45 protein-coding genes and 2 pseudogenes (1 of these 47 only partly in view) are annotated in these 57,671 nt (G+C 49.4%); 33 read left to right on the top strand and 14 right to left on the bottom strand.

From position 1 onward, the window contains the following. A protein-coding gene (locus AC1XDK_RS16765) for an acyl-CoA dehydrogenase family protein (protein WP_483351110.1) crosses the window boundary here: on the bottom strand, positions 1-208 show its 5' portion. Its footprint begins 941 nt before the window's first position; 208 of the gene's 1,149 nt are visible here — the first part of the coding sequence; its start codon is at positions 206-208; its stop codon lies beyond the left edge, outside the window. Between the two features lie 133 nt (positions 209-341). On the opposite strand from AC1XDK_RS16765, the gene AC1XDK_RS16770 reads away from it, so the two are divergent. The 3 genes and pseudogenes from AC1XDK_RS16770 to AC1XDK_RS16780 all read left to right on the top strand — a co-directional run. Further along, on the top strand, positions 342-1,835 hold the full coding sequence (locus tag AC1XDK_RS16770) for a class I adenylate-forming enzyme family protein (RefSeq protein WP_483351111.1): 1,494 nt from the start codon (positions 342-344) through the stop codon (positions 1,833-1,835). Positions 1,836-2,159: 324 nt separating this feature from the next. Continuing rightward, on the top strand, positions 2,160-3,002 hold the full coding sequence (locus AC1XDK_RS16775; protein ID WP_483351112.1) for an acyl-CoA thioesterase: 843 nt from the start codon (positions 2,160-2,162) through the stop codon (positions 3,000-3,002). A 583-nt stretch (positions 3,003-3,585) separates the two neighbouring features. Then, a pseudogene (locus AC1XDK_RS16780) lies at positions 3,586-3,823 on the top strand (TRIC cation channel family protein); the annotation flags it as partial. A 790-nt stretch (positions 3,824-4,613) separates the two neighbouring features. On the opposite strand, the gene AC1XDK_RS16785 reads toward AC1XDK_RS16780, so the two are convergent. Then, the gene (locus tag AC1XDK_RS16785; protein WP_483351113.1) at positions 4,614-5,381 is read right to left on the bottom strand and encodes an IclR family transcriptional regulator; all 768 of its coding nucleotides are present in this window, start codon (positions 5,379-5,381) and stop codon (positions 4,614-4,616) included. A 148-nt stretch (positions 5,382-5,529) separates the two neighbouring features. Here AC1XDK_RS16785 and AC1XDK_RS16790 point away from each other — a divergent pair, with 148 nt between their 5' ends. From AC1XDK_RS16790 to AC1XDK_RS16810, 5 genes are all read left to right on the top strand, one after another. Beyond that, entirely contained in the window at positions 5,530-6,249 is a 720-nt protein-coding gene (locus AC1XDK_RS16790; RefSeq protein ID WP_483351114.1) for a metallophosphoesterase family protein, read from the top strand. A 116-nt stretch (positions 6,250-6,365) separates the two neighbouring features. Then, positions 6,366-7,460 (top strand): zinc-binding dehydrogenase, encoded by a 1,095-nt coding sequence (locus AC1XDK_RS16795; RefSeq protein ID WP_483351115.1) that lies wholly within the window; start codon positions 6,366-6,368, stop codon positions 7,458-7,460. Between the two features lie 91 nt (positions 7,461-7,551). After that, a complete protein-coding gene (locus tag AC1XDK_RS16800; protein WP_483351116.1) occupies positions 7,552-8,979 on the top strand; it encodes an aldehyde dehydrogenase family protein in 1,428 nt (475 codons plus the stop codon). A gap of 94 nt (positions 8,980-9,073) precedes the next feature. Next, the gene (locus tag AC1XDK_RS16805) at positions 9,074-10,531 is read left to right on the top strand and encodes an aromatic ring-hydroxylating oxygenase subunit alpha (RefSeq protein ID WP_483351117.1); all 1,458 of its coding nucleotides are present in this window, start codon (positions 9,074-9,076) and stop codon (positions 10,529-10,531) included. Position 10,532: 1 nt separating this feature from the next. Further along, entirely contained in the window at positions 10,533-11,060 is a 528-nt protein-coding gene (locus tag AC1XDK_RS16810) for an aromatic-ring-hydroxylating dioxygenase subunit beta (protein WP_483351118.1), read from the top strand. A gap of 477 nt (positions 11,061-11,537) precedes the next feature. On the opposite strand, the gene AC1XDK_RS16815 is transcribed toward AC1XDK_RS16810, so the two are convergent. Beyond that, the gene (locus AC1XDK_RS16815) at positions 11,538-11,969 is read right to left on the bottom strand and encodes an NUDIX hydrolase (RefSeq protein ID WP_483351119.1); all 432 of its coding nucleotides are present in this window, start codon (positions 11,967-11,969) and stop codon (positions 11,538-11,540) included. Positions 11,970-12,089: 120 nt separating this feature from the next. Between AC1XDK_RS16815 and AC1XDK_RS16820 the strand changes: the two genes are divergently transcribed. The 4 genes from AC1XDK_RS16820 to AC1XDK_RS16835 all read left to right on the top strand — a co-directional run bounded on the left by AC1XDK_RS16820 (position 12,090) and on the right by AC1XDK_RS16835 (position 17,935). Then, complete coding sequence (locus AC1XDK_RS16820; RefSeq protein WP_483351120.1) at positions 12,090-13,961, top strand: PEP-utilizing enzyme; 1,872 nt, start codon at positions 12,090-12,092, stop codon at positions 13,959-13,961. A 32-nt stretch (positions 13,962-13,993) separates the two neighbouring features. After that, entirely contained in the window at positions 13,994-15,061 is a 1,068-nt protein-coding gene (locus tag AC1XDK_RS16825; RefSeq protein ID WP_483351121.1) for a PEP/pyruvate-binding domain-containing protein, read from the top strand. A 1,089-nt stretch (positions 15,062-16,150) separates the two neighbouring features. After that, complete coding sequence (locus AC1XDK_RS16830) at positions 16,151-16,447, top strand: hypothetical protein (RefSeq protein WP_483351122.1); 297 nt, start codon at positions 16,151-16,153, stop codon at positions 16,445-16,447. Positions 16,448-16,450: 3 nt separating this feature from the next. Beyond that, complete coding sequence (locus AC1XDK_RS16835) at positions 16,451-17,935, top strand: sodium:solute symporter family protein (protein ID WP_483351123.1); 1,485 nt, start codon at positions 16,451-16,453, stop codon at positions 17,933-17,935. 237 nt (positions 17,936-18,172) lie between these two features. Here the strand turns inward: AC1XDK_RS16835 and AC1XDK_RS16840 are convergent, their stop codons facing one another. From AC1XDK_RS16840 to AC1XDK_RS16860, 5 genes are all read right to left on the bottom strand, one after another. Next, the gene (locus AC1XDK_RS16840) at positions 18,173-19,795 is read right to left on the bottom strand and encodes a long-chain fatty acid--CoA ligase (protein ID WP_483351364.1); all 1,623 of its coding nucleotides are present in this window, start codon (positions 19,793-19,795) and stop codon (positions 18,173-18,175) included. Between the two features lie 53 nt (positions 19,796-19,848). After that, positions 19,849-21,798: a 3-hydroxyacyl-CoA dehydrogenase/enoyl-CoA hydratase family protein gene (locus AC1XDK_RS16845; protein WP_483351124.1), complete on the bottom strand. Its 1,950-nt coding sequence runs from the start codon at positions 21,796-21,798 to the stop codon at positions 19,849-19,851. 93 nt (positions 21,799-21,891) lie between these two features. After that, positions 21,892-22,734, bottom strand: a complete 843-nt coding sequence (locus AC1XDK_RS16850; RefSeq protein WP_483351125.1) for an amidohydrolase family protein — start codon at positions 22,732-22,734, stop codon at positions 21,892-21,894. A 63-nt stretch (positions 22,735-22,797) separates the two neighbouring features. Continuing rightward, positions 22,798-24,276: a YjiH family protein gene (locus tag AC1XDK_RS16855; protein WP_483351126.1), complete on the bottom strand. Its 1,479-nt coding sequence runs from the start codon at positions 24,274-24,276 to the stop codon at positions 22,798-22,800. 400 nt (positions 24,277-24,676) lie between these two features. After that, positions 24,677-25,438, bottom strand: coding sequence for an IclR family transcriptional regulator (locus AC1XDK_RS16860; protein WP_483351127.1), 762 nt, complete (start codon positions 25,436-25,438; stop codon positions 24,677-24,679). A gap of 404 nt (positions 25,439-25,842) precedes the next feature. Between AC1XDK_RS16860 and AC1XDK_RS16865 the strand changes: the two genes are divergently transcribed. The 3 genes from AC1XDK_RS16865 to AC1XDK_RS16875 all read left to right on the top strand — a co-directional run bounded on the left by AC1XDK_RS16865 (position 25,843) and on the right by AC1XDK_RS16875 (position 28,999). After that, a complete protein-coding gene (locus AC1XDK_RS16865; protein WP_483351128.1) occupies positions 25,843-26,988 on the top strand; it encodes an acyl-CoA dehydrogenase family protein in 1,146 nt (381 codons plus the stop codon). Positions 26,989-27,365: 377 nt separating this feature from the next. Then, entirely contained in the window at positions 27,366-28,121 is a 756-nt protein-coding gene (locus tag AC1XDK_RS16870; protein ID WP_483351129.1) for a hypothetical protein, read from the top strand. Then, a complete protein-coding gene (locus AC1XDK_RS16875; RefSeq protein ID WP_483351130.1) occupies positions 28,121-28,999 on the top strand; it encodes a metallophosphoesterase family protein in 879 nt (292 codons plus the stop codon). The genes AC1XDK_RS16870 and AC1XDK_RS16875 overlap by 1 nt, the downstream gene beginning before the upstream one ends. Positions 29,000-30,120: 1,121 nt before the next feature. Here AC1XDK_RS16875 and AC1XDK_RS16880 read toward each other — a convergent pair. Further along, complete coding sequence (locus AC1XDK_RS16880; RefSeq protein ID WP_483351131.1) at positions 30,121-31,530, bottom strand: SLC13 family permease; 1,410 nt, start codon at positions 31,528-31,530, stop codon at positions 30,121-30,123. Positions 31,531-31,661: 131 nt separating this feature from the next. Between AC1XDK_RS16880 and AC1XDK_RS16885 the strand changes: the two genes are divergently transcribed. From AC1XDK_RS16885 to AC1XDK_RS16945, 13 genes are all read left to right on the top strand, one after another. After that, a complete protein-coding gene (locus tag AC1XDK_RS16885; protein WP_483351132.1) occupies positions 31,662-32,738 on the top strand; it encodes a cupin domain-containing protein in 1,077 nt (358 codons plus the stop codon). A 300-nt stretch (positions 32,739-33,038) separates the two neighbouring features. Further along, complete coding sequence (locus AC1XDK_RS16890) at positions 33,039-33,218, top strand: hypothetical protein (RefSeq protein WP_483351133.1); 180 nt, start codon at positions 33,039-33,041, stop codon at positions 33,216-33,218. Next, positions 33,211-36,285, top strand: a complete 3,075-nt coding sequence (locus AC1XDK_RS16895) for an FAD-binding and (Fe-S)-binding domain-containing protein (RefSeq protein WP_483351134.1) — start codon at positions 33,211-33,213, stop codon at positions 36,283-36,285. Before AC1XDK_RS16890 ends, AC1XDK_RS16895 begins: the two co-directional genes overlap by 8 nt. Before the next feature lie 127 nt (positions 36,286-36,412). Further along, positions 36,413-37,282 carry a fumarylacetoacetate hydrolase family protein gene (locus AC1XDK_RS16900; RefSeq protein ID WP_483351135.1) on the top strand — a complete coding sequence of 290 codons (870 nt, stop codon included), beginning with the start codon at positions 36,413-36,415 and terminating at the stop codon, positions 37,280-37,282. 642 nt (positions 37,283-37,924) lie between these two features. Then, positions 37,925-39,058 (top strand): amidohydrolase family protein, encoded by a 1,134-nt coding sequence (locus AC1XDK_RS16905; RefSeq protein WP_483351136.1) that lies wholly within the window; start codon positions 37,925-37,927, stop codon positions 39,056-39,058. A 6-nt stretch (positions 39,059-39,064) separates the two neighbouring features. Continuing rightward, complete coding sequence (locus AC1XDK_RS16910) at positions 39,065-39,442, top strand: Rieske (2Fe-2S) protein (RefSeq protein WP_483351137.1); 378 nt, start codon at positions 39,065-39,067, stop codon at positions 39,440-39,442. Between the two features lie 413 nt (positions 39,443-39,855). After that, positions 39,856-40,626, top strand: a complete 771-nt coding sequence (locus AC1XDK_RS16915; protein WP_483351138.1) for an IclR family transcriptional regulator — start codon at positions 39,856-39,858, stop codon at positions 40,624-40,626. Between the two features lie 192 nt (positions 40,627-40,818). Continuing rightward, positions 40,819-41,475 (top strand): trimeric intracellular cation channel family protein, encoded by a 657-nt coding sequence (locus AC1XDK_RS16920; protein ID WP_483351139.1) that lies wholly within the window; start codon positions 40,819-40,821, stop codon positions 41,473-41,475. A gap of 446 nt (positions 41,476-41,921) precedes the next feature. Then, positions 41,922-42,671 (top strand): DUF5058 family protein, encoded by a 750-nt coding sequence (locus AC1XDK_RS16925; protein WP_483351140.1) that lies wholly within the window; start codon positions 41,922-41,924, stop codon positions 42,669-42,671. A 1-nt stretch (position 42,672) separates the two neighbouring features. Then, positions 42,673-43,434: a hypothetical protein gene (locus AC1XDK_RS16930; RefSeq protein ID WP_483351141.1), complete on the top strand. Its 762-nt coding sequence runs from the start codon at positions 42,673-42,675 to the stop codon at positions 43,432-43,434. Positions 43,435-43,526: 92 nt separating this feature from the next. Then, complete coding sequence (locus tag AC1XDK_RS16935) at positions 43,527-44,792, top strand: amidohydrolase (RefSeq protein ID WP_483351142.1); 1,266 nt, start codon at positions 43,527-43,529, stop codon at positions 44,790-44,792. 1,163 nt (positions 44,793-45,955) lie between these two features. Beyond that, positions 45,956-46,867, top strand: coding sequence for a ParA family protein (locus AC1XDK_RS16940; RefSeq protein ID WP_483351143.1), 912 nt, complete (start codon positions 45,956-45,958; stop codon positions 46,865-46,867). Positions 46,868-46,869: 2 nt separating this feature from the next. Beyond that, positions 46,870-47,304, top strand: coding sequence for a DUF8160 family protein (locus tag AC1XDK_RS16945; RefSeq protein ID WP_483351144.1), 435 nt, complete (start codon positions 46,870-46,872; stop codon positions 47,302-47,304). A gap of 312 nt (positions 47,305-47,616) precedes the next feature. On the opposite strand, the gene AC1XDK_RS16950 is transcribed toward AC1XDK_RS16945, so the two are convergent. After that, positions 47,617-47,955: a winged helix-turn-helix transcriptional regulator gene (locus AC1XDK_RS16950; protein WP_483351145.1), complete on the bottom strand. Its 339-nt coding sequence runs from the start codon at positions 47,953-47,955 to the stop codon at positions 47,617-47,619. A gap of 248 nt (positions 47,956-48,203) precedes the next feature. Here AC1XDK_RS16950 and AC1XDK_RS16955 point away from each other — a divergent pair, with 248 nt between their 5' ends. The 3 genes from AC1XDK_RS16955 to AC1XDK_RS16965 all read left to right on the top strand — a co-directional run bounded on the left by AC1XDK_RS16955 (position 48,204) and on the right by AC1XDK_RS16965 (position 50,276). Beyond that, positions 48,204-48,626 carry a DoxX family protein gene (locus tag AC1XDK_RS16955; RefSeq protein WP_483351146.1) on the top strand — a complete coding sequence of 141 codons (423 nt, stop codon included), beginning with the start codon at positions 48,204-48,206 and terminating at the stop codon, positions 48,624-48,626. Positions 48,627-48,688: 62 nt separating this feature from the next. Further along, entirely contained in the window at positions 48,689-49,636 is a 948-nt protein-coding gene (locus AC1XDK_RS16960; RefSeq protein WP_483351147.1) for a ring-cleaving dioxygenase, read from the top strand. Position 49,637: 1 nt separating this feature from the next. Further along, positions 49,638-50,276 (top strand): alpha/beta hydrolase, encoded by a 639-nt coding sequence (locus AC1XDK_RS16965; RefSeq protein WP_483351148.1) that lies wholly within the window; start codon positions 49,638-49,640, stop codon positions 50,274-50,276. 119 nt (positions 50,277-50,395) lie between these two features. Here the strand turns inward: AC1XDK_RS16965 and AC1XDK_RS16970 are convergent, their stop codons facing one another. Further along, positions 50,396-51,598 (bottom strand): iron-containing alcohol dehydrogenase family protein, encoded by a 1,203-nt coding sequence (locus AC1XDK_RS16970; protein WP_483351149.1) that lies wholly within the window; start codon positions 51,596-51,598, stop codon positions 50,396-50,398. A gap of 621 nt (positions 51,599-52,219) precedes the next feature. Between AC1XDK_RS16970 and AC1XDK_RS16975 the strand changes: the two are divergent. Continuing rightward, a pseudogene (locus AC1XDK_RS16975) lies at positions 52,220-52,404 on the top strand (IS5/IS1182 family transposase); the annotation flags it as partial. A gap of 173 nt (positions 52,405-52,577) precedes the next feature. Here the strand turns inward: AC1XDK_RS16975 and AC1XDK_RS16980 are convergent. Together AC1XDK_RS16980 and AC1XDK_RS16985 are read right to left on the bottom strand one after the other, a co-directional pair. Next, positions 52,578-53,210 (bottom strand): MFS transporter, encoded by a 633-nt coding sequence (locus tag AC1XDK_RS16980; protein ID WP_483351150.1) that lies wholly within the window; start codon positions 53,208-53,210, stop codon positions 52,578-52,580. Positions 53,211-53,236: 26 nt separating this feature from the next. Beyond that, on the bottom strand, positions 53,237-53,752 hold the full coding sequence (locus AC1XDK_RS16985; protein WP_483351151.1) for an MFS transporter: 516 nt from the start codon (positions 53,750-53,752) through the stop codon (positions 53,237-53,239). Positions 53,753-53,962: 210 nt separating this feature from the next. Here AC1XDK_RS16985 and AC1XDK_RS16990 point away from each other — a divergent pair, with 210 nt between their 5' ends. Next, positions 53,963-54,343, top strand: a complete 381-nt coding sequence (locus AC1XDK_RS16990) for a winged helix-turn-helix transcriptional regulator (RefSeq protein ID WP_483351152.1) — start codon at positions 53,963-53,965, stop codon at positions 54,341-54,343. Between the two features lie 355 nt (positions 54,344-54,698). Here the strand turns inward: AC1XDK_RS16990 and AC1XDK_RS16995 are convergent, their stop codons facing one another. Continuing rightward, positions 54,699-55,907 carry a Cdc6/Cdc18 family protein gene (locus AC1XDK_RS16995; protein WP_483351153.1) on the bottom strand — a complete coding sequence of 403 codons (1,209 nt, stop codon included), beginning with the start codon at positions 55,905-55,907 and terminating at the stop codon, positions 54,699-54,701. Between the last annotated feature and the right edge of the window lie 1,764 nt (positions 55,908-57,671).

Here is a 57,671-nt window from a genome sequence, read left to right on the forward strand (position 1 = left end):
GATCAAAACCACGTCCACCGAACTCTTCACCGATATCTTGGGCAACGAGACCAGCATCCTGTCCGGCCTCTAAAATCTCCCACGGATATTCCCCTTCACGGAAACATTCCTCAGCATTCGGGGCGATCTGTTCATTGGCAAATTCTTTAGCTTCTTGCTTGATTTCGCGAGCGTACTCAGGGACGAAGCTATCGTTAAGCAACTCCATACAAATTACAAACCGAGAGGGTTACTTATACTCTTCTGTTAACGCAAAATATGTTGGTTTCAGAACAGCTATTATGTATTTTCCCTCATGATGACGTGTGATATCTCATCGCAAGCTCTTAGAACGGAACGTCATGTGGAGAGCAGACAACCCGGCGCTCTCAGTAATCGATACTAATGAGACGTTTACTTGGAGCGAATTCAACCAGGAAGTGAACCGTGCCGCCAATAGTCTTGCCGATCGTGGTGTTCGAAAAGGTGACCGTGTCGCAATGGTCCTGTATAATACAATTGAGTTTCCGGTGACCCTCTATGCATGTTATAAACTCGGGGCCGTGCCAGTGCCAGTGAATTTCATGCTGGCAGCTGATAATTTCACACATATTTTTAAAGATATGGCACCGAAGGTTGTCATTTACGATGTGAGCGTTGCCAACACTGTCGAAGCAGCACTCAACAATATCTATGCATCACCACAGAAGGTATCCGTTGGAAACTCCGCTGGTATGGATGAATCATATCAATCACTTATCGGCTCTGGGCACAATGATGCTCCACCAGAAATTCCCATAGCTGAGGCAGATCCAGCATACATTTTATACACAAGTGGCACAACTGGCGCTCCAAAAGGTGTCACGTACACTGCACGGACTGCGTATAGTCGTGCTCAAGAAAGCTCGATTTGTATCGGTCTTTCTCAAGATAGTGTTGCATTACAGGTCTCTCCGTGGTTCCATGCAGGCGGCATTGATATCACGCTTCATCCAACCGTAGCGTCCGGCGGTACGCTCCTTGTGACTACGGACTGGGAACCAGAGTCTATCGCAACTCTCATTGAATCCAAAAACGTGTCTCACATGGTCGGGGTTCCGACTATCGCCCAGCGAATGGCCCAACTCAAGAATATTGATTCACGTAATCTCTCATCTTTAGAGTGCCTAATGTGCATGGGATCGCCGCTCTCCCAAGATCTTGCGGAGACACTGATGAGTACTATTACCCCGAACGTGTACAACGGCTATGGGACCTCCGAAACTCTTTTAGATACTATCCTTCGGCCTGAAGATCTCCCTGAAAAGGCCGGTACTGCGGGTCGGCCAACTTTCGACAAGCGTATTCGAGTCATCGAGTATGAAGGAAGCCGTTCAGACAATCACGATGCCACTGTTTCAGCTGGTGAGGAGGGTGAAGTCATCGTCAACGGTGATTCCGTGATGGATTATTACTTCGGCAATCAAGACCAAACGAATGATTCACTTCGTGACGGTTGGTGCTATTCTAACGACCTCGGTGTTATCGACGAAGATGGGTATCTCAGCATCACTGGTCGGGCAGACGATATGATACTAAGCGGCGGAGAACTCGTCTCACCTATTGAGGTAGAAGAAACCCTCGAGGAGTACCCAACTGTTGAGGGAACAATTGTCGTGGGGGTTCAAGATGAAGAGTGGGGCCAGCGGGTCAAAGCGTTTGTCGTTGGTGATGGTGTCGACACTGACGATCTCGACGAATTCTGTAAAGATAATAAATCATTAGCAGACTATAAACGCCCACGGGAGTACCAGGTTGTCGATCAACTTGAGCGGACTGCGACAGGGAAGAAACAGCGCCATCAATATCGTCAATAAAGATTCGATGCTGGTAGCGTAACCGATCGCTCTAGCTGTGCTTGCTAACCACATTCGAACGTAGATTGAATTGCTGTGATAAGTCCTGTCAACTAGTTGATTGACCAATAAGAACTCGGTAAAAACATTCCCTCGCGTCTCCTCTGATGATTGACTAGCAACACAGCAACATCACCTCTAACCTACTCATGTTTCAACAAACACTCTTTATGACTCAACACACTACACCGGGACAGCATCGTTTCTCTTAATTTAACCTCATCATCTATTGGTTATATTCACTTTAGCGAGAGATTTATTAGCACTTCGCACGTCCATTATAACGTGCGAACTATCGATACACATAACGTTCGGTTTGGCGAACTCGCTGGGCCGCTTATGCACGGTGTACGGTTCTTTGACTTCCAACTCATCTCAACGCAAGTCATTACGGAAGCATTCGACCACGCATTCGAAGACATCGTCGAGATGGGTGGAATTCCATATGCGCCTGTTGTTGCAACAACGACTATCTACCGTTATCCTGGGTTCCGAGATACGGTGACAGTCGAGACAACACCGATCTCGGTCGGTCGGAGTAGCGTCGAGTTGCTCTACGAGATGATGGACAGTGACGGCAATCCACTCGCAAAGGCGCGAATCATACACGTTACTATCGCACCCGAAGGAGGTGCACAACCACTTCCCGAGAAGACTCGGGAAAGATTCTGCGACGCATTTGAAAATTTAGACCCTAATATTGGCCCATATGAAGCGAACGCTGAGGGGTCTCTGCCCTCCTTTACCGAATCATTCGACATTCGAAGCCCACATATCGAAGGGTCCAACCTCGCGTACTTCGAAGAGTACCCCAGGTTCGTCAACGTTGCTCTCGAGCGCTTCCTCGAATCAAAGGAAAGGAGCCTCGGCACACTAAGTATAAACCGCCAGTCGTTCCGCCTATCGAACTGGCGATGGGAATTCATCTCACCCGTCCAGTATGAGTCAACGCTAACTATCGAATCAGACGTTCAAGCCATCACCGACGATACGCTCCGTATCAAGCACCATTTCAAAAGCGACGGTCAGACTAGTATTGAGGGCATTACCGAATTCAGTATTTTTAACGAGTCAGGTGAACCAATATCATTCCCCCCTGCGATGTGTACACTATTTACTACTGAATGAGCGGGGCGAATAACACACAAATGCTTCAAATGATTAGTCATATATTTTTGTTGTTATAACAGTTCTTAGATATTTTATTATAATAAAGGCTTGACGATAGTTCTATACGGTGATCGGCATGACAGGCCCTGTACTTTAATAATATAGAAGATCAAGAACCATTATCTTCTGATATAAAGGCAGCAAACAAGACTATTAGTCATCCATACGCTAGATTGTTGGGACGAATATCATCTCGTGATGGATATAACATGAGCTGTGCACAGATTGGTTAGAGGATACCGGGTGGTGTTACTTCCGCTTAGTCACGAAAGCGGCAGTGGCAAGAGTACTACTACTTCTAATGTGCCCACCCGTCAAATCACTTCTACCCCTCAAATTTAGGCAGTTGATAAAATATAAATCATATACTGCAATATGAAATCTGCCATCATGGGAGATGAAACAATACGGGTTATAGAATTCCTATAATGCACGACTTCGACTGATACGTCCAATTTACGGCCGTTTCAGATTAGAGTCCAAGAGTCGATTCTAGTAGTATTCTAACTTTTCTACGGTTTGTAGGACGCTTGAGTATCCAGCGTTCAGCGCCGTCGCAATTACGACGATCAACGCCGACGGGGGTGGTGCCATTGCGGATATCCTGATGGATCGCTCACCGTTCATCTTGCTCAAATGACTTCTACGCCAGTTGTGTGGTACTAAGTGTCAGCATGCACTGGGTCATCGTGACTGCCAGCGGTTCGAACGGAATCACTGCAGGAGTGTGTGCACTTATAGTCGTGAGAACACGAATTAGTGCACTCATCTATGGGTGACCGCTCCTGATAGCCAAAGAACTAGGGTTAGCACTAGGATGCTCATCGGCCAAAGGAGGAAACAGACAACGTATGAACCTCTCGTCGTTCGAGTTTCCCGAGTCAATCAACCCATATTCGCTGACTACTTTAAGTTGCATACATCTTACAGGCAGTCTTCACTCCAGGTGTCGATCGATACGAAAACGGGACGGAGGACGTCCCACCTCACCATCAGAGTATAATAACTCGCGACCGTCGATTCGAACTCTTTTTGATTCTCGAAGAACCCTTCCTCCGCCAAATCATTAAGCACGCGAGAGAGAGAGTGTGAGAACTCGCGCCCGTCGAGCGCTTGAGTTCATTGAACCACCCCCTGTCACACAGGTCGTTGAGGCCGATGAACTTCCACTTCTTCGACAGCTCCAACGACGAACGAAAACTGAAACGGTAGTTCCCGTCGACATTCTTGGCCGTATCGCGCTAGATAAGCGTTGAGAGGCGGCCATAAACGGTGCTCTTGTGATATCGCATATGATGGCTGGTTCAGTCACGCCCACTGTAGTATACTCGTGAAGATATTCTATGAGATCGAACAATCGCTCGTCACAATCAATTGTCCATGGTCGTTCATCAAAATTCACATTTAAATTTCTGAGCAGATCCATGGGTATCTAAGCCCGATTTACTCAAAGACCTGCTCATTTCTCAGGTTAGTTTAGCACAACACTGTTAAATTGAGCGTCGAATTCCGGTACCACTCATTACGGTACTAATATTGTAATGGGAAGAGGATGACGATACAACCGCACTACGAGTACAGATAGTTGAGCCGAATCTCATTTACTACGCTCATAACTTGATTCGGCAGCTCTTCTTCAAATCGTTCACCGCGAAGTCGGTGCGCAGGCCCTCCAACGCTGATTGCTCCAAAGACTTCATCATCGATGACAATCGCTGCGCTTACTGCTCTGGTCGCATTTATCTGCTCGCTATAGTTCTGGGCAAATTCCTGTTCACGGATTCGCTCCAGTTCCTCGAAGAGGGCTTCACGGGACGTGATTGTATTTTCCGTTATTTCCGGAAGGCCATGGTTATCGATGATCTCGTTAATTCGATCTTCAGACAACTGTGCCAGAATCGCCTTACCGCCTGCATGACAATGCAGGTATGAACGGCCACCGATGAAATGTTCCGTCTTGATTCCCTGATTCCCTTCAGCGTGCTCGAGATACACTGCGAGGCCGCATTCTTCAACGAGAAACCACACAGTTTCTCCAGTTTCGTCGGCTAACCGCTCTAGATACGGCGTGATTGAGCTCGAAAGTGGGACAGTCTCTCTGGCGTTAGTCCCAAGTCTCGCAAATTTTAATCCAATCTGGTACTTTCCATCGTTCTTAACTAGGTATTCGAGGTCAAGCAGGGTCATGAGATAATCGTGCACGGTGCTTCTTGCAATATCCATTCTGTCAGATATTTCAGTGAGAGTCGCAGTTTCCTCATCTTCGATGATTTCGATTATTTGGAAGCCTTTCTCTAACGTAGTGATCCTCCCCGAACCTCCGTTGTTGTTTGCCATAGCCACCAATAAGTCTCTAATTATTTATTAGGTAGTGTTCCGGCAATCAGGGAAGATTCTCAAAATCTTCGGGTATAATCGGAAGCGTCCATGATCACGGTTGTTCGTTACTTAGAAGATTTAAATAGATCGACGTAGATTTTGAGTTATGAAGCTTGGTCTGATAAGCGACGTACATGGAAATCAACCAGCACTCGAAGCAGTTCTCACCGATATGCCGGACGTGGAGCAAATCTATCATTGTGGGGACGCAGTGGGCTATAATCCGTTTCCACACCAGGTCTTGGAAACCTTCGCCAATGAAGGGATCATCAGTATTCAAGGGAACCACGACCGCAAAATCAGTACGAACATCGACTCGATGGGAACAGCTACCGAACCCGATAACAGAGACAATACGGAGTTTCGGCCGAGCGAACTCGCGCGTGAAGCTGGTATTTGGACTCACGAGCGGCTTGATACTGAAGAGATGGAGTACTTAGCTAACCTTCCAGCAGAACTAACTATCGAAGAAGGGACTACTAAACTAGTACACGGAAAGCCAGACGACCAAGACGGCCGACTCTATCCCGAGGACTACGGACTCTACCTGTTCGGAGATGAATCGATTCTCGTTCACGGGCACACACACGTTCAACACGCAGAACGTCTCGACGGACGACTGCTAGTAAATCCTGGTAGCGTTGGGCAACCACGCGACGGAGACCCACGCGCAGCCTATGCTGTCATCGATCTCGAAACGAACACAGCAAACCTCTACCGTGTATCGTATCCAATCAAGGAGGTCGTTGGAAAAATCCGGCGGACGTCGCTTCCAGACCTGCTCTGTCTATGGTTGGAAGAAGGCGAAATTATCGATGACAGGTGAGGGATTTGCAGACACGGTAAAAGCGGCATCAGTTGGGCCGAGATTGAACGCGGCCAAAGAAACCCTACACTTTAGTTACCACCGGTAAAAGGAGTAGTCGGGTAGAATTGTTACATATGACACGAATCACTGCAGCAGTATTGGAAGAGCCACGAAATCTATCAATAGGATCGCTCCAGCTCGCCGAACCCAAGGCGAACGAAATCCGGGTTGATATCCAGGCGACCGGTGTCTGTCACACTGACCACCATCGTTATGTCGGTGCTTCAGCGGTGCCGTATCCCGTTGTGTTGGGACATGAAGGAGCTGGTATCGTCGACGCTGTCGGCAATAACGTCTCATCACTCACAGAGGGGGACCGCGTAGTACTGTGGGTCCTTCCATTCTGTCGGGAGTGCGAGTTCTGCGAACGTGGTGATCCCCACCTTTGCTCGCGACGATCGGTGGTCAAGCAAGGAACACTATTAGATGGTACCCGGCGACTCTCCCGCGACGGCGAAGAGGTAAACCACTTTTATGGACAATCGTCGTTCGCCACTCACTGTGTAGTTCCTCAACAGACCGCCGTCAAGATCCCCGAAGGACTGCCGTTTCCCGAGGCTTCGCTACTCGGATGTGGCGCGACAACCGGACTTGGAGCAGTAACAAACACTGCTGGGGCCTCAGCAGGTGAACCGGTCGCTGTATTCGGCTGTGGGGGTGTTGGATCAAGCGCGATTCTCGGTGCTCTACTGGTTGGGGCCGATCCCATCATTGCAGTTGACGTTGTCGACGAGAAACTATCGTTCATAAAGGATCTCGGGGCCACACACACAGTCAACTCTCGCGATACCGATCCTGTAGAGACGATTCAGAACGTCACCAGTAGCGGGGTGAAGTATGCGTTCGAGTGTACTAGTCATCCGGACGTGGTCAAGCAAGCAATTGATGCGGTTCGTCCCGGAGGGACGGTGGTCTCGACAGCGACGAGTTCTGCCGAATACTTTGAGGTCCCTCCGTCAGCCCTCACCCATGGAAAGCAAATCGTTGGAAACGTTGGCGGCTCGCTTCGTCCCTCGATTGACATTCCCCGTTTTGCAAGACTCGCAGAATCCGGTCGACTTCCACTAGAAAAACTCGTCAGCGACACATACCCACTTGACCAACTGGATAGAGCGTTCGAGACAATAGACGAAGGGACCGGTATCCGAAGCGTCATCACCCAGGAGTGAGGCATCCAACTCATGCGATTGGCTGGGTATCCCAGCCATCGTACGATAGCTGAAATTTTATATTGGATGCCCTCAAACACCATACTAACCGATGAGAGAGTATGATTTACTCATCGATGGGGAGACCCTTTCACGCGCAGAGACGGTAACCGTGAATGACCCATCGTCGAATCAACCGGTGTCTAGTATCGCGCTTGCAAACGAATCAGATGTTGCCTCCGCAGTCGAAGCGGCTGAGTCAGCCTTCGAACGCTGGCGAACGGTCGATACAGTCACACGGGGGCACTACCTTCGAGATATTGCTGCCGAACTTCGTGCCCGCAAGACCGAAATTGCCCAACGACACACCGAAGAGACTGGTCGATCATTGTCGGATTCGAAGCGGAGCGTCGAATACGCGGCAGAGTACTTCGAGTACTACGCAGGATTGACTCACCAAATTAACGGCGAAACCATCCCGCTTTCAAACGAGGAGTTCGACTACACGCAACGGGAACCGCTTGGCGTAACTGGACATATTATCCCATGGAACTCGCCACTTTTGTTGGGCTCGAGAAGTATCGCTCCAGCATTAGCCTGCGGGAATACCGTCGTAGCGAAACCTGCTCAGCTGGCGCCGATGTCGATTCTCGAATTGGGACGAGCAGCCAGCAATGCAGGACTGCCTGACGGCGTTTTGAACGTCGTTCCTGGGCAAGGCTCGACGGCCGGCGAAGCGCTGGTCATGAGCGATAATGTGAAAGAGCTGACTTTCACGGGATCAAAAAAAGTTGGCCTCCACATTCGGGAATTGGTATCAGACCGATTGATCCCATTGAATCTAGAACTCGGGGGGAAGAGTCCAAACATTGTTTTCGCCGATGCGGACCAAGAAGCGGCCGCAAAGGGGGCAGTCAAAATGTTCAGCAATGCCGGGCAGAGCTGTTATGCCGGCACTCGACTCTTCGTCGAAGACAACATCTACGACGAGTTTATCGACCGGGTGGTGTCACGAATCGAAGCGATGGACATAAAGAAAGATCCGAACGAGACCGATGTATCGGCGCTCATTTCACCTTCGGCGCAGTCGGAGGTCACGTCGTACGTCGAATCGGCTGTCGAAATTGGTGGGTCTGTGACCACAGGTGGGCGTATCCCCTTCGAAGAAGGAAATTTCTACGAACCGACGCTCGTTGAGAACGTACCCGACGACGCGGGAGTCTCCTGCGAAGAAATATTCGGTCCTGTCCTGACCGCCTATCGATTTGATTCCGAACAGGAGGTCGTCAAACGAGCGAACGACACAGAGTACGGACTGTATGCAGGCATCTGGACAACTGATCTAGATAGAGCAAATCGCATCACGGAGCTGATTGACGCCGGAACAGTTACGGTGAATAATTACGCCTCGCCAACTCCGCAGGTACCGTTCCCCGCATACAAACAAAGTGGAATCGGATCAGAGTATGCGACAGCCGCACTAAACCACTATACCAAAATCAAGAACGTTCGAATGACAGTCGACAGAACGCTCCGTTGATGAATCGGCAGGAGAGATAGTCAGTAAGCGGATTTTTCTCTACAGGTTTGACAGACCACAATGAATAAATAGGCATAGACTGACATGGGAATGTATGCCATCAACAGGTAGAAAAGTGTCATCTAATGGCCACGACACAAAAGATCACGAAGATCTTTTAGCAGAGATCGAAGCGTCACTTGAAAAGGGCAAACTCCCGCTGAAGACCTTCAATAGTGAAACGGTCCATAAACTGGAGCTTGATCGACTATTCGGACGTGAGTGGATATTCGTCGGTCATGAATCCGAAGTACCCGAGGAAGGTGACTACGCACGCCGCTATATTGCAGGTGATCCTTTCATCTTTGTGCGGGACATGAGTGGTGAAATTCAAGTGCTATTTGATAGCTGCCGTCATCGCGGCACTAAGCTATGTCGCGCTGAGCAAGGCAATACCTCCCATTTCCGGTGCCCGTATCACGGTTGGACATACAAGAATACCGGAGAACTCGTGGGAGTACCACAAAAGGAAATAGCGTTCAAGGACCTGGACCAATCAGAACACGGGTTACATAGTGCACCTCGAGTGGACAGCTACGCTGGCCTTGTGTTCGCCTCGCTTTCGGAGTCTGGTGAGAGTTTGGAAGAGCACTTAGGGGATTTCACCTGGTATCTCGATATCCAATTCAAACTCCCAGATGGTGGAATGGAAGTTATCGGTGAACCACACCGCTGGATAGTAGAGACAAACTGGAAGACTGGTGCAGATAACTTTGCTGGTGACAGCTATCACACTGGCTTTGCGCACCATTCTATCAAGCAACTCGGCCTTGGCGGTGACGACACTGTTGGTGTCGCTGGCGCAGGGGAGACGAAAGACCGGCACATCCACTGTAACGGCCACACGACCAGTACTCGAATGGTCGAGGGTGAAGACGTATTTATGACGTACCCCGATGAGATCGTGGAGCTGTTCAATCCGGATAATGTGACGTCAGATCAGTACGAGGCCGCGAAGGAGGCACTCTCGTTCACTGGAAGTGTTTTTCCGAATTTGGCATTTCTCAACTTCGGGGATATTACTGACGATCCCAACAAGGACGTCACTGGCTTCCTTGGCCTCCGGAAGTGGCAGCCAATCGGGCCAAACAAAACCGAGATATGGAGTTGGGCTTTCGCACCAAAGCGAGCATCAGATGAGGTCAAAGAGCGCATCTATAAAGTGTATATGTCCAACTTCGGCCCATCGGGGAACTTCGAACAAGACGATGTCACCATCTGGAACGGTATCACTGACGTCGCCGACTCGACGTTCGCTAAACAGCATGAGTTAGAACTAAACTACCAAATGGGCACGGAAGAAATGAGCGAAGTGGCCTTTGACGAACAGTGGCCCGGCCCAGGCACTGTCTACGCTATCAATTTAGAAGAGGTTGGTATGCAGAAGTTCCATGATCAGTGGTTCGATCATCTCTCAACACCACGAGATGGAAATGAACTATCGAGAGACTGTGAGCAGACAAGTAAATGCGAAATAGCAAGTGAGTGTGAACGGGCAAAGGATGGTAAATAGCATGGCTACGAACACTAATCGAAAGTCGGAATTGGATCAGCTTCTCTTAGAACGGTGTGTCGAACAGTTCCTATATGAAGAGGCGGCCCTGCTGGACCAGCGCGAACTAAAAGAATGGCTTTCGCTGCTCGAAAAAGATATCGAGTATAAGGCACCACTGCGAATCACACGCGAACACGTGAATGACAGTTTCAGTCGCTCATCGTATTACTTCGATGAAGACTATGGATCTTTGGAAGCACGGGTTCAACGGTTCGAATCAGAGTATGCTTGGTCCGAACGACCGCCATCCCGGACCCGTCGTTTTATTACTAACGTAGGCGCCAACGAGAGAGACGATGGCACTGTCGACGCGAGGAGTTACCAACTCCTGTACTATGGGCAGGGTGACTCAGAATCGTATACATTCCTCGCAGGGCGCCGAGAAGACGTACTGCGTCCTAACGGCAATACGTTCACCATAGCGAATCGCCACGTGTTCCTCGACCATGCAGTCCCGAAAATCGACAAAATTTCAATCTTTTTATGAGCCCACAAACTACTGTCACAGACGAGTTCGACATAGTGGTCAGATCTGACTCGGTTACCGTCCGAAAGTTGCTGACACCCCGAGGTCAGTTAGTCGAAATTGAATCGAATAAAGACGTACAGAATTCATCATCTCGAATCCGAGTCGATGCACTCGGTCTCGAAAGTCTCTCTTGGCAAACGGAGGCGGACTTAGTCGATCGGCTCGGCTGTGATCCACCACCTGAGCGGGATGACGGAAGCGAATCCCGATCTATTGATGAAACGTTCAAAATTAGTAACGAATATGCAGACGTCGTGGTCTCGAAAATGACAATGTCGAACGACGATGCACTCGCCATACATGCACCTGTGAAAAGAACCGAACTTCAACTACATCCAGCGATGCTCTGTGAACTCACAACGTGCGAAACCGACCTCTTTTCGGAGTTCTTGGAGACACCTCATGGCCCACATGAACACTAATTAAGAATGTCTCCTACTCTCTATCGGAACGGATAACGTCCTTCGAGAACGTCCTTTCGTTAGCATCATGGATTGCACGCGAGATGTATGGTGAGCGCAACTCTAATTCGTTAATACGTTGCTGGTCGAACCATTCTACAGCTTCAACGGTATCAGTTGGAACCGCGCGTGGATCTCCAGATAATTGTCCTAAGTACGTTATCGATAGAAACGGCCCGTCGACGAACGCGTCTTGTCCAAGATATACGCCAATAAGTCCGAATAAATCAACGTCGACGCCCACTTCCTCCTTCATTTCACGTACTGCTGTTTCAGTTGGATCTTCATCCTCTTCCACCCGTCCACCCGGAAGATTCCAAGTACCCTTTACTTTCTCTTTCCCCTCTTTGACAAGGAGAACTTCGTCGGCAGTACGTACTACAGTCGAGGCAACCAAAGTGTGCATACTGGCTATTCGGAGATCACCCACTAAGTAGTGACGCTCACTGGTAGCTACTGCTCTACACAAACCCAAAGATATAATATGACATAGGTAAGGTTCATATGTAGGGTGTTATAGACCACCATGACAGAGGAAATCAATTCAGAACCAGTAGACAGGTTTCCATGGCCAGACGAGGTTGAGGTTCCGGAAGAATGTGAGGGCTGGGAGGAGATGTATCCTCGATACTTTCGGTTCGGAGAGTCCCCAGAACGAACAGAACTAGAGAAGGACCGATTCTGGTTCTGGGATCAGAAGGATAGCCCGAGACCACTCCGTCCATGGGATATCACGCTTTGTGTCGAATCGATTGTGATGCAACTCTCTCAAGCACAGAGTCGTGTATTTGCGGTACCACCCGCGATGGGTATTGATCTGCGAATTATCGCTGGTTACTCGTATGCCTCACCAGTACCATGTGCAGACCCAGAGTTACTCGAAGAACGCAAATCTGTATTTAGCGAACGTAGCGAATATATCTATGAAAACTTTGAGGAACTCTACGAAGACGAGTGGCTTCCAGCCGTCAAAGAAATTGGTGAAGAGATTCGGAATCTCGATGTCCCAGAGCAACTTCCCGAATACGCTCCCGACGAAGTCGTTTTCGAGGCAAAAGGACTTTATCCCGAATCAGTCGATATTCAAAGCGCTTATAATCGATTACAGGAACTGACACTCAAAGGATGGCAACGTCATTTCGAGTACCTCAATCTAGTTTATCTGGCGTATCTCTCCTTCAAGGGAACTTGCGATGAACTCTTTCCTGAGATCAGTGATAACGCCATCGGTCAGATGGTTACTGGCCTCGAAACAGATCTGTTTATTGCTGATAAGGTTTTAAATGATCTCGCTCACCAGGCAATGGAGTTGGGTAACGATGTCCCGGAAATTCTGACTTCAGAACAAACCCCTGACGAAAAAATCACCCGTCTCAAGAAAACCGAAGCAGGTCGCAATTTTCTTGACGCCTTCGAGAAAGTGAAAGACCCATGGTTCCATATCACCGTCAGCAGAGGCTATCACAGTGCGGACGGTTCATGGCTCGATACGCTCGAACAGCCATTCGAACATCTCCAGGAGAAGGTGACCGCACTCCAAGAGGGTAAAGAAATCCGGCGTGACATCACAGCACTTCGGGAAGAGCGCGAGGAGGTCGTCAACGAATATCGGGGCTATCTCAGCGATGATGAACGTGCCCAGTTTGATCAGGCTCATCAACTTGTGCTGAAAGTCTACAATCACGCAGAGGATCACCAATTTTGGATCGAAAACTGGCTCCACACAATCATATTCCAGAAGCTCGATGAATTCGGCGAACTCTTAGTCAATCATAGCATCCTTGATGAGCCCCGCGACATTACGTTGTTTGGACGAAATGAAGTGTCAGAACTCCTCGCAGACCTTGCTCGCGTCTGGTCGCAGGGAAAAGGCGCTCACGTCCCAAACTACTGGAAAGAGGAGGCCGAAGAACGAAAACGCATACTCGATGCGGCCGAAGAGTGGTCACCACCCCCGGCGATCGGCGATCCACCCGAGGAGATCACGGATCCGATGGTGATTATGCTCTGGGGCATTACGACCGAAACTGTTCAGAACTGGCTCGGCTCGGAGCAGGAGGAAGACAGCAATGAGATGAAAGGCTTTGCGTCCTCGTCTGGCACAATCGAAGGGAAAGCACGAGTGGTCAAATCAGGAAGCGACCTGAAAGAAGTTGAGCGCGATGAGATACTGGTCTCCCCACTCACAAATCCGGATTGGACACCAGTATTTTCAAAAGTAGCCGGAGCCGTCACGGATAATGGCGGTGCGACAAGTCACACTGCTATCGTCTGTCGTGAGTACGGTTTGCCGGCTGTCACAGGGGTTGGGACGGCGACATCCCGCCTTCAGACGGGTGATCGAATCCGAGTAAATGGGAACAAGGGGAAAGTTGTGATCCTTGGGAACGAAGAGTAACAATTATACCGAATCAAAATTAACAATACACAATGGTCGATTCAACATACACCTTGCATTTCGAGTCTGAAAAATGCACAAAAGCGAATATTGGGCTGGTCGGTGGAAAGAACGCCTCACTTGGGGAACTGATGGAAGTCGGTGATGATGTCCAAGTTCCGCCCGGGTTCGTTGTCACTACGGACTTCTACGAAGCCTTCCTCGAAACGCAGTCACTCGACAACTACATTACGGAGCGAATTTCTGAAGTTGACATCGACGATGACAACGCTGTTGCAGCCGCAAGCAGCGATATCCGAGAGCACATCGAAAACGCGTCATTTCCTCCCTTCCTTGCCGAGGAACTCAAATCATCATGGGAACAGCTACAAACAAAGACAGGAACAGATGACTTGCAAGTCGCTGTCCGATCATCTGCAACGGCTGAAGACTTACCTGACGCAAGTTTCGCCGGACAACAGGATACCTACCTCAATGTAACTGATTTCGAGTCAGTCACACAGCGAACGAAAGAATGTATGGGGAGTCTGTTCACTGCTCGAGCGATTACTTACCGTGAGAAGCATGGGTTCGACCGTGATGAAGTACTCATTAGTGTCGGGATTCAAAAAATGGTGGACGCGCGGACTTCAGGCGTGATGTTCACGCTCAACCCTTCAAATGGAGACCAATCCAAAGTCCGGATCGAGGCAAATTGGGGACTTGGCGAAGCCGTCGTGAGCGGTCGTGTCTCACCGGATAGTTTCCTCGTTGATAAACCCGTCTACAAGATTGTTGATCGCAACATTCAGAATAAAGAAAAGATGATAGTACCAACAGATGCCGGGATCGAGGAAGTAACCGTTGAGGACGACAAGCAAAATGTGCCATCGCTAACGGCTGATGAGATCATCGGACTTACCGATCTCGCGAAGTCAATTGAGAGGTACTACGACGAACCACAGGACATTGAGTGGGCGATCGAAGAAGATGGCGATAACAAGCAGTTCTTCATCTTACAGAGTCGCCCAGAGACCACGTGGAACAAAGAAGACGGTCAGAATTCTGATAACACGAGCTTCTCAGATAATTCAGCGGACCAAATTCTTGACTACTTGTAGTCTCAGACCCTCTAAGTGCCTTTACTAAATCAGCCCAAAATCACATTCCTCATTTGATGGTGGGCGGGAACATAAACGGAGTAGAATGACTATCATTACTTACTTGGGTAGATTATCGAACACGTCTTTTAGAGAATCGCATTCTCAACCCCTTCAAACTACGTTCAACGGTAATGGAAAACTGCAATTTGTAGGAAATAGTAGCTCTCAAACCCAGCACCTGATAAAGCGAGCAAAGATGCAAATACTTGTTGAAAGTATGTCCGTGACATCTATCCTCGGTTAAGCGGTCAGGACAATAGACCGTGTGTATCCAGCAGAATAGTCGTAGTAAATAGCGATCTGAAAATGAGACGTGTATTTATCTATCTGAGCCGGTCGTGGATTCCAACATAGCATTCGTCTAATCCTCAAGCAATATACTACGGTATATCTGTCAGTACAATCCCCTTAAAAATTCTTGAGTATCAATTCGGGTCGCGAGTTGACTTCGACAATATCGAATCGATCCTTTGGGATAAGGCGGTAGTTGTTATCAGTAGATGTCCTATTTTATAAAAATAGATAATCGCGGTTCAAAGCGCTATTTACGCAATTTAATTTACAATGTCAGAACCGGTTGTCCATTGCACTATTCAGATATATCGAAGTGCCATCCTATTACAGTACTACAGATGTAATCCAGTCTAATTTGACGATACTGATACCCTTAAATCCAGCATCTATAGTCGAACAAGGGGTTTGATTTGATTCGATAATATCGAAGTAAGAGCTCGGTAGGCACCGGTGAATTGAGTATATTTCTTCATTTGCGAAGCTGTCGAGTGTTACCGATGTCGTACCCACTTAACCGTAATGCGGTTGGCTGGATTTCATTCACCGATTCCTCCGAGATCGACTAGATATCGGATACAGTTTATTGTCAACCGGTACATAATGAGCAACGAATCGCTCATCGGATATCGCCGATGGGATCACCGGTAGTAGCCGTACAGTACCGAGTCAGCTGTAAAAGCATGAGTTAGCGCTGTTTTATCTTCTCATCAGACAATCGTTAAATATATATTCGAGTAATTGGGTATTGGTACCATGACGCTCAGCGAAAGCGGATGGTTACCACAGTCTATCCACGGCGCTATTGCGTTCAGTGGAGTCCTGATCATGATCGTGTTTCATCACTCCGAACTACTCGGTCTCATGGATGCGGGGTTATTGTTTGGATGGCTACCAATCCAACTCTTATATGATATAATGTATCTCCTGGTCAGCGTAGTATTTCTGTACTGGATCGCGGGAATAATGCCAGATTCACCGGACGAAACGGTTTCAGTCACACAGACTGAACGCTCAGTATCGACCGAGCCCGCGGAAAACACGGAGGGATGAAACATGGTTGCAATATCCAGTGACGTCCTACTGATTCTCACGATCGTCGTAGTGTATCTACTCATCGTTCTTGGGGTGGGACAATATGCTGCTCGAAACACAGGGGACTCGCGCGAAGATTATCTCATGGCAAACCGGTCATTTGGCACTCTCATTTTATTGGCCGCTTTATTTGCAACGAACATGTCTGCTGTGACGATGATCGGGGCGCCTGGACTTTCATATAAGGTCGGACCGAGTGCGCTCGGGTACTTTGTAGGACTCTTTCCCTTCCTATTCTCGGTACTAATGATGACGGTCGGATACCGTATCTGGTTGGTTGGCAAACAGTTTGGACATATTACCCCTGCACAAGTGATCAATCATCGGTTGAACTCGACGTATCTCGGGGTACTTGTAACAGGATTGTTCGCGTTTTGGACTGTTCCATATCTTTTGGTCGGTGTCCAAGGGGCTGGTATCGTTTTCGAAGCGCTAACAGACGGAGTCGTTCCATACTGGGCCGGCGGGTTGACCATCGTCGTGATCGTATTCACGTACGTCTACAGCGGAGGGATGCGCGGAACAGGGTGGACGAACGCGTTCCAGGGTGCTTTCTTTCTCGTTTTACTCCTCGCCTTCGCCATCTTGGTTCCGCTCCGACTCGGTGGTTTCGACGCCGCAACCCAAGCATCGCTGCAAGTGAATCCTGACCTATTAAATCGAGCGAATATTCCTACGCTTGGACTGAAAGAGTACTTCTCAGTCGGCATTCTCGTATCGCTTGAGACGTTCATTCTCCCACATCTGTTCATGCGGTATATGACCGGAAATTCTGTCACAGAACTCAAACAGACTGCGGTTGTGTATCCAGTTGCAATCGTTCTCTCGTGGGGTCCAGCCGTATTAATCGGATTCTGGGGCGTTGGTCAATTCCCAGAGCTTGCGAACCCCGACTTTGTTCTCCCGATGCTCGTCCAGGAAACGTTCCCTTCGTGGGTTGTCGGACTTGCTCTCGCCGGTATATTGGCTGCCATGATGTCAACGCTCGATGGACAGGCGCTCACCCTCGGTACGATGTTCACCGAAGATATCCTTCGACCGTTCACAGATATTACCGAGCGCCGCGAAGTACTCGTCACACGTGGATTCATCCTGGTACTACTACTACTTGCCTGGATCGGATCCCTTCTCACCCGTGACTCGGTCATCGACACGACGATATTTGCCTTCACCGGGTATGCGTTGATGTTCTTCCCAATTGTGAGTACGTTCTATTCCAAAAGGGTGAACAAATACGCGTCAGGAGCGGGATTACTCGTCGGATTTTTCGGCCACTGGGCGTTCGAGCTGGGTGTGATTCCACAGACATACGCGTTCGGATTCCTCCAGTTTATCCCCGTTCTACTTGTGCAGTTGGCCGTGATGATCGTCGTCACGCTCGCGACGCCGACACCACCCGAAGACCGTGTCCAACAGTACAAACAGCTCTTCAACGGGATCTGGTAGTGACTACACTACGCTTCCATTTATTGTGCTTCATGGCACGGGAATAGGGATCATGCGGTTCATCTGGATGCTAGTTAAATCAAGTGTGCACCCTATTTTCACAAAATATGTCTAAAAATGAATACTTTCGAGAGAAGGCACGTAGAGCGCGCGCTCGTATAGTGAAGCCTGATTCGATAGCATGGATTGTCTAGTAATCGGAACTCTCACAGAAAATCGCAGTAGGTGATTGGGACACTACCGTTCGGAGATGGGCAACGAATCGTGTTTCTCTCTGAACAACCCTCGTAACGCCTTCTTATCGTACTTTCCAGTGGAGGTACGAGGAATCTTTTCGATAAACTCGAAATAATCCGGCAGCCACCATTTTGGAACATCCGCCAGAAGATGTTCTTCGAGTTCGTTCGAGGTTACATTGCCATCGGCGTGGATATACGCAATCGGACGTTCCTGCCATCTTTCGTGATCAACGCCGACCACCGTTGCTTCGCTGACCGCTCCGTGTGCCATCAATTTATTCTCAAGTTCCACTGACGAAATCCATTCACCGCCACTCTTGATGACGTCGTCGACCCGATCGACAATATTGAGGTAACCGTATTCGTCGAACGTACCGATGTCACCAGTCTTGAACCATCCGTCACTCGTAAACGACTCCTCGGTTGCATCGGGCCGCGAATAATATTCATCTATAACCCAGGGTGCTCGCACTTCGATTTCCCCCTTCGATTCGCCGTCGTGGGGCACAGATTCTCCATCTTCGTCCCGGAGTCTGACCTCCGCACCAGGGATCGGAATTCCCGGTTTTGTTCGCAGTTCGTACTGTTCTTCCTTTGGGAGCGTTCGCACCTCCGTCGTCATCAGCGTGTTCACGAGATGTGGAGACGCTTCAGTCATCCCGTAACCCTGGATGATGGGTGCATCGAACTCCTCTTCATACCGGCGCATTAGTGCCGGAGGGGGAGAGCTTCCAGCAGTCAGAATTCTGTTTAGATTGCTAACATCAGCCTCCGGATTCTCGTCTATGTAAGTCTCCATGTCTGACCAGATAGTCGGAACGGCGGCAGCGACAGTCACCCCATGATCTCGGATCATCCGTTCGACACTCTCAAGGTTGGTATGTGGACCTGGAAGCACAAACGATGCTCCATAGAAAGTTCCGCTGTACGGAAGCGCCCACCCATTGACATGGAACATCGGAACGACTGGGAGGATGACATCAGACTCACTAACGCCGAAGCTGTCTTTCGCGCCATAGTTCATACTCAGTAAGTATAAACCACGGTGCGAGTATGCAGCGCCCTTCGGGATGCCGGTTGTGCCAGAGGTATAACAAATACCGCACTCTGTCTCCTCATCCAGATCTGGCCAGTCATACGTGGTCGAATAACCCTCAATGAAGGATTCATAATCCGAGACAGCGGAAAGCGACGTGTTAGGGACGATGTCGGCGAGTACGATGTACTGTTCGACAGTCTCTAACTCAGGTGCAATCGACTCGACGGTCGAGATAAACTCCGGATCAACAAACAGGAGACGATCATCGGCTTCATTGATTATTTGTATTAGATGTGATTCAGGGAGCCGATGGTTCGTCATATGGATACTGCGCCCGCTACACGACGGTGCGTAGTAGAGTTCGTAGTGGCGGTAGTGGTTCATGGCCATCACGGAAACACGATCACCGTTCTCTAGGCCGAACTCGTCAAGGGCATGCGCTAACTGGCAAATTCGCTTGTAAGCCTCCTCATACGTGTAGCGGTGATATCCACCATTCGGAAGTTTTGTGATGATTTCTTTCTGTCCGAACTGATTAACCGCCCGTTGGAGCGTTTTCGTTAACGTAAGTTCATAGTCCATCATGGTTGATATCTTATGAGATGTGACCCTTGTATCGTAGTCCTTTCGGTCATTTACTGTCCCTCGAACTCTGGTTCACGATCCTCACGAAACGCCGAGATACCTTCAGTCATGTCGTCAGTTGTCATCAGTAGACTGAATCCTTGCTTCTCAAGTTTGAGTCCGGTTTCGAGATCGGCGTCTTGGCCTCGATCAATAGTATCCTTGGCAATCTTGAGCGCTATCGGTGGCCCCTGCGTTATATCTGAGAGGTACTCCTCGATCGTCTCGTCTAGCGCTTCAGGTTCTACTGTATGGTGGACAAGACCCCACTCATCAGCCTTCGAGGCGTCGATATGGTTCCCTCGAAGCACAAGTTCCTTGGTGAGAGGCTCACCAATAGTCCTAACGAGACGTTGAGTCCCCCCTCCACCGGGTATCAGTCCGAGATTTATTTCGGGTGACGCAAACGTAGAGTTCTCGGTGGCAATTCGGAAATCACATGCAAGTGCGAGTTCGAGACCGGCACCGATACAGTGTCCGTCAATCTTCGCGATAGTTGGACGGTCGAACTCGGCGACAGTGAGCATCGTTTCGTCAATATGCATCATCTCAGTTGGCGTCGTCGTTGTGAACTGAGCGATATCAGCACCCGCACTGAAATTCTCGCCAGCCCCCTCGAAAATGACGCATGTAACTTCGTCTGTATCTACCGAGTTCAATACGGACTCAACCTCGTCGAACATATCTTCGTTAAACACATTGAGTCGTTCCTGTCGATCGAGTGTGACAGAAAGAACACCGCGTTCATCGAGCTGGTGATCCAGATAGAAGTAAGGGCCGTCACCCGTATAATTGTAAAATCCTCTTCCAGCCTCTTCTCCGATGTGCCCTTGCTCTACAAGTTCAATAAGATATTCTGACGGCTCATAGCGGTCGGCTCCGGTCACTTCGTGTAGTGATTTGAGCTTTTCGAGCACTGCGTCGAGACCGATTTTGTCCGCAGTCCGGCATGTTCCCTCGGAGAAACGTCCGCCAAGTCGCATGCCTACGTCAATGTCCTCAGGTGATGCGACGCCTTTACCAACGAGACGTGCCGCAGCGTTAATCATTCGTGCTTCGATACGGAGTGTATCGACCCCCTCAGCGTCCTCTGGTTCATATGTAGTTCCGAGGCCATCTTCGTACTCGTAGAAGCCCTTACCCGTTTTACGGCCGAGCTCCTTATCATCAAATCGACTTTGAATTGATTCAGGGATGGGCCTGTCCCACTGTTCACGCGTGTGCACTAAGACATCAAGGCCGCCGAAGTCATTGAGTTCAAACGGACCCATCGGGTAACCGCGTTCGTATACCATTGCTGCGTCAATACCCTCGACAGTAGTGTCACCCTCGTCGAGCATCCATGCTGCCTCCTCCATGAACGGTGTAATGACATTGTTAACAACGAACTCAGGAACATCCTTGTGGACGTAGATTGGAGTCTTGTCAAGTGATTCAGCAAACTCGTAGGCCTTCTTAGCAATGGAATCATCTGTAAATTCTCCGTAAACAACTTCCACAAGATTCATTTTCACCGGTGGATTGAAGAAGTGAAGTCCACAACAGCGCTCGGGTGATTTCGTTTCGGCCGTGATATCCGTTACGCGGAGACTCGAAGTGTTTGTCGCGATGATTGTATCTTCATCCACATATTTTTCAACATCGCTGAACGTCTCCTGTTTCAGATCTAAGTTCTCGGGAACCGCCTCGATAACTAGATCGGCGTCCGAGACAGCTGCCGCCAGATCTGTTTCCGTCTCCATCCGATCGAGAACCGTCTCGGCATCCTCGTCGATGACTCCCTTTTCGGCAAGTTTACCGACACTCCATTCGACTTGATCATAGCCGTTCTGGACGTACTCTTCTTTGATGTCGCGGAGACAGACATCATATCCCGCGATGGCCGATAGCTCGGCGATTCCGTGACCCATGCTACCTGCGCCGAGCACGGTTACTGTCGAGATTTGGCAATTGCTACCCATGCACTAGGAATAATTGAAGTATGTATATTTAAATCTATCTCAGACCAGCGCTCGTTTTAACCGATATCCAGATAGGGCCTTCTTGTCTAGTCATCACAGGTCGAACAGACGTTCAGCGTTTTCGTGAAGAATCATTTCGCGAGTTTCTTCGTCAAAATCCATTTGTTCGAAATCAGCAAGCCAGTCTTCGGGAGTCACCATTGGGTAATCAGATCCAAATAGTACTTTATGCGGGACTCGCGACTTCGCGTAGTGAATTACCTCATCGGGAATGTACTTCGGGAGCCATCCGGAGAGATCCATATATACATTACTTTTGTGAGTCACGACTGAGAGCTGTTCTTGATGGAACGGCCAGGCCGGGTGTGCAATGATGATGTCCAAGTCGGGATGTTGTGCGGCCACCTCGTCGATATGGATTGGACGCGTATGCTTGAGCATTAGTCCGTCGCCAGCGGGACTCCCAGCACCGATACCGGTGTGCCCACCGTGGAACAGCACGGGTTTGCCGAGCTTTTCAAGGGTCTCCCAAAGTTCATCAAATTGCTCGTCACTCGGGGTGAATCCTTGAACCGCCTGTTGAAATTTGAACCCATCTAGATCAAGGTCTTCAACCGCTCTGACTGCCTCTTCTCGGGCCGACTGACCTTTGTGAGGATCGACGCTCGCGTACCCCATGAACAGGTCGTACTGGTCGCGTACTTCAGCCACCCAATCGTTTGGAATCGGAGGCGTACCGGTATTGGTCTCGCTGTCGAGCGCAAAGAGGATCGATGTGTCGATTCCCCACTCTCGAAATTTCTCGACTGTCTCGTCAATCGGTTCCGGCGAGAGATCCTTACCAAAGTAGTCTAGCGCATGCTCCAAAGACTCACCACCCTGTTCAAAGAACAGTTCGTTAGCAGGATGTACGTGCGTATCGATGACTGTTGACATCAATTGAAGCATTTATCTGGAGTGTTAAAAAATTATCTGTTGGGTCAATTTCAGAATTGAGAGTCAAAGTAATCCTAACAAATCGACTGTGTGTGTGAGAAGTGCGCAAATCGGAATCAAAAGTAACGTCCGGACTGAAAAGATAGCGACGACATCCCGAAATCGCACTGGAACATCCCCAAACATGTCCATCATCATGGGCCCAGACGCAGAGAGAAAGAGGATCTGACCGCTGACTACTAAGAGGACAAAGAACTTTGCAGCTGGTTGGAGTTCAACTGCAGTTAACGCCGCAACGTACATGTCGGCGAATCCGATCACAAGAGCTGAGGCGACAGTTTCTGCATTCGGAATGCCAAACAGGGCGATAACCGGCTCAAGTGGAGTCGATAGTGTCTGAAACACCGAGGTATTGTGGTAGAGGACAAGCACGGCGACCCCGACAGAAACCACCGTTCCAACAATCGTCGCGGTTAGTTCCAATCCATCAATAAACCCATTCCATGCTGATTTGGGTGTGGACATCTCTTTTGATTCAAGAACAGCCTCTTGAACAGCTAATCGAAGGAAATCACCCGGTGTCCCTTGGAGATTCGGCTCGACACTTGGTTCGGAGATGTACTCCTCCGGTACCCGAGAAAGCGGTGGTAGTCGAATTGATATGATCCCTACGGCCAGGATGGCAATGAGATAGGCAAACAGTATAATCGGGAAGATTTCTAGCATCTCGAAGGCGGATGCAAACACGCCGATTGTACCGATACTTCCGGTACCGAAGCACGAGCAGATGATAAATACTTCACGTTTGTTGTATCCACCTCTGTTAAACAGTTTCCGAGTGACATAAAACCCGATTGCGAAAGATCCCGCCCACGAGGCAGCCCCGTCAAGAGCTGCGCGTCCTGGAAGGTCAAATAGTGGCTTCATCACCGGTCGGGCCAACGTTCCGACGAACTCTAGAGCTCCACAATCAACGAGCAAGTTTACGAATATCGACCCTAAAGGGATGATGATGACGATACTCAGTACGAGTGTTCCCCACACGACATTAGAGACTGCAGGATCGAGAAGCCACATTGGTCCGATACCAAGTAAAAAGCCGGTCGCTAAAAACGCACCCGTGATACGCAGTACCCAAAACGCACCTGACGTTGTCCAGATGTCGAGGTGCAGTGTGCCGGCCAAATCGTCATTCAATCTGAAGATATCTCGGTAGTGAATTTCTGCTATTGTCGTCAGTACAGCTGAAGCGACTACCATCGACCACGCTACACCAAGTATGAAACCGGCGAATTGTCGTTCGATTAATCCAACAACAATATCAAATGGAACTGTAAGCGTGCTATCCTGTGGCACTGGAAGTACAAAGAAAGCGACGCCAACAATGAACAATCCGAGGAAACGAAGGAGTGGAATCAATTCCAACTTGGAGTGCAGAACATCTCCAATTTCCTCGATCTCTTCATCCGTCTCTTCCCACGTCTCGTGGTCGCTGATCCAAATGTCTCGACTAAACATGGTGTGATAGCCAATCTCACCCATTCGTCCAGGGATTATAATTGTATTGATTGATTCAATATTTGATGTCCGAGAGGAAGAAGATAAAATCGCCGTTAACTCCAGGAGAAGTAAGAGACGGTCAATCTCACTGATGAGCTTCAGACGATAGTCACTAGAATGGAATCTCCACCAGTATCGTCTAACAATATCAGACGGATACCCGATTCCGAGCTCATCATGATAAGGGTCTCTTAGTTAATCAGTTTCCCATTACATAGCTAATTCTGTAACGTCTGTCGATAGGAGATGATCGTAGTGCTCAGCCGAGTAGACAAGAAAACTGCGAAAAAATCACCTCTTAGACTGCTCTGTCCGAATCAATGATCCTACCGATTGAATGAGTTTCGTTCGTATATATTAGACGAAGCTTTCTTTAGACGGGTCAGTCCCCGTACTGATAGTTTATCGTGATACTATCTGCTTTTTCCTGTAGTTTTTGTCTCATCTCAGAACGGAACTCGACATTTTGAAGTCTCCTCGTCGGGCAAGCAATTGCGAGTACGGCCTGAAGCGTATCGTCTACAAGTATCGGCACAGCAATGGCCCCCATTCCTTGTACCTGCTGATCCCAATCAAACGCAAACCCTTTCTCCTGGATCTGTTCTATCTCGACGCGTAACGATTCTGGGTCGGTGACCGTCGCCTCGGTTCTCTGCTCGAATCCTCCTTCATCAAGAATGTCTTGGCTACGGGAGTCCTCCATATATGCCAAAAATACTTTCCCGGCAGCATGCGAGTGAATTGGAATGGTCATCCCCGGGTACGTCCCCAATTTGAGTGCTTGGACGCCACGTTCCTGATGAAATAACACTGTCTGGCCCTCTTCTTCGATAAACAATGTAACCAGCTCGTCTGTTTCTCTCGCTAGTCTCCACATATCTGATTTTGAGACCTGAAATATCCGACTGCGGTACTTGAGTCGGGATCCCATCATTAGAAATTGGGAGCTGAGGCGATACTCACCACTCTCGTTGATGACATATCCTGCAGACTGTAACGACCGAAGATAAACATGAGCAGTACTCTTTGAGAGGCCCAGATGAGAGGCAATCTCTGATGGACCTGCATTACGAACTTCCGAGAGGGTTTGGACAATCTCAAAGGTACGAAGTATGGATTTCATCGGTGGAGTGCCGCTTGTCATTGTTTAGAGCAAAAAGATTGGAATAGATAAATCGTTCGGATATGTTAGACGGAGACGGTTCGCCTGGTTTAGTGGACCATTTCAGAACGACAAAATCCCGGAAGAGATCTGATCCGAGATTTATATTTGACATCTACAAAACAGGTCCGCTATAGGCTTGGAGAACAGCGATGAATCACTCTACGGTGTTCAACACCACTATGTTGTGGCATCTTGTCAATTTCTGGAACTGCGTGACTCAACGTCGTGAGCACAAGGTAGTTTGCATGGTTGTGCCGATCGGACCGCTCACATCAAGACTGTTGTTGCCTACTCAACTCCAGTCGGCAGCTTGGGGAGACGAATTTAAACACTCATTTGGCTACAGGGTAACTTTATATATGGCAATGAAATACAGTCATGATATGGACTTATTAGATGAGGCCATGATTCCAGCGGAGGCAAAGAAGGTAAAACGACGCGCACGGTCGTTTGCTCAAAAGAATATCGAGCCTGTAGCGGGAGAATATTTTGAATCAGGTGAATACCCATTCGAAATCATTAGAGCAGCGCGTGAAGAGAGGTTAGTTGCCCAAGAGATATCCAGCGACTACGGGGGAACTGACCGATCATTGAGCGAGGCAGTCGCTACTGCAGAAGAGTTTTTTCGCGCCGATGCGGGTATTGGCCTCGCACTCATGGGACAGAGCTTCGGATCAGGAATCCTTGAGGAATTTGGCACGGAACATCAAAAAGAGATGTTCCTCAGACCAATCGCCGAAGGTGAAGCAATCACTGGGATGGCTATATCTGAACCGGAGACAGGGAGCGACTTAGCTGGGATGGAGACAGCAGCGACACGAGATGGCGAGGGGTGGGTGATAGACGGTGAGAAGTACTGGATTGGAAACGGCGTCGAAGCAGACTGGATTCTTGTATATGTCCGCACGGAAGAGAACGAGAGCCGCCACAAAAATCACTCAATGGTAATCGTTCCGACCGACAGCAAAGGATACGAAGCCGAACATATTCCGAAGAAAATCGGCATGCACGCATCGAAGCAGTCCCACATCACATTCGATAATTGTCACGTTCCTCTTAGAAATCTCGTTGGAGAACGTGGGGAGGGGTTTCGGATGGTCGCCGAGTTCTTCAATCACGGCCGAACACGCGTTGCAGCACAGGGGATCGGACTCGCGGCGGCTGCCATCGAAGAGGCATGGGAATTCGTACATGAACGGGAGGAATTTGGCCGATCAGTCTCGGATTTCCAGTCCGTCAAACATGACCTCGCGCAAATGCGGACGAAATTCGAAAGTGCTAGGGCACTACTTTGGTACACGGTAGACCGAATGGAGGCAGGCGAAAACGCGGCAAAGTGGGCTGCGATGGCGAAACTGCACGCGACCGAGACTGCAACTGAGTGCGCACAAACCGCGATGCAAATGCATGGTGGCCAGGGTATCCTCAACGACAGTCGGATTGGTCGGGTCTACCGTGACGTCCGAATGCCTATTATCTATGAAGGTGTGAGCGAGATTCAACGAGATATAATATACGACAATTTCTAATATTGCCATTATCCCTCGTGGTCTTCGGTTCTCGGAATCGCCTTTACTGATTACTCGCGGATTTCCATTTGACATTATTGCAAGAACGATACCCATATAAAACGACATTTTGCTCGAATCTTTCGCGATGTGTGTGTGCTGTTCTACATATAGGCATGAACAAGGTTCAGCGTGATTCCCATATGTCGAAGTTTCTAGTTGGCTTTAGAGCACTGTTTTCCTTCGTCGTAGCAGCTCGACGGATACCCTCACTCTTATGTGAAGTTCGTGGTGATCTTATCCCCCATATTCCATACGCAGTTATTCCATCGCTATCAGCAATAACATCAGATTATTGACGAAGGATTTAAATAATTAACGATAAGGATATACATACTATGCCAAAGAATGGCAATAGCGATGAGGAGGAGATACTTAATCGTCCCTCGATCACTAGGAGATCCACTTTGATGGGACTGGGCGCACTTTTCGGCACCACTAGAGTATCCGGCACCCAAAGTAATCGTGGACAAACAGATACTGGAAAACCACGAGCTCCCCAAGAAAGATCTGTGGAGACTACCACCCGTCTCGATGAGGTACTTCCTGGAGATACATTCGGAAAGATAGATATCGGGGCTTATTCTCACTCCTTACAGATGAGCGGAACACGGCAGCCCGCGTGGATGATTCAGCCGTTCCATGAGGATACAACGATAAAGAACTCATCATACAAACAAATGGGTTCTAACATCGGATACGGATCGATTCCATTCGCACCGGGTCAGGTACCTATCCTCCGAACCGTCGTTCATTTCGAGGCTGCAGCTTCCACCACTACCAATCTCCGTCTTTCAATCGCGAACAAGCCCGGAAATGTATCAAAATCAGGTGAATTCATCCCGCTTGACGAAGAGCAGTCGTCCACACAGACAATTGTTGAGTTGTCCGGGAAAGGAACCACTCAGATATACGACGAGGTATATTTGACGGAGTTTGAGGACATCGTTTCAGGCAGTCCAGCGGGAGAGGGTGCTAACGATTCCGAGTACCCAATAAATACATTCATTGTAGAAGCAAAAACCGACGATCCAAGCACGACATCGACGATTAAGAGTGCGACTACCGTCTCACTCGAACTGGAGGCACTCTAATGGTCCGAATTGGCTGGCTGTCAGATAGCCATATTGATCCCTTCTCCTCGCCTGACGTGGGGCGGACCGATTTGCCAGGTGCAGGGGAATGTCTTACGGAGGATATTATTTCCCTCTTTGAGACGTACGGTATTTCCGACCTTTTCTTTAATGGGGATGCCGTCTTTCAGAGCGATGCGTTCTGGGACAGCGGATACGAACATTCGTGGCCAGCATTCTACGATCGGTTTTGGGAATTAGTCGATAATAGTGGATACGGCAACAACGTTGTCTGTACACCCGGTAATCACGATATTCCACTACAGCATTTCGTCGAGTCTGACAAGCGTGCACATCTTAGATACAAAAAAGAGTACGATGGTGTAACCGTGTTGATGGTGAACACGGCTGGGAACGGCTGGGTCAGCGGATCACCCGAGATGGGCTATGGATGGACGAGTGGTTACGTTCCCTATAAGGACCTACGGTGGCTCGATCGCGAACTTTCTCAGGCGGGAGATAACGCTAAGATTGTCTACTTTCATCACCACGCTTGGTTCACTCCCGGGGACCCTAACGCGTCATCCGAAACGGACAATCAAAGTGTTTCTGAACTTTACTGGGTCTGTCGGAACCATCGGGCGATACATGATATCTTGTCATCATACGATAAAGTCATCTGCCCACAGGGTCATACCTCGCAAGTCCAGGCGGAAGGTTCCTCAAACGTAGACGGTGTTGAGTACCTGTACAAGAAACACTACTACCATGTATATGAAGGGCACGTGACGACGTACGCCTATCTAGATGTGGATTCTACTGGCGCTACTGTAACCACGGTAGATCACGATACTGGAAAAGAAAACACGATTCTGAACAAGACTTTCGGTCGGTGTTAACTACGTTCGGAAAATACAGATGTGAACCGCAGTCTCTATCGCCTTTTCCAGCTATTATGAGATAAGATGGTTCACATATATCGAACCACTGATCGAGAGTAATCATCCGGGTGCCGACTGCTCGCTTGGATAGTGGATCGTTTATCGTTGAATCCGCATTCAGTAAATTCAGTGCTACTCGTTGGTTGCTGATTCATCCAACGAGCAAGTATTCTGCACCAAAAACCCGAGTGTGGAGGGCAATGCGATTACAAATGCTGTAGACCCTAGTCGCAGCCGAGACCACAAGCAGTCCAAATTTGTCCTCCACAACTTAGATCGACACCAGCGACGGCATCTTAACGCATGGGGAGAGCGTGAGAGCGATAGAATTACAGGCGCAGAATTGTAAGAAGAGGACTGGAATATCTCCGTTATTTCGGTTCGAATAGTGAGCTCCATTTGCGTATGAGAACAGCGCGGAGTATTCCTTAGGGATGGATTATCGTAGTATTCATCGATTGGTTGCGAAAGAAAGATTTCGAGGGTGTCAAAATTATAGTATAATTGAACGAGATTGGTTCGGTTGTTTTTGTAAAAGATCAGCGTTTCGACTGCCGAACCAGGTCATACCTCGACCAGCGATTTCGATGAGCTCAAAAAAGTTGGTAGCATATAAACATCTACTACAGTGACCGCTTTCGTAGCGTTCCTCGACAACCTGAGGATCATTATTTCAAATTGGCCTTCACCGCTCCAAAACAGTCGAACCATCGAATATCATCTTTAGATTGCTCTCTGCCAATTGGTGCTGTGCCCTCCCACTCGGACAATGAACGATATTCGTCCCGATCTGTTTCGATATATCCGAATCACCTGAATTCATCAGCTCATATTACTAATAGCTATCCCGATTTTCGCGGTTGTACGAGCGAGCTTTCGATAGAAATGCAATCAAGGCACTCAGGTTGCATGCGGAAGTACCGCAAATGAAATCTAATTCATCAACCGCTTTTGATGAAATCAGCGATGGCCTGTCCAGTCTATGCGGGTTCAGAAGAAATTCCTCAGACAGGAAATCTGAGATTAACACCTCAAATGAAAAAGTGTGGTGCAGTAAGATACAGCCAAAGCAAGGCAGTTCAGAAAAAGAGTACAAACACACCAATCTGTATAGGGACTAGGACAAGAAGCGTTGTGATAGCGATTGCGCTCGACAGACGAATCAGTTCACCACTACCAACGACATCCATCCCGAGGATAGCGACGAGAACCGCCGACTGATATGGAAAAAAGTAGGTGTTGAGCGCCACAGCCTCGATCATTGCAACAGGAACCAATGGAATACCGGCGCTACTCGAAAACGAGGTGAGAATCGGTGTGAGCACGCTAGCAACAGCAAGCCCCTCCATCACTAGTGTAAGTAGTTGTGAGACGACAACTACGAATACGAGTACAACTGGTAGCGATGCGTCATTTGGTAACTGAGATAGAAGAGCTGCAGCGGCCATGTTAGTAAACCCGGTTTGCTGGAGGCCCGCTGCGATAGCGAAAACCGCTCCAAAAAAGAAGAGAATCGAGAAATCGGCCTCGGCGACAGCGTCCGAACCAACAACACCGATACGTGGAGCAAATGTTAAGAGTGCGACCACGAGTGCACCGTACAATGGATGCAGTCCATGGAGGAAGTCAGTCGCCCAGATGGCCACTCCCACGAGGAGAAAGCTGAACATCCGTAACTGCTCGGTAGTCACAGTCACACCCTCGGTTCGTTCAGGAGCGACGATAGCGTCCCTGTCACGTGGGCGATACAGAAAGTAAGAGACACCAATAACCACCAATACACGGCCAACGCTCATCACGGGACCGAGCCAGCGTAGCCATTCGGTCCACGAAATAGATTGTCCGGCGGTTGATTCAACTAATCCAGAGACAATGATATTCGCCAGAGAGCCCGTCAGAACGCCCGAAGAACCATAGAACGTCGCAAACAGCGGTCCAAGAAAGAGCCCGATCTTGGGTCGACGCTCAGTGAAGAGATTCCCAAGCGAGATCAGTATTGGTCCGAGGATGAGTACGCGTACAAGTGAAGATGGAACTAGGATGGCCAGCATGAGGCTAGCAGAGCAAAACACGACAAGCAAATATCGGTATGCAATTACAGCGTCAGTCATCGTACGGTTAGGCATCTGATTGCGAGCGAGTTCTTCAACCAATTCTGCTAGTCCGCTCTGACGGGACGCTTCACCAATAAGTATACCGACGGCAACTAGCCATGTTGCTGGCGATTGGAATCCGGTCAGTGCTAACTCTGACGAGAATAGAACTCCGATCAACCCGATACCGACGAGCGCGGTAAACCACGGTTCTAGCGGTGACCTGATCCACAGCACAATACAAAACACTGTGATAGCGAGCATGAGTTTCGCGTTCGTCGAAATCGGAGCAAACTGGAGAATACTCCCTGCCGCAAGAATACTGATCGGAATCGACAGCCACTCAGGATCGACAGCAGTGAATTCGACAGCGGGCCATCGCGATTCGTTCGACATCGTAAGTCGGTAGTTACGTTCCTTCCTCTTTATTTTATCGGGAAATTTGAGCCCAAAGATAAGAGCAGCGCATCCACTGGCACAGATGGACCTCCCATAGACTTATTGCAAAACTGTACAAATGTGTTACTATGGCAAACCAAGAGCCAGAGGAACTCTTAGAGCTGAGTTCTGGTACCCGGAGCATCCTCGAAGAACACGGCCTGCGTCCGCTCTGGGAAGTCGAAGACGATATGGGAACTGTCCTTGCAGATCCCGAAGCAGCTATTTGGAAGTGGGAGGACATTCAGACTGCGATCAACCACATCGAACAAGACGTTCCTATCGCTGATTTGCCACCGGGATTCCAGCGGCGTGTCGCCGTCCCGATCAACACAGCTAACGCCATCTCAAACTCGATTTACATTGGCGTCCAAACAGTGTCACCGGGCGAAACCGCACCCGCTCACCGTCACGCTGCGAACGCCCTCCGCTTCACTATCGACGGGCATGAGGACATGAAGACGGTCGTGGCAGGTGAAGAGTTCCCAATGGAGAACAACGACCTTATTACGACACCACAATGGGAATGGCATGACCACGTCAACGATTCCGACGAGACAGCCGCCTGGCTTGACGTGCTCGATCTCCCGCTTGTCCTCGACTCCCTGAACGCGCGAAACGTCTTTGAGTACCATGAACTCGAACAACAACCCGTCACCAAGACTCAGGGCTATTGGGATTCTCAATACGGTCGTGGGCGACCAAACAATGCATCGAAAGATAGCTCCATCCCAGGTCCGTTTGAAGGAATCCGCGAGGCAACACCGCCGTACCGCTTCGGCTGGGACGAGATGCTCGAAACGCTGCATCAGCGCGCCGAAAACGACGAGCCGGATCCCCACGACGGTTACAGTCTTTCCTATGTTAACCCGGCATCCGGAAAGCCCCCGCTGTTTCCGACGATGTCGTTCCGAGCACAGCTGTTAAACGATGGGCCGACCGATCCACACTTCCATAACGCGACAGAAGTATATTTCGTCATCGAGGGAGAGGGTGCGACCCACGTCGGCGACGAGACCCTGGAATGGAGTCAATGGGATATCTTTGTTATTCCTCCAGATGCCACACATCATCACGAACCGGACGACGAAGCGATCTTCCTCGGGATGACCGACCGTCCAGTGTTCGAGGCGTTCAACCTCTATGCTGAAGCGACGCCCTCATAACGAGTTTCGTCGAGGTTACTGAATGCAGGCGCTATGACCCCTTCCCTTCCTCAGGAAGCGCCGAATGGCGCGAGCAGGGGATGGATATAGCGTTCACAAGAGCTCTGTTCTTGAGCGCGAACGAGGCACTTCGAGTCTCGTCAACGCATGTGGAGACCGCGCTCCCTGTGGACACCGTTGTGTCTGCAAAGCGCGTCGTGGAAGCAGGAAGCCCCTCCTCAGCGAGACCGTCAGGCCGAGAGGGCGGAGTAGTTCCCAGCAGGTGGTAGGCTTATGTACCACGCGCCATGAGTAGATTGTATGGCAGAGTTCGAGAACCCCTATGCACAGGCGAACCCATTCGTCCAAGCACACTTTGACTGTCTGAGCTGTGGCGGAAAGCTCTGGGAGTACGCGATTCAAAATAGAATGGTGTGCGAAGACTGTGGCGAACTGTTCGATTCTTCAAACGTATTTGATGCATCGCTTGAACATGAGTAACCAACCAGTCAAACGCGGTACATCGGTTGACAATGTCGACGAAAGAGCAGACTTTGACTACACATCAAACGAGATCGAACATCCGAGCCTTGTTTCAGAGCTCCGCACACGGGTCAACGGCGATGTTCGGTTCGACACCTACACGCGCCAGTTGTATGCAACTGATGCTAGCGCCTACGAAGCGACACCCATCGGTGTCGTGTTCCCAACATCGACCGACGATGTTGCTGCGGTCGTCTCCTACTGTGCCGACCGTGAGATCCCGGTTCTCCCACGCGGTGCCGGCACCAGTCTTGCCGGCCAGGCCGTCAATGAAGCAGTCGTCCTCGATTTTACTCGACATATGGACGAAGTCGTCTCAATCGACGCCAGTGCTCGTCGCGCGCAAGTACAATCTGGTGTCGTGCTTGAGGAACTCAACCGCCAACTCGCCTCTCACGGACTGAAATTCGCGCCTGACCCGGCGGCAGGTGATCGAAGCGTTATCGGCGGTGCCATCGGTAACAACTCGACCGGTGCACACTCACTCAAATATGGGAAGACCGATGCGTACGTTGAGGAGTGTGAAGCCGTTCTCGCAGACGGGTCCATCGTGACGCTCGGAGAGATCGGCCTCGACGAACTCAGAGAACAGGCCGACCCGGACGGAACAGTTTTGCAGCGCGTATATGCTGAAGTCACTCGCATCCTTGACAATGAGGTCAGCGAGATCAAAGAGCAATTCCCCGACATGAAACGAAACGTCTCCGGCTACAACCTCGATGTACTCGTCAATGAGGCTGAAACGGGGACCGTCAACCTCGCGCGTCTCCTCGCCGGAAGCGAAGGGACACTGGCAGTTGTCACTGAAGCCGAAGTGTCATTGAAATCGGTGCCGGAGACAAAGGCAGTGTCATTACTTTTCTATGACAGCGTGCTCGACGCGGTGACTGACGTACAGCACGTCCTTGAACACGACCCTGCAGCGGTCGAACTTATCGACAACGTCCTCATAGGGTTGGCCCGCGACACTGCTGAATTCGAAGAAATCGCCGCACTTGTCCCGGACGATGCACAAGCAGGATTACTCGTCGAGTTTTATGCCGAAAACGATAATCACGGGCGCGCACAGACTGCCGGGTTGCTCACCGATCGTGTTCCTGACATCGACGCTTGTGCGGCATCATCGTCCGAGTTTCCCAATACCGAAAGGGCATACTCGTTTGCCGGGTTGGAGGCTCACAGTAAGACTAACCGTGAGCAGTTCTGGAAACTGCGGAAGGCCGGCCTCCCGATCCTCCTCTCGCGGACATCTGATGAAAAGCACATCAGTTTCATCGAGGACTGTGCGATCCCACCCGAACATCTCCCTGAGTTCGTCGAACGCTTTCAATCGTTGCTCACGGAGAAGAACCGTGATGTCGACGCGGCGTTCTACGCACATGCCGGCCCCGGTGTCCTGCATGTTCGTCCGCTGGTGAACACGAAAGCTACGGGTGACCGTCGGGATATGGTCGACATCGCTGACGCAGTAACCGATATGGTTGTCGAGTTTGGTGGGTCAGTTTCGGGCGAGCACGGCGATGGTCGCGCCCGAACCCAGTGGAATCGGAAACTGTACGGCGAAGATATCTGGAATACGTTCCGGGACCTGAAGACTGCCTTCGACACTAACTGGTTGCTCAATCCAGGGAACGTTTGCGGCGACCACGATATGACCGAGAACCTCCGGTATGACAGTGAGTACGAATACAACGCTGAATTCGAACCATCGCTCAACTGGGACAACGAAAATGGGATGCAGGGGATGGTTGAGCTCTGTCACGGGTGTGGTGGTTGTCGTGGGAGCCAACAGACATCTGGCGGGGTGATGTGTCCAACCTACCGCGCTGCCGATGAGGAGATTACGACGACACGAGGGCGCGCAAACCTGCTTCGACAAGCAATGAGTGGCGATTTGCCCGACGATCCGACGGACGACAAGTTTGCCGAAGAAGTTCTTGATCTCTGTATCGGCTGTAAGGGCTGTGCCCGCGACTGCCCAAGCGAGGTCGACATGGCGAAACTCAAAACCGAAGTTATGCACGCACGTCATCAAGAACACGGCGCATCCCTGCGGGACAAACTCTTTGCGAACTTCGATACGCTGGCGCCAGTCGGAAGTGCACTTGCTCCACTCTCGAATCTTGCTCAGTCAATACCTGGTGCAAAATTGGTTGCCGAAAAGACGCTCGGAATCGCACGCAAGCAAACGCTCCCATCATTCCGCCGCGAGACGGTACAAGATTGGTTCGAGGCTCGTGGTGGGTCTCGTATTTCCGAGACCGATGCCGAACGAAAGGTTGTCTTCTTCGTGGACAGTTACACCAACTACAGTCACACAGAGGTCGGCAAAGCAACAGTTCGCGTCCTCGAAGCCGCTGGTGCTCACGTCCGACTTGCCGAGCGAACCGACAGTGGTCGGCCGGCACTCTCGAAAGGATTCGTCGAGAAATCCCGAGATGTGTTTAAGCGCAACGTTGATGAACTCTACCCTTACGTCAAAGAAGGATGGGATGTTGTCCTTGCTGAACCATCGGACGCCGTGATGTTCCAGTCCGATTCCCTTGATCTCCTCTCCGGCGATCCCGTCAAATCCGTCGCGGCGAATACCTTTGGTGTCTGTGAGTACATTGATACGTTCCACCTCGACGAGAATATCGACTGGACGTCGGTATCCGAGTCGGTTGCGTATCACGGTCACTGTCACCAGAAGGCGGTCAAGAAGGATCACCACGCGGTCGGCGTTCTTAGACGCGCTGGCTACGACGTTGACCCGCTGGACTCAGGTTGCTGTGGAATGGCTGGGAGTTTCGGCTACGAGGCAGAACACTACTCACTGAGCAAGTCTATTGGTGAGATACTGTTCGAGCAGATCGAAGAGAGTGGCGCTACTACTGTCACCGCACCAGGTACATCATGTCGGACACAGCTTGGGGACGACCGTATCGATGTTGTCGCAGCTGAGAGTTCATTGGTCGGCTCAAAATTGGACCGTGATGAACCGCCCACACCTGTCGAGCTTCTTGACTACTGTCTCCCGCAGTAACGAGCAGGAGACCTGAACCTGCGATTGGCCATCTTTCGAATTATGAACAATCGATTGCACCATTAGTAGATCGACGTATATTTCGTAAACACCATGATTTATATAGGTGCTTGGTAAAAGATCTAGTATGCGATTTGTCCGATTCGACCAGACACAGCTAGGACTGCTGACTGATAACGGTATCATTGACCTCACCGATCGTCTTGGAATTGAGTCAGAAGACCCACTCCTCGAATACATCAACGGGAATTACGACGCTACCGAATACACTGATGCCGATCCGGATTACGACCGAAGCGAGGTTGAACTCGGATCACCAGTAGGGCGTCCTGGAAAAGTCATTGCGGCGCCGTTAAACTACGAGAACCACATCGAGGAAGCTATCGCGGACAAAGATATTACCACGGACGAATGGTTCTCGATCAAGGACAAGGGATACTTCTTGAAAGCCCCTTCTAGTGTTGTTGGTCCTGACCATGGTATCGAACTTCCCTTTGATGACCGCCGCGTCGACCACGAAATCGAACTCGCGTTTGTGATGGGTGAGGACACCAAAGACGTCTCCACTGACGAAGCATGGGACAACATCTTCGGCTACACCATCCTGCTGGACATCTCGGTTCGTGGCGACCAGGATCGGTCGAATCGGAAGTCCTACGACACCTTCACCGTTGTCGGCCCGTGTGTCGTTACTCCAGATGAAATCGAGGATCCACAGGACCTACAGATGGAATTAAAACTCAACGGCGAAACACGCCAAGACGAGAACACCGGTGACATGGTCTACACGTGTGCAGATGTCGTCCAATACGCAAGCATCGGTACAACCATCGAATCCGGTGATATCATCACTACGGGCACGCCTGAAGGAGTTAGTGAACTCAACGACGGAGACACTGTAGATGCCGAAATCGAATCCATTGGTTCAATGAGGGTCGACGTCACGCAACGAGATTTGTCGTTCGCTGACGTGAACGTTCAGAAAGGCGGTCAATAACAACCGACGAAACAGCATACTCTTTTTCGCAGAACAACGATAACCCGAAATTCACGATGAGACCACCTCAGCGACGCGAACACTGATACGTTCGAGTTCCTCCTGTACAATGTTCTGCATGCACATCCTGCTAAAGTGGTCCGCAAACGACTTCTCATAGTGATCCGGATAAGCATTCAGTATTGTCGGTGCATTTGTTTCTAGAGAAACATACGAATTCGGCGCTGTCAATCCTACTCGGTGGATCTTTGGGGTGCATTGAATAAAATCAGACGTACCGCGTACTTTTGCGTTTCTCAGCGTCGTTAATGATACCATCAATGGAGATCAGCTTCCAGATCAGTCGATCAGTTTATCTGAACAGGAGGTACGACAGCGAGAACAGCAAACGTTCCCCTTTATCGTGTAATAGAGGAGAGGCTTGCGTCCGTTATTGTGTACTTCCAAAGAATGAAGTATAACTGGACTTGTTATTCGCTGGGTCACACAAAAATGGTTTATCAATGAATTCTTTCACACAAGTTGGTTACAGCCTGCGAGTTCTTTTTTTTCACAGCATAAAATGGGAATTTTGGAGTGCCTCTAACCGTGGAATAGCGGTAAAAGTAAATTATTTATAGTAGAGTACCACAATTCACGTGTATGAGTTCGCCAGTTAGACGAATAGACGCTGAAGCGGAAGTACCGAAGGAAGCGTTTGAAGATCGGATTATTGACCTCGACTTTCACGTTAACCCGATGGAAGACGAGCTCCTGTCATATGTTGACGACAGCGTCATCAAAGATAAGTTGACTACAGAGTTCGGTCCGACACCAGTCATGGGCAAGTGGGACGCCGCGTACGCCATCAAAGAGGGAAACGAAGGGCTGTTCACACAGGGGCGCGCGGAGTACGCCGAGGACGTTCATGAGGCCTGCGAAAAGTTTGCCATCGACGACCCAATCGTTAACGCGGGGATCAACAACCTACCACTGCAGCATCATCCGCTCTTGAAAAACGGCATAGTCCAGGCAGCGAACGACTACATGCTCGATAACTTCGCTGACGAGGGTATCTACACGTCGATGCTAGTCCCGAAGTGGGACCCGGAGTATGCTGTCGAGGAAATTGAACGGGTTGCGTCTGAAGATAATATCGCAGCTGCATATTCCTGGTTCGACCCAAAGACACCATGGGGAAGCGAGCAGTTTGATCAGGTATTCGAAGCACTCGTCGAGAATGATTTACCACTTCTCTTGCATGGGTCACTTGCGTACTGGCCACAACAATCCTACATAGGAGACGAGATGCTGACATGGACCGAAGTTCTTGGGTTCGACTGGCCAATTCACGGAATGGTAAACGTCGTCAACATGATCATGAGAGGCGTATTCGACCGGTTCCCTGACCTAAATGTTGTGCTCCAAGAGGCAGGCCACTGGTGGGTCCCATTCCTCCGATACCGAATGGACGAATTCTATGAGATGCACCCCGACGATATCCAGGTCACTCCCCGAAAGCACGCATCAGGCGAGAAGTATCTCGACCGGAGACCAAGTGAATACCTTCGGGATAACTTCTATCTGACCACACAGCCAATGGCACTTCCCCGTGGGTCAGGACAAGCAAGAAATCTCCTCGATTTAAGCATGGCAAACGATATGTTTGTCTATTCTAGTGACTGGCCGCATCAAACATTGGACCCACCGACGTGGTTCTATGCGTCGAGAGCGTTTGATGACGAACTACGTCAGTCCGTTCTGCATGAAAACGCCGAAGAGATCCTCAGACTCTAGTCAACAATGAGCACAAAAACAGATATCTCAGACGGATATACCAAGGTAGCAGCGGTCGACGATATCCCCAGTGGCAAAGGAATCGCAGTCGATGTAAACGGCATCGAAGTCGCGGTCTTCAACGTCAACGACGAGTACCACGCGATCTCGAATCGTTGTCCACATCAGAATGCGCCATTGTACAAGGCCGGCGAAGAGAAGATCAACGCAGAGCATACGTGGACCGACTCACGCGGCGGAGTTAACGAAGAAGAACTCACTGTGAGCTGTCCATGGCATCTTTGGGAATTGGACATTGAGTCGGGTGAACACAAGGTATCCGGGAAGTGCATCGGTACGTTTGACGTCGAAGTCTCTGACGACGACGTCTATGTCCGAATCTAATTGCTCTGTGAGCAGCTAACGTATCCTGTCAGACATCTTCACCCCATTCTCCACAATATTTCTGAAGCAGTCTATAGAAGTCGGTTCGGTATCATCGAAATGGTTTTGCGTCACTTAGTATGATTTTGAGGCGACTGAAAAGAGTAGAGTCGCCTCTTGCTCTTGTAGATTGGCCTCTTAGTACTTTCGAGATTATCGAAATGTAAGAGCCATCATTTCCCGTTTCGAATGTACCGAATGTCGCTGGTTGCGTCTGAATTACAATTGTAGTATTGTAATGTCCAGAATCCGCTTTCGTCGATCTCGCTAGTATCTTGACCCGAATGTGATTGTCAACAGTTCTGTAATTCCGGGCTCGACATATGAGAGACAATGACACAACCCTTATAGGGGTATTTCCCATCATTACAACCATGTCGAACTCGGGAGCGCCAAACCGACCCATCAAAACGGCAGTACGAGTGTTCGAATTGGTGGAGATCATCCAGCAAGAGGAACAGGCTACGTTTACCGAAATAGCAGAACACACAGATATGGCAGAGAGTACGTTACATGACTATCTCACGACGCTCGTTCACATCGGCTATCTCTCCAAACAGGATGGAGAGTATAGGCTATCGCTTCAGTTTTTCGACCATGGGACCGCTGCCCGAGAACTATTTTCGATATACCCGAAGTCAAGAGAGACTCTCAAGGGATTAGCTGAGAAAAGCGGTACAGCAGTTTGGTTGATGGTTGAGGAGAATGGAAAGGCAGTATATCTCTCCCAAGCACTTGGAGAGAATGCTATCGAGACGCACGAACGACTCGGGAAACATGAGTACATGCACTGTTTAGCCTCCGGCAAGGTGATGTTAGCTTTCTCCTCTGAGCAACATGTTCAGAATGTCGTTGACCAACATGGGCTTCCACAAAAGACACAGAATTCAATCTCGACTATCGAAGAGCTCCGCGCAGAACTCTCCGAGATTCGTGAGCAGGGCTATGCAGTAAACCACAATGAAACAGCCATGGGGGTTTCGGCGGTCGCTGCACCCATCGTTGTTGATGAGTCTGTACTCGGTGCGGTCGGGATTGCTGCACCAGTTACGCGAGTGGAGAATGAGTCGTACCGGGAGCAGTTGATTGAATTGGTCACAACCGGATCGAACGAAATCGAACTCAAAGTGAAGTATGACAAATAGGAGAATCACTCACCAGTAAGCGAGATAGCTGAGCAGCTGATTAAACGGATTAATCGGAAACGCCAGTTAATGAAAGACTGTATACACCTTTTGTACACGCCATATATAGTCGTGGTTTTTACACCCCTATACCCTACACATCACTATTGTAAGACGCAGTGTTCAAAATACTCGGTCGCATAGACGGAGACAATGGTTCGGAATCTCATTACCGTTCTGTTCGGTGATCCATTTGCAGTTATGAACACGATTGGCTTGATCGCGTTTGCACTCGTTGGATCGGCCAAGGCGATCCGTGAGGAGTTCGATCTATTCGGAATTACGGTCGTTGGTCTGGCAATGGCATTTGCTGGTGGGACGACACGGGATCTCCTTGTGAGTCGAGTTCCTCTCGCACTTCAGTCGCCAATCGAAATCAGTCTGGGTCTGCTCGGAGTCGGCTTAGCGATTCAATTGAGCACCGTCCTACCATCCCCAGATAACCACCCAATTACTCTCGTCTCGGACGCTATCGGGCTCGCTGCCTTTGCTACAACTGGTGCGATTGTCGCAACCGAGGCAAATGTTTCTGTGTTTGGTGTCGTCGCTATTGCAACAATCAATGCAGTAGGAGGTGGTGCAGTGGCAGATATTCTGCTCGATCGTTCTCCGTTTATCCTCTTTGACGATTTCTATGCATCTTGTGCGGTGTTGGGCGGGAGTGCATACTGGGTAGTGACAAATTTGGGAGCTGCTGGGAGCACCGCTGCCGTAGTGTGTGCAGTAGTGACCGTTGGGACACGGTTAGCAGCAGTTACGTACGACTGGAATCTTCCCACAATGCAAAAATTAGGATTAATAAGTAGCTGAGCCACTGGTAAATACCAGGACAGATGCCCATGTATTCTAAACCGACTAAACAACGTTGTTATTCATACCTTCTTGCAGAATTTAGATCATCAGGATGTACCCTGTATGGACTGTTCATGGATTTTATTTGTAGCTCAATTGAAAATGCGGTACTGAAGTACGATTAGAGTACTGAGTGAGTTTTTGTATTATTAAATTTAAATTGGAAAATAACCTCACAAAACATAGGACTGACCACAGTCAAGCATCGAGCGCTACTGAAATATTTACGTTTACTACTATCGTATACGAGAGGAATGCAACCGAGAGTAGATTGAGAGATGTTTTTGAATCATACTCACGTATGAATTGGCCATCTAAGTGTGGTTTTTAGATTGATACAAGCAACAAAATAGTTGAGGGTCACCAGTAATTATATATGATAAGAATGGTTGATATTATTTAGCATGGTCGGACACCAGACGCTATCGATAGTACCGACATACATGGACATTGCCAATAGCAACTTGTTATGGCTTGCGACAATACCAGTGGTACTGGTCGTACTGCTACAAGCCGGACTATTTCTCCGACACGCGTGGAAGAACGGAGGCGAATTGGGACTATCAGATGAACAGCTAAAGACCGGACTCAAAACGGGAGTAATATCTGCGATTGGCCCTGCGGTAGCGGTCTTAGCTGGTATGCTGGCTCTAATCGCGACCGTAGGTGGTCCGGTTGCGTGGATGCGACTATCTGTAATCGGTTCGGTAGCATTTGAGTTGCCAGCTGCCGAGCTCGGTGTTTCTCAATTTGGCTATAGCTTGGGTGACAGCGGAATCACCGAGCAGGCGTATGCAACTGCAGTTTGGTCAATGACTCTTGGTGGAACGGGCTGGTTACTGGTCTCGGCATTCGGGACCCCACACATGGAGAAGGTTAGGAAAAAAATTGGCGGCGGGAAAGAAAAGCTCATCCCGATCATCAGTTCTGCGGCTATGCTCGGGGCTTTCGCCTATTTCCTCACGGGAGAGGTTACGACAGGAACTCCGGAAACTGGCTCTGTGGCCGCTGGTGGCATAGTAATGCTCGTGTTATTACAGATCGCCGATCAAAAAAATATTCAGTGGATCAGAGAGTGGGCGTTAGGAATTGCGATGATAGTTGGTCTGGCGGTCGGAATCGCGATCCAATTGTTAATCGGAAGTTGGTGGTAATATGTCTGAACAACAACACGAAACAGCCGTCGCCGATGAAGTAGCAGAAGATGTAGCACAAGACAAAAGCGTCTACCAGAATCAGTTCATACCGTATATCAATAAGTGGGGACGACGGACGAATCTGCTCGCAGTAGGACTGTCTCTGGGACCTGCATTAGTTCTACTCACGGTGTTCGAGATCGTTCCTCCGGCAGAGGCGATCACTGGAGCATTTTTGTCGATAGCCGCTACATTCGGGATCTTTTGGATTATTGAACCGGTATCCTACTATCCTGTTTTAGGGATTCCCGGCACGTACATGGCGTTCTTATCTGGGAATATCGCGAACCTACGGCTGCCATGCGCTGCTGCTGCCCAAGAGAGTGCCGGCGTGGAAACCGGCACACCACAGGGTAGTTTGATCTCGACAATCGCAATTGCCGCATCAATAGCCGTTAATATCACGATATTAGCAATCGGGTCAGTTGCCCTTGTTTCTATATTCCAAGCGCTTCCAGAGCTGTGGCAAAATGCACTCGACTCGTATCTCGTTCCCTCCGTATTCGGTGCAATATTCGCACAATTCGGAAGGGATTATCCAAAGCTCGCGGGTATTGGATTCACGATCGCTCTGATAATGACGCTTCTGATGGACTTCGGCCTACTTTCGTTCCTTCCAGGCTTCCCGCTGTATGCCGTGATAATTGTCTCTGTTTTTGGAACGATGTATGCCGCTCGAGGAATGTGGGAGAAAGACATGATTAGTTCGCCCAATGAATAGTTGACATAGATTCCCACATTCATAATTTTATATTTTAATTGTCAATTTGAAACATGAGTAAATAATATAAGGAGGACACTGTTAGTATAGATATGCGACCGAAGGAGAGTTTAATCGAACTGCGACGGAAGTTCCATCAGTACCCGGAGCCGGGGTGGTGTGAGTTCCTGACTACGGTCAGGATTGTAGAAGAACTTGAGCATATCGGAGTAGATGAGATACACGTTGGCCCCGACGCGCTAGAGACCACAGAGCGACTAGGTGTTCCAGACGAGGAGGAACGCTCAAAGTGGTTCGAAAAAGCAAAATCCGAAACTGACCGAACGGATATTTTAACGCACATCAAAGGAGGGAATACAGGAGTCGTTGCAGTCATTAATCGCGGCGAGGGACCCACTGTCGGGCTTCGTGCCGATATCGATGCGCTTCCAATCAAAGAATCACAGGCCAGTGAACATATGCCGACGGCCAAGGGTTTCCAATCAAAGAACGCCGGATTCATGCATGCTTGCGGGCACGATGCGCATATCACATTTGGTCTGGGTACACTCCGAACGGTTCTCGAGAGTGATTTTAATGGAACGTTCAAGGTATTCTTCCAACCCTCTGAGGAGCTCCTTGGCGGCGGAAAACCGATGGCTGCAGGACCACACATTGATGACGTAGAGTATCTGATCGGTGCACATGTCGGACTCGACTATCCAACAGGGACCGTGGTTGCGGGTCTCGACGGAGCGCTCGCCCTTTCGCGGTTCGACGTTACATTCGAAGGAGAGTCTGCACATGCTGGGTTCGCACCTAATGATGGTCGGAACGCAGTACAGGCATTAGTAACTGCTGTAAATGATATCTATGGTATTCCTCGGCACAAAGAGGGTGAGACACGGGTGAACGTCGGGAATATTTATTCAGAGAATCCCGCTAACGTGATTGCCGATCGAGCGACCGCTAATATAGAGGTTCGCGGGGGATCAACTGATCTAATGGAATATATGCGTGATGCCGTCTATCGCTGTCTCAATTCAGCAGCAGATGTACACAAATGTGACGTAGATGTCTCGCTTATCGGAGAATCGATCCGGCAAGACTGCGACGAGGAGCTAGTTGAACTTGTAAGTGAAGTAGCAGAGAATATTAATGGCACGTCCACCGTTCGTGGACGAGATAACATAGGAGCAAGCGAGGACGTTACGTATCTACTGAAAGCGGTCATGGAAAATGGGGGACGAGGAACGTACATCGGTATTGGTGCTAGCAATCCCAGTGGACATCACACCCCTACGTTCGATATCGACGAAGAGAGCCTCTCAATCGGAGTAGCAACCCTTTCGCAGACAGCACTCAAGCTTCTCTCCTAGTTCTACTACGACTACTTTTCGTCGGCACACGATTTGTCTCCTATGAAAATGCCCACTACACTGGAAACAAGTCATATGGAGTTTTATGCAAACATCTTCTATCGAAATGAATTTCTAAATATTGAATTGTTTATAAATATGTAATATTTGGGTGGCAAGATGTGACGTGTCCACATGATTCATACAGATATACTCCTTTAGAGGAGACAATGAATGTACTGTCACAGCGAGAGAACTCAGTCGAATTAGTAAATGTATCCACTCGTGTTTTGATGACCTCAAGAACGGTTCCCTGTGCTAATTGTGATACAGAAGTCAAGCTCAGTAATCGACATAAATACGTCTCTGCGATCCATCCACAAACAGACGCTGATGATCTCTTTGATGAATCAGTGTTGTGCGATGCTGACTGTGTTTCCGATTTCGTATAGATGATTTTGCTCCGAACACGGATAGCAAAGTGGCGACCAAGAATTCTGTGTCTGTAACTGCCCCAGCAGCGAGCGATTTTGAATATAGCGACATAGGATATATTATCGGTCGTACGCTACTCAGTAGATAAGCGAAAATGATTCTAGAATATGCATAGTATGATGGACAAATAGAGGTATTAAACCCTTGTCGGTGCCACCGCAATCCATCTCTCAGATTCTGGCGCCAATCGTAGATGGTCGGGTATGATTCCAATCAGATTCTATATGGATGTAATAGTGAAGATTTCATCAATCATTGACTAACTAGATAATCGCCAGCAAGGTCGATAGTAGTTATTCTCTATGAATCAATGAATCCATGAATAAGAGAATCAAAGAATCAGTGAGTCTTTGAGCATTGGAATCGACAGGTGCAAGACCAATATGATCAAAGAAACCATGATTCCTTGATTCAATGAAGTTTAAAATCAGTGATTCAGAGAGATTATGAATGAGTGGCTCAAAGTCATCTTGAGTTACTGATTCCATGAGTTCAGGAATCAAAGAGACAGTGAGGTCAATACTCACAGAGATATAGAATCAATGATTCAGTGATTCAAAGATCCAGTGATTTAATGATATATCGAATGATATTGAGTAGTAGAGCCTTGCTATTGGGCGAATAAGATTTGAATAAAGAAGCAGAGCGTCTGACATAGATTTATGAATCTTTGATTCATTGAATCAAGTATGTCCGATGCACCACGAGGATGGGCCGTCACACCACCCACCGGCATTCCAACGATCGCCTTCGGCAATCAAAAAGGCGGCACAGGAAAAACGACTGCGACAATCAACAGTGCGGCGGCATTAGCTACCACTGGTAATGATGTTTTGGCGATTGATATGGACCCCCAGGCCGACATGACGAAAGGACTTGGGCTTGGTTCTGGAAATGATAACGACTCGTCAAATCCAAAGAATGACCTTCCGAATATACTCATTAGCGATGATGCGAACCTTCTCGATGTTCTCGTCGACAACCCTCGCACGCATGATACACGACTGTCGGAGATCATTGTTAAAGCAGACGAACATGATCATTTGAACTTCGATCTTGTGCCAAGTCACAAAGATATGGGTCTTGCGCGGGACTGGATGGACGACGCGAGTGCGCGCCTAGCATTAAAACAAGCTCTTGAAGAACTAGTTGCAGATGGGTTTGATTATGATTATATACTAATCGATTGTCCACCCGACCTCTCGGTCTTGACCGATGCTGCATTTATCGCAGCACAGAATGTATTCCTTGCTGCCCAAACACAGGCAACTTCGCGGGATGCATTGGATGACCTATGGGATCAATTGGAGTCTATCGAAACCAATCAAGACGTCGAAATCGCAATTATTGGTCTTCTGGCAAACATGTATCGTGAAGACGGCCAGTCGCGAAAATTCCTGGACGCGTTCGATGAATCATGGGCCTCTATGGCTCCAATTTTCAAACTCCCGATTCGGGTTGCGATTCAGCGATCCTGGGACAACGGACAGGATATCTTCCAATGGGAGGATGCAAACGATCAAGAAGTCGAACACACCCTATTTTTAGAAATAGCAGAGACAATGGAACGAGCATTCGACAAAGCACAGGTGGAGGCATAACTATGCCTCGAGGAATGGATGAACGATTTGAGGATCCATCCGAAGATGAGGAGACGGTTCCTAAGCCTGAAACAGAGACATCCTCAGAATCAACCGACAATGACAGAATAGGCGCTGAAGAGATCGAATCTGAGCCAAAAAATAACGAATCAACAGAGCAGGCCGAAATAGAGTCGTCAAACCTAGACGATACTGCCGACGAGGACGAACCTCTTAACATCCGGGAAGACTGGGATTCAGCGACGCTCTACGTTGAACCAAACCAAAGTGAAGATATCGAGATCACATTTACTCGACTGAAAAAGCAGTTGAAGCGCGACGGTGTGACACTCGAGAAGAACAAACACTTCTATCGTGGAATTTTCGAGGTGGCTTTCAGTGACTATCGTGAGGAAACGAAAGAAAAGATTCGCGAATTGGCGAATCAAGACAAGTGACTAAGCAAGTATTATCTTTGACTCTATGATTCAAAGAGTCATTGAATCGTAGAATCAGTAAATCAATGAATCAGTGATAAACTGGTTTAAATGAGGCTAAAAGATCGAGGGCGGGTTTTTAGTTTGACTGTGAATCGTACTTTACTCGGACTAGACTTCTCGTAGTTGCTAAGTACAGTGACCGTCGGAATCACCGTGCAACTGCCCGATGGAAAGATCTGTCACTGCCAAGTTTGTCTACAAACCATCGTTTTGGAGAGTACCGAATGGACCGATCTGCTCTCACACCAATGTATACTGCTAGCCTTGGATCTACAGCCATTCCTTAGACCATGCTTCAATTTCATCGAAGACTGGGCAAAGTGAGGTCCCTTTCTCCGTTAGTGAGTAATACGTGGCGACAGGTGCATCTTCTTCAAGCCGGCGTGTAACAAAGTTAGTTTCTTGTAGATAGTCAAGAACCCGAGAGAGCGTTCGTGAACTTGCCCCAGTTGAGCGTTTGAGTTCGTTGAAGCGTTTTTCGCCGCCCTGGAGATCGTGGAGGACGATGAGTCGCCACTGGGAGCCGATCTGGTCCAGTGAATCGATAACTGAGCACGCTGCCTCGTCGTACTGTTCTTCATCTTCGGACAGTCTGTTTGCTTGGGCCATTGGTCTGCGCTTGTTCATCAATACGCGCTGTACCCTCTAATAGGTTCGCCTGCGAACCAGGTTGCAGTGTGAAACTTGCAGTAACACAGGTGTCACCGGCTAACGCCAACGTTGCCTGGTATCACTGATGTCAGATTAGGTATAAATAGGTTCCAGAACGAACTAACTAACGTCGTGATACCAGCTACGATAATACCACTGCTTGCACCGCACGCCAACCAGTCGCAGACGCGAGAGGTGAGCCAATAATGGCAATCGATGCAGGACTCGGTGCGATCGTCTTCCTCATCGCACGGGTACTCTTCGGCGGCCTCCTCGCGTTCCAGGGCCTCAACCACTTCCAGAACGCCGACGCAATGAGCGGGTATGCCCAATCGAAGGGCGTCCCCGCAGCCCGGGCAAGCGTCCTGCTTTCCGGCGGCATGCTCATCTTCGGCGGACTTGGAATCGTACTCGGAGTGTTCCCTGCGATTGCCGCCGGGACGGTCGCGGTTTTCCTCCTCGTTACGACGCCAATGATGCACGACTTCTGGGCAGTGCCCGAGGACCAGCAGCAGGCCGAGATGATCAACTTCATTAAGAATGTCGAACTCCTCGGTGCGTCGCTGGTCTTTCTCGCCCTTAGCAGTGAAACCTGGGCGTACGCGGTGGGTGTCGGTCTCGGGCTCTAATCGCCCCCGAAAACGCTCGACCTCCGAGAATAGGTTTTCGAACGCAAACACTCAAACAATACATGACGACCGAAACATCTGGACTCCACCACGTAACGTCCATCTCGAGCAATCCACAGCGGAACGTGGACTTCTACACCGAAGTCCTCGGATTGCGCCTCATCAAGCGAACTGTCAACTTCGATAACAAATACACCTATCACCTCTACTACGGTGATGAAGTCGGCACTCCAGGCACCGTGCTAACGTTCTTCCCGTTCGAGGGTGCCCGACAGGGTCGCGTTGGCCGCGGGCAGTCGAGCGCGACCGCGTTCATTATTCCCGAAGGCGCCGTTGACTACTGGGTTGACCGGCTCAAAGCGAGGGATGTCGACGCCGATACACCACACACTCGGTTCGATGAAACAGTCGTCCCGTTCCGCGATCACGACGGGCAGCCGTTGGAACTCGTGACCGGCACGAGTGACATCGAACCGTGGACCGATGGGCCGGTTCCTGCAGACAAGGCTATCCGTGAGTTCCACAGCGTGACGCTGGATTCTCTCAACCCCGAGCAGACGAGCACAGTGCTTGAAACGTTAGGATACGAATCCACAGCACAAGATGGAGACCGGACGCGATACCAGACAGTCGATAGTCGCGCCTCGGTCGTCGACGTGCTCGATCGGTCGGGTGCGCCACGAGGTCAACAGGGCGTCGGCACCGTTCACCACGTCGCGTTTCGGACTCCCGATACGCAGACACAAGAGGAGTGGCGCGAGCCGCTCTCAGACATCGGGCACCACGTGACGCCACAGAAGGATCGACAGTACTTCAAGTCGATTTACTTCCGAGAGCCGGGTGGTATCCTGTTCGAGATTGCGACCGATGGACCCGGTTTCACCCATGATGAATCCGTCTCGGATCTAGGGACGGAGCTAAAGCTGCCTCCGTGGTTAGAGAGTGATAGGACGATGCTCGAAGAACGGCTTCCCGAGATTGAAACCGCCATTACGACGGGAGCGGACTAAGATGACTGGACCACACCAAAACCAACCCCTCGTGACGGCTGGGGCACCCCTCGATGTCGCTGAGGCCGCGCTCGTCCTTGTTCACGGACGCGGTGCGACCGCAAAGAGCATCGTTCAGATGATCGATGAGTTCCACCAGCACGGGGTTGCGTATCTCGCGCCACAGGCTGCTCGGAACACATGGTATCCGAACCCGTTCACCGCTCCTATTGAGTCGAACGAACCCGGGCGGACCTCTGGCTTACAGGCCGTAGGGGATGCCGTAGGGACAGCCAAAGAAGCTGGCATCCCAACGGATCGAATCATAGTACTCGGGTTCTCTCAGGGAGCGTGTCTCGCCAGCGAGTTCGTCGCACGGAACCCAACACGCTACGGTGGTCTCGCCGTGTTGAGCGGTGGACTCATCGGCAAAACTGTCGATCCTGACGACTACGACGGTGATCTCAAGGAAACACCGGTGTTCCTCGGCTGCAGCGATGTCGATCCGCACATTCCCGAAGCAAGGATTCACAAATCAGCGATGATTTTTGAACAGCAAAACGGCGACGTAACCAAGCACCTCTACGAGGGGATGGGTCATGGTATCAACCAAGATGAGGTCGACTACGTTTCCACGATGGTTGCGGAACTCATCGAATAGGACAATCGCTTTCTTTGTACCGGGTTGTCAGGTTCCAGGCCTTCTACCACTCGTCCAGTAGGTTCCTCAAATTAACTATACCAGACGGATGGCTGCGTTTTGTCCTTGTGACTCGCTCATCAGTACGCGTTCTCCAACACGGCTTCGATCTCCTCCGTCGTTGGATCTAATCCGCGTGGGACGTTCGCAATGAGGGGATCGGTACGGATTGTTTCTGCGACCTTAGAGAATTCAGTCGGCTCGGGACCGTCGACTTCTCTGAGTTGGGTAGGGAGGCCAAGTGCATTGCGGACCTGCTCTACAGACTCAACAATCGCAGCTGCTATATCAGGGCGGTCACTGACACCGAATGCCTCTGCGAGTAACTCGCGCCGGCCATCGACGTTCTCGAAAAGGTATTTGAGTACGTGCGGTGCGATGATACCGTGTGCGGCCCCCTGCTGGACTTCATACGTGCGAGTCAGCCCGTGTCCGAACGCGTGGATAATTGAGAGCGTTGTTTCCCCGGGCCTTGAAATTCCGTACTGGACTAAGAGGATTCCTTCTACGACCGGTTCGAGGACTTCTTCAGTCACGGTCTGGTTACTGAGTCGATGGAACCCTTTTTCGAGCAGTCGGAGACCTCGAGTTGACGTTGCGTCTGTTATCGGCGTCGAGTTTCGAGCATACACGGTCTCGATTCCCTTGTCGAATCCGTTCATCGCGGACGCTGCGAGAATCCGTTTGGGCGTTGCGGCGAACAGTTTCGGATCGTAGAAGACTGATTGTGGCATCAGTCGCGGATCGGAGATGCTGCCGCTAGCCGGTTCGGCGACTAGCCCGGATGTTGGTGTAGCAGTCACACCGGCCACGATGGACAAATCTGCACCCGCAAGCGTCGTGGGGATTGCGGCGATCGGCGGTAACGGATTTGAGGGGATCGATATTGACCGAGTCTTTGCGAGTTCGTGACCGACATCTCTGGGGTCACGGTCGTCAGCGGCAAGGACGCTGATGACCTTCGCGACGTCGAGACTACTACCGCCACCGAGGCTGACGAGAACATCAGCATTGTGGGTCCTCATGGCTTCAAGGCCGTCGTAGGCGGTTTCGAGCCACTTTTCCGGTGTCGTTCCGGCGAACACACCGACCAGTTTCTCGTCCAGACCATCCGTGACCGGATCGATTACTGCGGGTGTGGATCCAACCGTGGACCCACACACAACGAGTGCGCGGTCATACCCTTGAGTATCGAGTTCTGCACCGAGGGCGTCGACACAGCCGGTCCCATACCTCAGAACATTCGGTCTGTACTCAAACCGAAATCGCTTCTGATCGACCATTAGAGGCCCTCCCAACTAAGAGTGAAAGCCTTACACTGCTGTATGTTCAGGATAAAGGTATGAAATTTACTATTAGAGTGGGTCAGTTCCATAGTGTGAGATACTACGGTTCTGATAACGTATGGATTCTGCGGGCACAAGTGTTACGACATGGCGTCCGTGATATCACGGATCCCCGACGTCAACAAATTCTTTCGTGCTCTTGGAAGTATACTCTCAAAGGCACTGTCTAGATGAGGGAAACCAAGCGACAGCGGTACGATTGGCGGAATTTTATGCACTGTTCGTAGGTGACTGATTTTTGAGAGTGAGATGAACTGTACCACGAGAAGACCGAATCCGATTGCTTCACCGAACACCTAGTCATGGTGAGACGAGGAGATTCGTTAGCAACTCCCGTTAAAGACATTGAAACGCCACTTGACAACAGAATCTCGTAACTAGACAGTGCCATATTTGGAATATTCCCGGTCCCTAGACGATAAGTGGTTCGCCAAGCAACGAACGTACTCCATGGCTACCTACCGGTTCGTCTAACCGATGCAGGGCGACATCTGTAATAACCGATGTGATCCCGACCACAGCGAGTACCGTGAGATCTATCACGAACATGAGGACGATGATGACCAGAAAATTCTTACATTAGCCTGCAAGAGGGTGTTCGTCCACTTATTAAGCATCCAGAATTCTCGTCATTCCACAAAGCGTGGAACACTCGACTGGACGCCCAATATGGTCAGCGAAATCAGAATGAGACAGCAAACGCCTGCCTCAGGCCTAAGTACGGCACGTTTGTCTGCTCACGACATTTGTAAAACAATTTTGATAACTCGACATCGCTATCCTTCTCACAACTCTGACCGATCACTCTAAGAGGTCAATACAGATGAAAAGTTATCGGTGAACAAGCAGTCAAGCCCTCTCAGTCCTGGTTCCAGCGAGCGGTTGACAAGATGATCCCCCTTATTGTGGGGAGCCATCAGCTGAACTCACTGACTTTCAGTCGAATGAGGCCAACTATCGCAATTCCAGACACACCAAGCAGAACAGTGAATACGAGCACAACAGGGTACAATCCGATAACGTCTGCACCGAACCCAATCCCAATAGTAGGTAGGCCAAGACCAATGTAACTAATCGCATAAAAAGCAGAAACTACATCACCACGAATCTTGTCTGGCGAGACTTCGTTGATAAATCCAACGACACCCATGAATGAGAGACCATGACCTAACCCAGTGAGAACGCTGCTACTGAGGAGCAACTCGACTGATTGACTCGGAACGGCAACGACGAATTCGCAGAGGCCGACTATAAGAAGGAGAATCCCTAGATTCATTGACCGGTAGTACGAAAACCTTCGAAGCGATATCTGTGCGATGCCGGATGCTCCAAACACGAATGAGACGATCCCTGCGCTTAGCATGATGTTCTCAATACCCAACAATGAGGTCATGTAAGATGGCGCAAGTGAAAGGAATAATCCGATTACCGCCATAGTGAGAAATCCAATGCAGGCACCAATGAAAAAGCGAAACCGAATTGACGTCGGGATCGTTGGAAATTGGAGACGGAATTGACTAGCTGGACGAGACTGAACCGTTTCGGGCATCAAATACACTCCGATGAGTCCAGGAATCAAGAACCGAGATGGACGAGATATGGTACTTGTAGCGGTGCGGGACCGTACTGTGCGAACGTACCTGTGAGGATTGATCCCAGAGCGGTGCCGCCAACGAATGCGCCCGTCGAAACCATCGAAGCAATCTTCGGAGCGTTCGGACGCAATTCGATCAGGGCTGCGGTCGCTGCCCCGGTGACGATGCCAACACCGAGGCCCTGAATGATTCGGCCTGCGAACAGCCCCAACACCCCACCCCCGACGGCGAATACCACCGATCCCAGTGTCATGACGAGGAGACCAGTAAACACAACGCTTCGGCGACCGAAATGATCCGATATTGGGCCAAAGATGAGAGATCCAGGAATGACCGAGAGTGCGTACACACTGAAGATCAATGTAAGAATTCCGTCGGAGAACTGCCACACGCCTTGATAAAGTTCGTACAGTGGAGTCGGGATAGCCGTCCCGTATAGCACCATGAATATCGAATAGCCGATCAGCCAGAACGAAACGTTACGTCTGCGAGACATACTTTCCATTGACAGTAGCAATTACTCGATGTACAACATATATTGTCGAGTTCTTTTGTCGAAACTAAGTCCTCATCATAGTACCTATTTGGATTTGGCGCACATCAGGCACTCAAACGCCAAAACTGATGCGAACGGGTTTGATACAGTGACCAGAGAATCAACGGGGAAAACCATTCTCTTATTAGTGCAGATTTTGTACTGAGTACTATGACTGAATCGGAGCATGGCCAACAGCGTATAGAACCGAAGACAGATTACTTTTCGGTCGAAGAAAAATATCTCGATGTTACCGAGGAAGCTGAATTGTTTAATCTACTTGGGCAGGCTCACATGATGCGAATTATCGCCACGTTTATTCAGACACCGGATGAATGGCGGTTCAACGAACTCCGTGATACCCTGGATATTTCTCAAAACACGCTTTCTGCCAGACTTAATGAACTGGTTGAAGGAGACTTCGTGATCCGTCAGTCATACGATGAGATACCGCCGCGCGTTGAATACAGGCCAACAAGAAAGCTCATGGATCTTAAGTCGGTAATTTGGGCCCTCTCAGGGTGGGCCGAACAATACGAGATGAAGTCATAACCACTCGAAAATCAGCACATTCACAGATCTATGCAATGGTCGTTTCAGGAGTGTGGTTATCGAACTAGTAGTATTCCAACAGATATGTAATTCTATTTATTCGAGAACAAGTATTTCTACTAGTATTAAGAGAAACACTAAGAAATCGACAGTGCAATAGGACTGGTTGGAAGACCATCACTCGGGTCTAGATCGTTGTACATCTCGGGAACCGCCTCATTCGGAGCGTTCGATAGAACAACGACTATATGCTAAATACGTACGTTTACTCACCAAATATATTATTTGATATTAAGTTATGGAAATGGGTTTTCAACAGCCACAGATCAACAGTTGAACAAATTAAAGAAGTAGTTCACTCATTCGCGTCAAGTGCCTCCAGAACAATCTCAGGGTCACGCATTAGCCTGTGTTCCAAATAACTCCCTTCTCCAGGTCCACCGCCAGTATGCTCGCTTTCCGTGATTCCAAGAAATGACTGCTCTTTCAGGAGTCGTGCTACGCGGTCGTGGGAAAGTGGGTGACTTCCTTCGTTTTCCGCGATATTCTCATACCACTTATAGACTTCTGCTGTTCTAAACCGATTCGTTTCGTGGGCCTCAGAAAGTCCAGCCAACGCATGTAATACTAATTTCACGTGTGGAGTCTGCCCGCTCACGAGCTTTTGGAAGCGATTGGCCTCTGCTTTCTTTAATGCATTATCAACGTAGTCTTCAGTCACTTGCGAGTCTCCCGCTTTCTCCGCCAGTCGGCCAGCTTCATAGAGAGTATCAACCGCCTTCCGTGCATCTCCGTGTTCTCTGGCGGCCAGTGCTGCAGTTCGTGCAATCACGCCATCAGTCAAAACTCCCTCATTGAAGGCGTCCTTTCGATTTCTCAAGATCTCACGAAGCTGGTTTGCATCGTATGGATCAAATACTAGCTCGTTGTCTTGGAGGCTCGAATCGACTCGTTCGTTCAACCGATCACGGTATTCGATTTTGTTGCTAATACAAATGACACCAATATTTGTGTCTGATTTTCCACTTTCCTTTGCTCGAGAAATACTTCGAAGGAGTTCATCATCGTCTAGTTTATCGATCTCATCAAGAATCACGACAAAGGAGTCGATATTTTCTTCCGAGAGAAGTTCCCACGTGATATCTCGGTAGTCCGCTGCTCCGATTCCAATTCGAGGGATTGATTTTTCTATACCGAGATTTTCACGAAGTTCCCGTGCCATCTCACGGCTTGCCTTCGTTTCCGACTGATAATCGGAACAGTCCACGTAAGAGTACTGGAGTGTATATCCGTTATCCGCAGCTCTCCGAGTCGCCTCACGAGTGACACACCTCGCAACGAGTGACTTTCCGGTCCCTGTTTTGCCATAGATAATTGATGTTTCTGGCGGACCGCCTTGGGTAGCAGGACCGAGAGCACCACCAACCTCCCGAACCTCATTGTCTCTTCCAACAACACGGCTAAGTTCTGGAACATGGCCGACCCGGACCAGTTCACGATTAGCGAAGATATCTCCAGTTTGGAAAATATCATCGGTGAACTCATCCTGTCTTGAATTGGGCATAAAGGGTTTTGAACCACCATGGTAATAAATTTACCCCACCAAATACCGAGTGAGTATCGGAAAAGATGCGTTTTATGCCCCCTACTTAGCGAATAGGTAGCATTTATAAGTCAAAGTTTACAGACACACACACCTCATCCCGAGTGAGAACAGATAATCAATGAAGAGAAGCCTACTTACGATTTACCCGGACACACCTCATCCCGAGTGAGAACAGATAATCAATGAGGACAAGTATACTTTCGATATACTCGGACACACCTCGTACCGAGTGAGGATACTCGGTTGATTAACTAAATAACAATTCAGGTCGAAGATCACTTATTAAACGGTATTTTATTCAAACTTTTTCTTTTGAAATATCCTGACTGTGGGCGGTTACTGAGAGTAATATAATAAACTATTTATAGTATATTATATTGGCATACAATTCAGATCTACGATCCCCTCTATTACTCCATTTCAGACCCTCTACACTGCCGCTTGTCACTCGGTACGAGGTGTGTCTGACGTATGGCTGACGAGGCAAATAGGCATCGTGTATGACCCCGTTCTCACTCGGTATGAGGTGTGTGTCTGGAATGGACTGCCTCGAGATGACCATAGGTACTCGGCTTGTTTTTGTTCGTAGATGGTTCTCCTTCGTTACCTCACTCGGTACGTAGTGTATTCGAGTATATCGAGACCTCATTTTTGATAATCCCGACTTCTTTACGGTCCATAAAACAAACACTGCACATTACCTACAGTATCACAGTAAGAGTCCCCGAGTTTGCCTGCGAGGGTGAATCAGTATACACGTTTTCATCTGTTCTACCGTGTACTGAAGAGGGATAATTAGGCGAGACGCATACCATACTTTGTCGCTCTAACGTGCGCACGGTTGCGTACAAGGTGTGCCGCTTCTGACCGTTCACCGCGAACTGCAACGGGCCACACCAGGACGAGTGGACTCTCTGAACCCTCTTAGCGTCTGAACGGACGTCCACAACAGAAATTAGGAGATTACAAGGACCATGATTCCCACCTGGATGGCTCCAAAAGATCTGCAGAACGTACCCCTATGATTGTTCTCCTACTGATCCGTAATCTCGTGGCTAATAAACCGATTCTTTAGAATCATTCTATCGAGTGTGTCGACCCGCCTAAGCGAATCTCTTTGAGACATAGGGGTATAGGAGGATTTGAATCATGTTCATATGCTTGAGTTAGTATATTATACTAACTCATGAATTGTCCTCCTCAAACGTGTTTACTTCGAGTTACTACAATACCCGTCTCGACTCGTTCAGATCTTTCTGTTGCAATTACGAGTAGATTCAACGGCTACTACTAATTCCTTGAAACAAATCCGACGAATGATGGTTGCCACAGATGCACCGGTTCGAAGTGCAATACTCGCATCGGTCAATGCCCACTGGGATGCTAGTGTTTGAACTCTCAGGGATGCAACCGAGTGGTACCGGCTATGTGCTCAGTTTTGTACTCATATTTAAAACGAGGAACTGTATGGGTCACTTGACCAAATACAGTAGAGAATATCCTGCAAGATTGTGAGTAGTGATTCTCTCTCCAACTGATTTTATGACTAACCTTGCCGATGGTACTTTCTTTGGATTATTTAGTGGTCATTTTTACCTGTCTAATCGAAATTCTTATTTATATGGGACCATCAGTGCTAATTGCTGTAGTATAGTATGTAACCAACCAGTTCATGGTGTTGCCTCTCATTCACCTGATGAGTAAACGTCTCACAGGTGTTGA

The sequence above is a fragment of the Haladaptatus sp. HS23 genome, from assembly GCF_056892285.1.

Bases quoted from the DNA above. Each gene is read 5' to 3' on its own strand.
- AC1XDK_RS16920 (WP_483351139.1), top strand. From the start codon at position 40,819: ATGGTTCGGAATCTCATTACCGTTCTGTTCGGTGATCCATTTGCAGTT.
- AC1XDK_RS16845 (WP_483351124.1), bottom strand. From the start codon at position 21,798: ATGGGTAGCAATTGCCAAATCTCGACAGTAACCGTGCTCGGCGCAGGT.
- AC1XDK_RS16930 (WP_483351141.1), top strand. From the start codon at position 42,673: ATGTCTGAACAACAACACGAAACAGCCGTCGCCGATGAAGTAGCAGAA.
- AC1XDK_RS16985 (WP_483351151.1), bottom strand. From the start codon at position 53,752: ATGTCTCGCAGACGTAACGTTTCGTTCTGGCTGATCGGCTATTCGATA.
- AC1XDK_RS16885 (WP_483351132.1), top strand. From the start codon at position 31,662: ATGGCAAACCAAGAGCCAGAGGAACTCTTAGAGCTGAGTTCTGGTACC.
- AC1XDK_RS16945 (WP_483351144.1), top strand. From the start codon at position 46,870: ATGCCTCGAGGAATGGATGAACGATTTGAGGATCCATCCGAAGATGAG.
- AC1XDK_RS16915 (WP_483351138.1), top strand. From the start codon at position 39,856: ATGTCGAACTCGGGAGCGCCAAACCGACCCATCAAAACGGCAGTACGA.
- AC1XDK_RS16860 (WP_483351127.1), bottom strand. From the start codon at position 25,438: ATGACAAGCGGCACTCCACCGATGAAATCCATACTTCGTACCTTTGAG.
- AC1XDK_RS16970 (WP_483351149.1), bottom strand. From the start codon at position 51,598: ATGGTCGATCAGAAGCGATTTCGGTTTGAGTACAGACCGAATGTTCTG.
- AC1XDK_RS16840 (WP_483351364.1), bottom strand. From the start codon at position 19,795: ATGGACTATGAACTTACGTTAACGAAAACGCTCCAACGGGCGGTTAAT.
- AC1XDK_RS16830 (WP_483351122.1), top strand. From the start codon at position 16,151: ATGACGCTCAGCGAAAGCGGATGGTTACCACAGTCTATCCACGGCGCT.
- AC1XDK_RS16990 (WP_483351152.1), top strand. From the start codon at position 53,963: ATGACTGAATCGGAGCATGGCCAACAGCGTATAGAACCGAAGACAGAT.
- AC1XDK_RS16880 (WP_483351131.1), bottom strand. From the start codon at position 31,530: ATGTCGAACGAATCGCGATGGCCCGCTGTCGAATTCACTGCTGTCGAT.
- AC1XDK_RS16960 (WP_483351147.1), top strand. From the start codon at position 48,689: ATGACGACCGAAACATCTGGACTCCACCACGTAACGTCCATCTCGAGC.
- AC1XDK_RS16800 (WP_483351116.1), top strand. From the start codon at position 7,552: ATGAGAGAGTATGATTTACTCATCGATGGGGAGACCCTTTCACGCGCA.
- AC1XDK_RS16790 (WP_483351114.1), top strand. From the start codon at position 5,530: ATGAAGCTTGGTCTGATAAGCGACGTACATGGAAATCAACCAGCACTC.
- AC1XDK_RS16895 (WP_483351134.1), top strand. From the start codon at position 33,211: ATGAGTAACCAACCAGTCAAACGCGGTACATCGGTTGACAATGTCGAC.
- AC1XDK_RS16965 (WP_483351148.1), top strand. From the start codon at position 49,638: ATGACTGGACCACACCAAAACCAACCCCTCGTGACGGCTGGGGCACCC.
- AC1XDK_RS16950 (WP_483351145.1), bottom strand. From the start codon at position 47,955: ATGGCCCAAGCAAACAGACTGTCCGAAGATGAAGAACAGTACGACGAG.
- AC1XDK_RS16865 (WP_483351128.1), top strand. From the start codon at position 25,843: ATGGACTTATTAGATGAGGCCATGATTCCAGCGGAGGCAAAGAAGGTA.
- AC1XDK_RS16870 (WP_483351129.1), top strand. From the start codon at position 27,366: ATGCCAAAGAATGGCAATAGCGATGAGGAGGAGATACTTAATCGTCCC.
- AC1XDK_RS16980 (WP_483351150.1), bottom strand. From the start codon at position 53,210: ATGCCCGAAACGGTTCAGTCTCGTCCAGCTAGTCAATTCCGTCTCCAA.
- AC1XDK_RS16910 (WP_483351137.1), top strand. From the start codon at position 39,065: ATGAGCACAAAAACAGATATCTCAGACGGATATACCAAGGTAGCAGCG.
- AC1XDK_RS16835 (WP_483351123.1), top strand. From the start codon at position 16,451: ATGGTTGCAATATCCAGTGACGTCCTACTGATTCTCACGATCGTCGTA.
- AC1XDK_RS16935 (WP_483351142.1), top strand. From the start codon at position 43,527: ATGCGACCGAAGGAGAGTTTAATCGAACTGCGACGGAAGTTCCATCAG.
- AC1XDK_RS16815 (WP_483351119.1), bottom strand. From the start codon at position 11,969: ATGCACACTTTGGTTGCCTCGACTGTAGTACGTACTGCCGACGAAGTT.
- AC1XDK_RS16995 (WP_483351153.1), bottom strand. From the start codon at position 55,907: ATGCCCAATTCAAGACAGGATGAGTTCACCGATGATATTTTCCAAACT.
- AC1XDK_RS16850 (WP_483351125.1), bottom strand. From the start codon at position 22,734: ATGTCAACAGTCATCGATACGCACGTACATCCTGCTAACGAACTGTTC.
- AC1XDK_RS16905 (WP_483351136.1), top strand. From the start codon at position 37,925: ATGAGTTCGCCAGTTAGACGAATAGACGCTGAAGCGGAAGTACCGAAG.
- AC1XDK_RS16855 (WP_483351126.1), bottom strand. From the start codon at position 24,276: ATGGGTGAGATTGGCTATCACACCATGTTTAGTCGAGACATTTGGATC.
- AC1XDK_RS16875 (WP_483351130.1), top strand. From the start codon at position 28,121: ATGGTCCGAATTGGCTGGCTGTCAGATAGCCATATTGATCCCTTCTCC.
- AC1XDK_RS16785 (WP_483351113.1), bottom strand. From the start codon at position 5,381: ATGGCAAACAACAACGGAGGTTCGGGGAGGATCACTACGTTAGAGAAA.
- AC1XDK_RS16820 (WP_483351120.1), top strand. From the start codon at position 12,090: ATGACAGAGGAAATCAATTCAGAACCAGTAGACAGGTTTCCATGGCCA.
- AC1XDK_RS16805 (WP_483351117.1), top strand. From the start codon at position 9,074: ATGCCATCAACAGGTAGAAAAGTGTCATCTAATGGCCACGACACAAAA.
- AC1XDK_RS16825 (WP_483351121.1), top strand. From the start codon at position 13,994: ATGGTCGATTCAACATACACCTTGCATTTCGAGTCTGAAAAATGCACA.
- AC1XDK_RS16925 (WP_483351140.1), top strand. From the start codon at position 41,922: ATGGTCGGACACCAGACGCTATCGATAGTACCGACATACATGGACATT.
- AC1XDK_RS16900 (WP_483351135.1), top strand. From the start codon at position 36,413: ATGCGATTTGTCCGATTCGACCAGACACAGCTAGGACTGCTGACTGAT.
- AC1XDK_RS16940 (WP_483351143.1), top strand. From the start codon at position 45,956: ATGTCCGATGCACCACGAGGATGGGCCGTCACACCACCCACCGGCATT.
- AC1XDK_RS16955 (WP_483351146.1), top strand. From the start codon at position 48,204: ATGGCAATCGATGCAGGACTCGGTGCGATCGTCTTCCTCATCGCACGG.
- AC1XDK_RS16810 (WP_483351118.1), top strand. From the start codon at position 10,533: ATGGCTACGAACACTAATCGAAAGTCGGAATTGGATCAGCTTCTCTTA.
- AC1XDK_RS16890 (WP_483351133.1), top strand. From the start codon at position 33,039: ATGGCAGAGTTCGAGAACCCCTATGCACAGGCGAACCCATTCGTCCAA.
- AC1XDK_RS16795 (WP_483351115.1), top strand. From the start codon at position 6,366: ATGACACGAATCACTGCAGCAGTATTGGAAGAGCCACGAAATCTATCA.
- AC1XDK_RS16770 (WP_483351111.1), top strand. From the start codon at position 342: ATGTGGAGAGCAGACAACCCGGCGCTCTCAGTAATCGATACTAATGAG.